The organism is Tepidibacillus sp. HK-1 (assembly GCF_001748485.2).
Classification (GTDB): Bacteria; Bacillota; Bacilli; order Tepidibacillales; family Tepidibacillaceae; genus Tepidibacillus_B; species Tepidibacillus_B infernus.
Genome location: NZ_BDGM02000014.1, coordinates 1 through 57,671, shown reverse-complemented (window position 1 = coordinate 57,671; position 57,671 = coordinate 1). Strand labels below are relative to the sequence as shown.

At 35.3% G+C, this 57,671-nt stretch carries 69 protein-coding genes, 1 tRNA gene, 1 pseudogene and 1 riboswitch (1 of these 72 running past the window's edge); of the genes and pseudogenes, 1 reads left to right on the top strand and 70 read right to left on the bottom strand.

Annotation, left to right across the window (positions count from 1 at the left end):
• From BEN26_RS08760 to prsW, 35 genes are all read right to left on the bottom strand, one after another.
• Positions 1–20, bottom strand: partial view of an RNA polymerase sigma factor gene (locus tag BEN26_RS08760; protein ID WP_069798136.1) — the start only. The gene continues 565 nt to the left of window position 1, outside the view; only the first 20 of its 585 coding nucleotides appear in the window; the start codon lies at positions 18–20; the stop codon falls past the left edge of the window.
• A 106-nt stretch (positions 21–126) separates the two neighbouring features.
• Positions 127–1,419, bottom strand: a complete 1,293-nt coding sequence (gene aroA, locus BEN26_RS08755; RefSeq protein ID WP_069798134.1) for a 3-phosphoshikimate 1-carboxyvinyltransferase — start codon at positions 1,417–1,419, stop codon at positions 127–129.
• A 28-nt stretch (positions 1,420–1,447) separates the two neighbouring features.
• The gene (hisC, locus tag BEN26_RS08750; protein WP_069798132.1) at positions 1,448–2,527 is read right to left on the bottom strand and encodes a histidinol-phosphate transaminase; all 1,080 of its coding nucleotides are present in this window, start codon (positions 2,525–2,527) and stop codon (positions 1,448–1,450) included.
• Between the two features lie 78 nt (positions 2,528–2,605).
• Positions 2,606–3,688, bottom strand: coding sequence for a 3-dehydroquinate synthase (gene aroB / locus BEN26_RS08745; protein ID WP_069798130.1), 1,083 nt, complete (start codon positions 3,686–3,688; stop codon positions 2,606–2,608).
• A 1-nt stretch (position 3,689) separates the two neighbouring features.
• Positions 3,690–4,862: a chorismate synthase gene (gene aroC / locus BEN26_RS08740; RefSeq protein WP_069798128.1), complete on the bottom strand. Its 1,173-nt coding sequence runs from the start codon at positions 4,860–4,862 to the stop codon at positions 3,690–3,692.
• A 149-nt stretch (positions 4,863–5,011) separates the two neighbouring features.
• Positions 5,012–5,155, bottom strand: a complete 144-nt coding sequence (locus BEN26_RS08735; RefSeq protein ID WP_181482252.1) for a hypothetical protein — start codon at positions 5,153–5,155, stop codon at positions 5,012–5,014.
• A gap of 68 nt (positions 5,156–5,223) precedes the next feature.
• Positions 5,224–5,529 carry a hypothetical protein gene (locus BEN26_RS08730; protein ID WP_069798126.1) on the bottom strand — a complete coding sequence of 102 codons (306 nt, stop codon included), beginning with the start codon at positions 5,527–5,529 and terminating at the stop codon, positions 5,224–5,226.
• A gap of 49 nt (positions 5,530–5,578) precedes the next feature.
• Positions 5,579–6,361, bottom strand: coding sequence for a CheR family methyltransferase (locus BEN26_RS08725; protein ID WP_069798124.1), 783 nt, complete (start codon positions 6,359–6,361; stop codon positions 5,579–5,581).
• Between the two features lie 160 nt (positions 6,362–6,521).
• Positions 6,522–6,965 carry a nucleoside-diphosphate kinase gene (gene ndk / locus BEN26_RS08720; protein WP_069798122.1) on the bottom strand — a complete coding sequence of 148 codons (444 nt, stop codon included), beginning with the start codon at positions 6,963–6,965 and terminating at the stop codon, positions 6,522–6,524.
• 134 nt (positions 6,966–7,099) lie between these two features.
• Positions 7,100–8,065 carry a heptaprenyl diphosphate synthase component II gene (gene hepT, locus BEN26_RS08715; RefSeq protein ID WP_069798120.1) on the bottom strand — a complete coding sequence of 322 codons (966 nt, stop codon included), beginning with the start codon at positions 8,063–8,065 and terminating at the stop codon, positions 7,100–7,102.
• 70 nt (positions 8,066–8,135) lie between these two features.
• On the bottom strand, positions 8,136–8,870 hold the full coding sequence (locus BEN26_RS08710) for a demethylmenaquinone methyltransferase (protein ID WP_304650437.1): 735 nt from the start codon (positions 8,868–8,870) through the stop codon (positions 8,136–8,138).
• Positions 8,871–8,901: 31 nt separating this feature from the next.
• Positions 8,902–9,705: a heptaprenyl diphosphate synthase component 1 gene (locus BEN26_RS08705; RefSeq protein ID WP_069798118.1), complete on the bottom strand. Its 804-nt coding sequence runs from the start codon at positions 9,703–9,705 to the stop codon at positions 8,902–8,904.
• A 100-nt stretch (positions 9,706–9,805) separates the two neighbouring features.
• Entirely contained in the window at positions 9,806–10,321 is a 516-nt protein-coding gene (locus BEN26_RS08700; protein WP_069798116.1) for a hypothetical protein, read from the bottom strand.
• 73 nt (positions 10,322–10,394) lie between these two features.
• Positions 10,395–10,616: a trp RNA-binding attenuation protein MtrB gene (gene mtrB / locus BEN26_RS08695; RefSeq protein ID WP_068724391.1), complete on the bottom strand. Its 222-nt coding sequence runs from the start codon at positions 10,614–10,616 to the stop codon at positions 10,395–10,397.
• Positions 10,617–10,711: 95 nt separating this feature from the next.
• Positions 10,712–10,788 (bottom strand) — tRNA-Pro (locus BEN26_RS08690).
• Positions 10,789–10,870: 82 nt separating this feature from the next.
• On the bottom strand, positions 10,871–11,434 hold the full coding sequence (gene folE, locus BEN26_RS08685) for a GTP cyclohydrolase I FolE (protein WP_068724393.1): 564 nt from the start codon (positions 11,432–11,434) through the stop codon (positions 10,871–10,873).
• Positions 11,435–11,550: 116 nt separating this feature from the next.
• Entirely contained in the window at positions 11,551–11,823 is a 273-nt protein-coding gene (locus BEN26_RS08680; RefSeq protein WP_068724395.1) for an HU family DNA-binding protein, read from the bottom strand.
• Positions 11,824–12,034: 211 nt separating this feature from the next.
• Positions 12,035–13,513 (bottom strand): stage IV sporulation protein A, encoded by a 1,479-nt coding sequence (spoIVA, locus tag BEN26_RS08675; protein ID WP_069798114.1) that lies wholly within the window; start codon positions 13,511–13,513, stop codon positions 12,035–12,037.
• A gap of 257 nt (positions 13,514–13,770) precedes the next feature.
• Entirely contained in the window at positions 13,771–14,121 is a 351-nt protein-coding gene (locus BEN26_RS08670) for a 2Fe-2S iron-sulfur cluster-binding protein (RefSeq protein ID WP_069798112.1), read from the bottom strand.
• A gap of 17 nt (positions 14,122–14,138) precedes the next feature.
• Positions 14,139–15,182 carry an NAD(P)H-dependent glycerol-3-phosphate dehydrogenase gene (locus tag BEN26_RS08665; RefSeq protein ID WP_069798110.1) on the bottom strand — a complete coding sequence of 348 codons (1,044 nt, stop codon included), beginning with the start codon at positions 15,180–15,182 and terminating at the stop codon, positions 14,139–14,141.
• Between the two features lie 21 nt (positions 15,183–15,203).
• Positions 15,204–16,526 carry a ribosome biogenesis GTPase Der gene (gene der / locus BEN26_RS08660; protein ID WP_069798108.1) on the bottom strand — a complete coding sequence of 441 codons (1,323 nt, stop codon included), beginning with the start codon at positions 16,524–16,526 and terminating at the stop codon, positions 15,204–15,206.
• A gap of 93 nt (positions 16,527–16,619) precedes the next feature.
• Positions 16,620–16,814 carry a capping complex subunit for YIEGIA gene (locus tag BEN26_RS08655; protein WP_068724405.1) on the bottom strand — a complete coding sequence of 65 codons (195 nt, stop codon included), beginning with the start codon at positions 16,812–16,814 and terminating at the stop codon, positions 16,620–16,622.
• Between the two features lie 9 nt (positions 16,815–16,823).
• Complete coding sequence (locus tag BEN26_RS08650; RefSeq protein ID WP_069798106.1) at positions 16,824–17,705, bottom strand: YIEGIA family protein; 882 nt, start codon at positions 17,703–17,705, stop codon at positions 16,824–16,826.
• A gap of 7 nt (positions 17,706–17,712) precedes the next feature.
• Complete coding sequence (locus BEN26_RS08645) at positions 17,713–18,333, bottom strand: YphA family membrane protein (protein WP_069798104.1); 621 nt, start codon at positions 18,331–18,333, stop codon at positions 17,713–17,715.
• A 77-nt stretch (positions 18,334–18,410) separates the two neighbouring features.
• Positions 18,411–19,463 (bottom strand): type 2 isopentenyl-diphosphate Delta-isomerase, encoded by a 1,053-nt coding sequence (fni, locus tag BEN26_RS08640; protein ID WP_069798102.1) that lies wholly within the window; start codon positions 19,461–19,463, stop codon positions 18,411–18,413.
• A gap of 14 nt (positions 19,464–19,477) precedes the next feature.
• Complete coding sequence (gene rpsA, locus BEN26_RS08635) at positions 19,478–20,632, bottom strand: 30S ribosomal protein S1 (RefSeq protein ID WP_069798099.1); 1,155 nt, start codon at positions 20,630–20,632, stop codon at positions 19,478–19,480.
• A gap of 106 nt (positions 20,633–20,738) precedes the next feature.
• On the bottom strand, positions 20,739–21,029 hold the full coding sequence (locus BEN26_RS08630) for a hypothetical protein (protein WP_068724416.1): 291 nt from the start codon (positions 21,027–21,029) through the stop codon (positions 20,739–20,741).
• The gene (locus BEN26_RS08625) at positions 21,030–21,620 is read right to left on the bottom strand and encodes a lysophospholipid acyltransferase family protein (RefSeq protein ID WP_068724418.1); all 591 of its coding nucleotides are present in this window, start codon (positions 21,618–21,620) and stop codon (positions 21,030–21,032) included.
• A gap of 1 nt (position 21,621) precedes the next feature.
• Positions 21,622–22,302, bottom strand: a complete 681-nt coding sequence (cmk, locus tag BEN26_RS08620; RefSeq protein WP_069798097.1) for a (d)CMP kinase — start codon at positions 22,300–22,302, stop codon at positions 21,622–21,624.
• Positions 22,303–22,394: 92 nt separating this feature from the next.
• Positions 22,395–22,619, bottom strand: a complete 225-nt coding sequence (locus BEN26_RS08615; protein WP_069798095.1) for a hypothetical protein — start codon at positions 22,617–22,619, stop codon at positions 22,395–22,397.
• A gap of 55 nt (positions 22,620–22,674) precedes the next feature.
• Positions 22,675–23,331, bottom strand: coding sequence for a flagellar brake protein (locus BEN26_RS08610; RefSeq protein WP_068724426.1), 657 nt, complete (start codon positions 23,329–23,331; stop codon positions 22,675–22,677).
• Positions 23,332–23,400: 69 nt separating this feature from the next.
• Complete coding sequence (gene ypeB, locus BEN26_RS08605; RefSeq protein WP_069798093.1) at positions 23,401–24,738, bottom strand: germination protein YpeB; 1,338 nt, start codon at positions 24,736–24,738, stop codon at positions 23,401–23,403.
• A 15-nt stretch (positions 24,739–24,753) separates the two neighbouring features.
• On the bottom strand, positions 24,754–25,227 hold the full coding sequence (locus tag BEN26_RS08600; RefSeq protein ID WP_084818727.1) for a cell wall hydrolase: 474 nt from the start codon (positions 25,225–25,227) through the stop codon (positions 24,754–24,756).
• Positions 25,228–25,270: 43 nt separating this feature from the next.
• Complete coding sequence (locus BEN26_RS08595) at positions 25,271–25,414, bottom strand: hypothetical protein (RefSeq protein WP_181482251.1); 144 nt, start codon at positions 25,412–25,414, stop codon at positions 25,271–25,273.
• 36 nt (positions 25,415–25,450) lie between these two features.
• Positions 25,451–26,131, bottom strand: coding sequence for a glutamic-type intramembrane protease PrsW (prsW, locus tag BEN26_RS08590; protein WP_069798091.1), 681 nt, complete (start codon positions 26,129–26,131; stop codon positions 25,451–25,453).
• Positions 26,132–26,209: 78 nt separating this feature from the next.
• Here prsW and BEN26_RS08585 point away from each other — a divergent pair, with 78 nt between their 5' ends.
• On the top strand, positions 26,210–27,187 hold the full coding sequence (locus BEN26_RS08585) for an asparaginase (RefSeq protein ID WP_069798089.1): 978 nt from the start codon (positions 26,210–26,212) through the stop codon (positions 27,185–27,187).
• A gap of 53 nt (positions 27,188–27,240) precedes the next feature.
• Here BEN26_RS08585 and BEN26_RS08580 read toward each other — a convergent pair whose 3' ends face one another.
• From BEN26_RS08580 to BEN26_RS08410, 35 genes and pseudogenes are all read right to left on the bottom strand, one after another.
• Entirely contained in the window at positions 27,241–28,494 is a 1,254-nt protein-coding gene (locus BEN26_RS08580) for a Glu/Leu/Phe/Val family dehydrogenase (protein WP_069798087.1), read from the bottom strand.
• 103 nt (positions 28,495–28,597) lie between these two features.
• Positions 28,598–30,091, bottom strand: coding sequence for a DnaB-like helicase C-terminal domain-containing protein (locus tag BEN26_RS08575; RefSeq protein WP_069798085.1), 1,494 nt, complete (start codon positions 30,089–30,091; stop codon positions 28,598–28,600).
• Positions 30,092–30,208: 117 nt separating this feature from the next.
• On the bottom strand, positions 30,209–30,988 hold the full coding sequence (gene codY / locus BEN26_RS08570; protein WP_068724437.1) for a GTP-sensing pleiotropic transcriptional regulator CodY: 780 nt from the start codon (positions 30,986–30,988) through the stop codon (positions 30,209–30,211).
• 12 nt (positions 30,989–31,000) lie between these two features.
• Positions 31,001–32,395 (bottom strand): ATP-dependent protease ATPase subunit HslU, encoded by a 1,395-nt coding sequence (hslU, locus tag BEN26_RS08565; RefSeq protein ID WP_069798083.1) that lies wholly within the window; start codon positions 32,393–32,395, stop codon positions 31,001–31,003.
• 14 nt (positions 32,396–32,409) lie between these two features.
• A complete protein-coding gene (hslV, locus tag BEN26_RS08560) occupies positions 32,410–32,952 on the bottom strand; it encodes an ATP-dependent protease subunit HslV (protein WP_069798081.1) in 543 nt (180 codons plus the stop codon).
• A 73-nt stretch (positions 32,953–33,025) separates the two neighbouring features.
• Positions 33,026–33,922, bottom strand: a complete 897-nt coding sequence (xerC, locus tag BEN26_RS08555; protein ID WP_069798079.1) for a tyrosine recombinase XerC — start codon at positions 33,920–33,922, stop codon at positions 33,026–33,028.
• A 48-nt stretch (positions 33,923–33,970) separates the two neighbouring features.
• The gene (trmFO, locus tag BEN26_RS08550; protein WP_069798077.1) at positions 33,971–35,302 is read right to left on the bottom strand and encodes an FADH(2)-oxidizing methylenetetrahydrofolate--tRNA-(uracil(54)-C(5))-methyltransferase TrmFO; all 1,332 of its coding nucleotides are present in this window, start codon (positions 35,300–35,302) and stop codon (positions 33,971–33,973) included.
• 12 nt (positions 35,303–35,314) lie between these two features.
• A complete protein-coding gene (topA, locus tag BEN26_RS08545) occupies positions 35,315–37,387 on the bottom strand; it encodes a type I DNA topoisomerase (RefSeq protein ID WP_069798075.1) in 2,073 nt (690 codons plus the stop codon).
• Between the two features lie 97 nt (positions 37,388–37,484).
• Complete coding sequence (gene dprA, locus BEN26_RS08540) at positions 37,485–38,579, bottom strand: DNA-processing protein DprA (RefSeq protein WP_181482250.1); 1,095 nt, start codon at positions 38,577–38,579, stop codon at positions 37,485–37,487.
• 91 nt (positions 38,580–38,670) lie between these two features.
• Positions 38,671–39,576 carry a succinate--CoA ligase subunit alpha gene (gene sucD / locus BEN26_RS08535; RefSeq protein WP_069798070.1) on the bottom strand — a complete coding sequence of 302 codons (906 nt, stop codon included), beginning with the start codon at positions 39,574–39,576 and terminating at the stop codon, positions 38,671–38,673.
• 15 nt (positions 39,577–39,591) lie between these two features.
• Entirely contained in the window at positions 39,592–40,752 is a 1,161-nt protein-coding gene (sucC, locus tag BEN26_RS08530; protein WP_068724450.1) for an ADP-forming succinate--CoA ligase subunit beta, read from the bottom strand.
• Positions 40,753–40,926: 174 nt separating this feature from the next.
• Positions 40,927–41,103, bottom strand: coding sequence for a hypothetical protein (locus tag BEN26_RS08525; protein ID WP_181482249.1), 177 nt, complete (start codon positions 41,101–41,103; stop codon positions 40,927–40,929).
• Positions 41,104–41,187: 84 nt separating this feature from the next.
• Positions 41,188–42,744 carry a YifB family Mg chelatase-like AAA ATPase gene (locus BEN26_RS08520; protein ID WP_069798067.1) on the bottom strand — a complete coding sequence of 519 codons (1,557 nt, stop codon included), beginning with the start codon at positions 42,742–42,744 and terminating at the stop codon, positions 41,188–41,190.
• Between the two features lie 122 nt (positions 42,745–42,866).
• Entirely contained in the window at positions 42,867–43,865 is a 999-nt protein-coding gene (locus BEN26_RS08515) for an ABC transporter substrate-binding protein (protein ID WP_068724454.1), read from the bottom strand.
• Between the two features lie 14 nt (positions 43,866–43,879).
• Positions 43,880–44,635: an ABC transporter permease gene (locus BEN26_RS08510; RefSeq protein ID WP_082732398.1), complete on the bottom strand. Its 756-nt coding sequence runs from the start codon at positions 44,633–44,635 to the stop codon at positions 43,880–43,882.
• A 6-nt stretch (positions 44,636–44,641) separates the two neighbouring features.
• Positions 44,642–45,154: an energy coupling factor transporter S component ThiW gene (gene thiW / locus BEN26_RS08505; RefSeq protein ID WP_069798065.1), complete on the bottom strand. Its 513-nt coding sequence runs from the start codon at positions 45,152–45,154 to the stop codon at positions 44,642–44,644.
• Positions 45,151–45,783 carry a thiamine phosphate synthase gene (thiE, locus tag BEN26_RS08500; RefSeq protein ID WP_069798063.1) on the bottom strand — a complete coding sequence of 211 codons (633 nt, stop codon included), beginning with the start codon at positions 45,781–45,783 and terminating at the stop codon, positions 45,151–45,153. Before thiE ends, thiW begins: the two co-directional genes overlap by 4 nt.
• Positions 45,770–46,588, bottom strand: coding sequence for a hydroxyethylthiazole kinase (gene thiM, locus BEN26_RS08495; protein ID WP_069798061.1), 819 nt, complete (start codon positions 46,586–46,588; stop codon positions 45,770–45,772). Before thiM ends, thiE begins: the two co-directional genes overlap by 14 nt.
• Positions 46,579–47,397 carry a bifunctional hydroxymethylpyrimidine kinase/phosphomethylpyrimidine kinase gene (gene thiD, locus BEN26_RS08490; protein ID WP_069798059.1) on the bottom strand — a complete coding sequence of 273 codons (819 nt, stop codon included), beginning with the start codon at positions 47,395–47,397 and terminating at the stop codon, positions 46,579–46,581. Before thiD ends, thiM begins: the two co-directional genes overlap by 10 nt.
• A gap of 103 nt (positions 47,398–47,500) precedes the next feature.
• Positions 47,501–47,611: riboswitch (TPP riboswitch) on the bottom strand.
• A 120-nt stretch (positions 47,612–47,731) separates the two neighbouring features.
• On the bottom strand, positions 47,732–48,091 hold the full coding sequence (locus BEN26_RS08485; protein ID WP_069798057.1) for a YraN family protein: 360 nt from the start codon (positions 48,089–48,091) through the stop codon (positions 47,732–47,734).
• On the bottom strand, positions 48,084–48,365 hold the full coding sequence (locus BEN26_RS08480) for an EscU/YscU/HrcU family type III secretion system export apparatus switch protein (protein WP_069798055.1): 282 nt from the start codon (positions 48,363–48,365) through the stop codon (positions 48,084–48,086). The genes BEN26_RS08485 and BEN26_RS08480 overlap by 8 nt, the downstream gene beginning before the upstream one ends.
• Positions 48,362–49,711, bottom strand: coding sequence for a hypothetical protein (locus BEN26_RS08475; protein ID WP_069798053.1), 1,350 nt, complete (start codon positions 49,709–49,711; stop codon positions 48,362–48,364). Before BEN26_RS08475 ends, BEN26_RS08480 begins: the two co-directional genes overlap by 4 nt.
• A gap of 6 nt (positions 49,712–49,717) precedes the next feature.
• The gene (locus BEN26_RS08470) at positions 49,718–50,353 is read right to left on the bottom strand and encodes a ribonuclease HII (protein WP_068724472.1); all 636 of its coding nucleotides are present in this window, start codon (positions 50,351–50,353) and stop codon (positions 49,718–49,720) included.
• A gap of 71 nt (positions 50,354–50,424) precedes the next feature.
• Positions 50,425–51,279: a ribosome biogenesis GTPase YlqF gene (gene ylqF / locus BEN26_RS08465; protein ID WP_069798051.1), complete on the bottom strand. Its 855-nt coding sequence runs from the start codon at positions 51,277–51,279 to the stop codon at positions 50,425–50,427.
• 17 nt (positions 51,280–51,296) lie between these two features.
• Positions 51,297–51,845, bottom strand: a complete 549-nt coding sequence (gene lepB, locus BEN26_RS08460) for a signal peptidase I (RefSeq protein WP_068724476.1) — start codon at positions 51,843–51,845, stop codon at positions 51,297–51,299.
• 24 nt (positions 51,846–51,869) lie between these two features.
• Positions 51,870–52,397: a signal peptidase I gene (gene lepB / locus BEN26_RS08455; protein WP_069798049.1), complete on the bottom strand. Its 528-nt coding sequence runs from the start codon at positions 52,395–52,397 to the stop codon at positions 51,870–51,872.
• Between the two features lie 90 nt (positions 52,398–52,487).
• Positions 52,488–52,829 carry a 50S ribosomal protein L19 gene (gene rplS / locus BEN26_RS08450; protein ID WP_068724479.1) on the bottom strand — a complete coding sequence of 114 codons (342 nt, stop codon included), beginning with the start codon at positions 52,827–52,829 and terminating at the stop codon, positions 52,488–52,490.
• A 123-nt stretch (positions 52,830–52,952) separates the two neighbouring features.
• Positions 52,953–53,693, bottom strand: coding sequence for a tRNA (guanosine(37)-N1)-methyltransferase TrmD (gene trmD / locus BEN26_RS08445; protein ID WP_069798047.1), 741 nt, complete (start codon positions 53,691–53,693; stop codon positions 52,953–52,955).
• 15 nt (positions 53,694–53,708) lie between these two features.
• A complete protein-coding gene (gene rimM / locus BEN26_RS08440) occupies positions 53,709–54,233 on the bottom strand; it encodes a ribosome maturation factor RimM (protein WP_069798045.1) in 525 nt (174 codons plus the stop codon).
• A 1-nt stretch (position 54,234) separates the two neighbouring features.
• Complete coding sequence (locus BEN26_RS08435; protein WP_068724483.1) at positions 54,235–54,645, bottom strand: YlqD family protein; 411 nt, start codon at positions 54,643–54,645, stop codon at positions 54,235–54,237.
• A 96-nt stretch (positions 54,646–54,741) separates the two neighbouring features.
• Positions 54,742–54,969 (bottom strand): KH domain-containing protein, encoded by a 228-nt coding sequence (locus BEN26_RS08430; protein WP_068724486.1) that lies wholly within the window; start codon positions 54,967–54,969, stop codon positions 54,742–54,744.
• A 46-nt stretch (positions 54,970–55,015) separates the two neighbouring features.
• On the bottom strand, positions 55,016–55,288 hold the full coding sequence (rpsP, locus tag BEN26_RS08425; protein WP_068724487.1) for a 30S ribosomal protein S16: 273 nt from the start codon (positions 55,286–55,288) through the stop codon (positions 55,016–55,018).
• Between the two features lie 41 nt (positions 55,289–55,329).
• Positions 55,330–56,676: a signal recognition particle protein gene (ffh, locus tag BEN26_RS08420; protein WP_069798043.1), complete on the bottom strand. Its 1,347-nt coding sequence runs from the start codon at positions 56,674–56,676 to the stop codon at positions 55,330–55,332.
• A 13-nt stretch (positions 56,677–56,689) separates the two neighbouring features.
• On the bottom strand, positions 56,690–57,025 hold the full coding sequence (locus BEN26_RS08415) for a putative DNA-binding protein (RefSeq protein ID WP_068724493.1): 336 nt from the start codon (positions 57,023–57,025) through the stop codon (positions 56,690–56,692).
• Between the two features lie 102 nt (positions 57,026–57,127).
• Positions 57,128–57,427, bottom strand: a pseudogene (locus tag BEN26_RS08410) (signal recognition particle-docking protein FtsY); the annotation flags it as partial.
• Positions 57,428–57,671 lie beyond the last annotated feature (244 nt).

Sequence of the window (57,671 nt, the reverse complement as noted above, 5' to 3'; positions counted from 1 at the left end):
ATTACCTGAGAATCTGTCATCCCAAGAATCCCCCCTTTAAAGTTTCCACTCTCATACTATATGTTTATCTCTTATTTTTAGAATAGCTTTAAATAAATTGATTCGTCAATAGATTTCTTCATATATTCACTTAATTGTTGATATTTGGCGCAAATGTTCAAAAAACTGGGGATAAGAAATATTAACGGCTTCTGCCTGCTGAATAATAATAGGCTCCTTTGCAATCAACCCAGCTATAGCCATTGCCATTCCGATCCGATGATCACCATGGGTAGATACCTGACCTCCTTGTATCCTTTGCTTACCCTCGATAACAAACCCATCTGTTAACTCTTCTACTTTGACCCCTACTTGGCGCAATTCATTGGCAATGGTGGAAATTCGATCACTTTCTTTAACCCTTAACTCTTCTGCATTCGTTACTTTTGTTATCCCTTCTGCTTGTGTTGCAACAACCGCAAATAAAGGTAATTCATCAATAATTTTTGGAATCCAATCCCCCGAGATGGTTATTCCCTGTAGATTACTAGATTTAACAAGAATATCACCTACAGATTCATTTCCTTCATAGTGTAAATTTAATATTTCTATTTGGCCATTCATTTGTTGCATTGCTTGTAGAAAACCAATTCTTGTCGGATTTAATCCGATATTCTTTATTCTTAATAAACTATTTGGAACTAAAAGAGCGGCAGCTATAAAAAAAGCTGCAGAAGAAAAATCACCGGGTATATTTACTTCTTGGCCTTCTAATCTTGGACTTGGCCAAATGGTCACTTCTTGGTTTGCTTTTTCTAATTTTGCTCCAAACTGAAGCAACATATTTTCACTGTGATCTCTAGATTGAAATGGCTCGATCACTGTTGTTTTCTGATCTGCAAATAATCCAGCAAATAGAATTGCTGATTTTACTTGAGCGCTGGCTACTGGTGAATGGTAGGCGATTCCTTTTAATTTGCCGCCTCTAATAGATAGGGGCGCATATTTTCCCTCTTCCCGACCATCTATTTTGGCTCCCATTAAAGAAAGGGGTTCCTTGATCCGTTTCATCGGACGTTTTAAGATAGAGTCATCTCCAATAAGTACACTATGAAAGGGTTGCCCAGCTAAGATACCAGCAGTTAAGCGTATTGTTGTCCCAGAATTTCCTACATCAAGAACATATTTTGGCTCTTGTAATTGATTAAGACCCTTTCCCTTAATAATATATGAAGTCTCAGCAACTCTATCAATTTCCACACCTAATTGTCGAAATACCCTTATTGTGCTTAAACAATCTTCTCCATTTAAAAAACCATGAATATGGGTATTCCCAAGGGAAAGGGCACCAAGCATCACAGCTCGATGAGAAATCGACTTATCTCCAGGTACCTCAATAGACCCTTTAATCGATGTAATGGGATGAATAATCTGATTCATAAACTCCCCTGCCTATACAAATATTTTATTAAGCAAATTGTTTTAAAGTATCCACTACTTTTTCCATTTGTTCTTTTGTGCCAATGGTCACACGTATCCAACCTGGAAAGCCAAGTTTGGACCCAGCCCTAATGATAATTCCTTCTTCTAAAAGTTTCTGAAAGACTAGCTGATCATCTGTGTTCACATTTACAAGAACAAAATTGGTTTCTGATGGAAAATAAGAAAAACCAAGTTGTTGAAGTTCATCTAAAAAATATTGTTTATTTTTCTCGTTCTGTTCTTTGCAATATTGAATAAATTCCTGATCCAAAATGGCCTCTTCAGCACTTACTTGAGCAAAACGGTTGGCATTAAAAGGTTCCTTAATTCTTAATAAATCTTGAATCACCTTTAGATTTGAAATACCATAACCAATCCGAAGTGAAGCCAAACCATATATTTTGGAAAAGGTACGTAATATCATAAAATTTGGGTATTTAGATAGAAGTTGTAAAGAATCAGGGTATGTTTGATCAGTTACATATTCAGCATATGCTTCATCTAGGATGACTAGGTTATCTTTTGGTACAAAGTCGAGAAAAGAAATAAGTTCTTGCTCTGATATGATCGTTCCCGTAGGATTATTTGGGTTACAGATCCAAATTAAAGCTGTCTTTTCGGAGATTACCTCAGCCATTTTCTCTAAATCATGTCTTCCTTCTACTAAAGGGATTTCGATCACTTTTGCCCCTTCCATTAAAGCATTCGTTTTGTACATAGGAAATGTAGGGGTAGCCATGATCACCTCAGTATTTGAATTAAGATAAGCCCTTGAAAGATATTGTATGATTTCATCAGAGCCATTTCCTAAAATAATCTGTTCTGGAGCAATATGATATAAATCAGCAATTCGTTCTTTTAAATTTCTACCTGCACCATCAGGATAAATCGTGATCATCTCTAGTTCTTTCATGATCCGTTCTCGAATCCGTTTTGAGGCACCAAAAGGATTTTCATTTGATGCTAATTTCATAACATTTGTAAGACCTAATTCTTCTTGTACGTCTTCGATCGGTTTACCAGGTTGGTAGATTGGGATCTCCTTTAATTCAGGATTTAAAATCATTTCTTTCACCTCATTTCAATGTTTAATTTTATCACTTTACTATATTAAAATCTATAAATAATTGATCTTCCTTTTCTTCTATCTTTTTAATTCATTTAATGTCTCAGATATAAACTTTTGATCAATATTTTCTTCAATTTTTACCTGGCCGATGGCAATAGGCAATACCATTCGAATTTGGCCATTTTTAAATTTTTTGTCTCTCAACATAATATTCATCATTTGGTTTGTATCATATTCTTTTGGAATAGAAGTTTTACATTTAAATTTTTGAAGAAGATGTTGATAAAATGCCTCTTCTTCTTTACTTAACCATCCAAGTTTTGCAGCTAATTTGGCCGCAAAAAACATCCCAATTGCTACTGCCTCCCCATGCAGATATTGATAATTTGAAAGTGTTTCTATCACATGTCCTAATGTATGGCCAAAATTTAAGATTGCTCTAATCCCTTGTTCTTTTTCATCTTCCATTACAATATCAGCTTTAATTTTAATTCCTTGTTTAAGAGCATAGCTTACTGCCTCTTGATCAAGATGTAGGAGAGAATCTGCGTTTTTCTCCAACCAATCCACAAATTGCCGATCTGCAATCAATCCATGCTTCAATACTTCCACTAAACCAGAGCGGACTTCTCTCGTTGGTAAGGTAGTCAAAAAAGAAGTATCATATAAAACAAATTGTGGTTGATAGAAAGAACCGATTAAATTTTTTCCTAAAGCATGATTTATACCTACTTTGCCACCAACACTACTGTCGTGTGCCAGTATGGTAGTTGGACATTGAACATAACGAATTCCTCGCATGTAAATAGAGGCAACAAATCCAGCTAAATCACCAATGACTCCTCCGCCTAAAGCCAAAATGACAGAAGAACGATCTAACCCATGTTGTATAGCATAAGTGATGATCTTTTCAACTTCTCCGATGGCCTTTGAAACATCCCCTGCAGGAACCACATAAGAGATGGCATCAAATTTGTTTAATTGGTCAACCACAACTTGCAAATAAAGAGGGGCAACATTTTCATCAGAAATAATTAATATTTTCGTTTTTTGACTGATTCCAGTTTGTATTAGTAATTTAGACAACTGGTTTATGATTTTCGAACCAATGAGGACTGGATAAGCATGGTTAGTTGTTTCGATTCTAATCGTCTTCATATCAATACTTCCTTATCTGTTCTTTGTAAATTTGGTATTGATGCGTAATTTCTTCATAAGAATCTCCTGAAAATTTTTCAAAAAAGGCATTTGCCAATTCCCAAGCGATCACATGCTCGGCAACAATACTAGCTGCAGGAACGGCACAAGCATCTGAGCGCTCTATGCTTGCTGCGAAAGCTTCTTTTGTGTCGATATCAACACTTTGTAATGGCTTATATAACGTAGGAATTGGCTTCATAACGCCTCTTACAATTAAAGGTTCACCCGTAGTCATACCACCTTCAATCCCTCCAGCCCGATTCGTTGAACGATAAAAACCCTTCTCTTCTGACCATAAAATTTCATCATGAACCATAGAACCAGGTAGATTTGCTACTTTAAAACCCATTCCTATTTCTACACCTTTAAACGCTTGAATACTTAAAATGGATTGAGCTATCTTACCATCAAGCTTCAGATCCCAATGAACATGACTTCCTAATCCAATCGGTAGTCCTAAAGCAACGACTTCTACGATACCCCCGATTGAGTCCCCTATCTCTTTTGCTTCATCTATTTTCTTTATCATTAAATTACTTTCTATTTCTTCTGCGCATCTTACTTCCGATTGTTCGATCTGTTTCTGAAGTTGTTCAAAAGAACGATCTACTGATAGTTGAATAAATGTTTTAGATTGAATACCACCAATATTAACAACATGACTCATAAGAATAATACCATACGGTTTAAGTAATTGTTTCACTAATGCTCCTACTGCCACTCTAATCGCTGTTTCCCTCGCGCTTGATCTTTCTAATATATTTCTTAAATCTCTATGGTTATATTTTAAACCACCGTTTAAATCGGCATGTCCAGGTCTAGGCTTAGAAACTCTTCTCGCTGATTCATCATCCACTTGATCAACACTCATGATTTTCTTCCAATGAGAATAATCTTTATTTTCTATGACTAAAGTGATTGGGGCACCAGTTGTTTTCCCAAATCGAATCCCACTTTTGATTTGGACTTGATCATTTTCTATTTCCATTCTTCTGCCCCGACCATATCCTCCTTGTCTTTTCTTTAGAATATCATTGATTTCCTCTATCGAAATAGAGAAACCACTAGGTACTCCTTCGATAATTGCAGTTAACTGAGGTCCATGAGACTCACCAGCAGTTAAAAATCTCATTACATCTTCCCCCTGTTCAAGAAAATAATCTACCTTCTTCTTTCAATCCAGCTTAAGTTTTCTTTAAAATATATCATATCTCATTGATATTTTAAAACAGTAAAACAAAAAAAATCTGGATTAGGTGCACTAATCCAGATTCGTCAGCTTTAATGAATATATCTCATAACGTCGTATTCTAGTTGATTTGTACTTTTTTCTAAAATAGTTGGATCGATCCCTAAAATTTTTGTACATTCGTCCTTTGATAATAAACCTCGATAATAAGCTTCTATAATTGTATCCTTATCCATCTTCTGATACCCTCCAACAAAATTCTACTTAGTATCAGTATAGGATAATCAACCATTTTCTATACACATTACTTTTTTTCATTCATGACTACTCTTTGCACTAACTTATTATTTCGATAATACACATATTCGCCAGAAGAAATAGAAACAAAAGTGGTGATGACTATCATTTCCCAAGTTGTTAAGTAGTTAAATAAGCTTTCAATCACAGTCAATGACAAATACTCACCTAAAGCAACACCACTAAGCATCAGAAAAATATATGCGAAATGCTCTGATCTATTGTCAGATAACAATCTACTCTTAAATAGATAACGAATTCCTTGTCTATAGAATAGATAACTTAATCCAATCGTTATAATAAAATACAGCATCTTTGATTCTCCCTAATTCAGTTTCAATCTTCTATTAGTGTAACAAAGTTTACCTTATCTTTCTATAGAAAAATGTATCTATCGTTTCTAATTGGTATTGTGCTGGATTGAAGATTTGTTCAGTACTTCCAACAAAGAGAACTCCTCCTGGTTTTAAAGCTTGACTAAACTTTTGGTACAAGTGATTTTTCGCTTCTTCAGTAAAATAGATCATCACATTTCTACAGATAATCAGATCAAAGTTCTTGTCAAAAGGATCTGATAATAGGTTATGCTTGCGAAATTTTATTTTATTTTTTATTTCTGGTATCACGTGCAATACTTGATTTTGTTTTACAAAATATTTGTTTAGCATCTCTTTAGGCACTTCCTGTATAGACCTTTCCGTATAAATCGCTTCTGCTGCTTTTTTTAAAGCACCTTCATCCAAATCAGTCGCCAATAGTTCTACTTGAAGATGAGGAAAATGATTCGCGAGAATCATCATCAGTGTATACGGTTCTTCCCCGGTAGAACAGGCTGCACTCCAGCATTTTATTTTTCTTTGATCTGGCAATTGGTGGATCACTTTGTCTGTAAGTACCTTCCATCTGCTATAGTTACGAAAAAATCCGGTTACATTGATCGTCATTCGATCTAACATTTCAGCAAAAAGTTGTTGATCTTTCTCAAGTGCATGAAAATAGTCTACAAAATTAGCGTATCCTCGCTTCATTCTTAAAGAATTAAGCCTTCTTTTCATTTGTGCTTCTTTATATAAAGATAAATCAATACCCGTTTTTTTCTTTATTTTTTGTATAAATTGATAATAATCTTGATCTAACGCTGTCATTCTACTTCTCCTCGAATGTTCAATAATCTAATCTCTGTTTAATGATATTCTCCATTAAATAGATAAAATCCTCCATCAAGTATAAAAACATAAAAGACTACTGACTTTACAACAGTAGTCTATCAAGTAAAAAAATTGTCCAAATGCTGTGTTTTTAACTTTATATCCAGCGATTGATATCCTTATTATATGTAAGTAGTTCTTCCTCATTGAAAAATAATTGAATTTCACGTTCAGCGCTTTCTAGTGAGTCAGAACCATGAATGACATTCATACTAACATTAACTCCATAATCGCCTCTAATCGTTCCAGAAGCAGCTTCTGCAGGGTTTGTCTTCCCCATCATATTTCTCGCTACTTGTACGACATTTTTCCCTTCCCAAACCATCGCAAAAACTGGACCAGATGTTATAAAATCAACTAATTCGGGAAAGAAAGGCTTTTCTTTATGCTCTTGATAGTGTTTTTCTGCTAGTTCTGAATCGATCATCATCAATTTAGCACCTATAAGCTGAAATCCTTTCTCCTCAAATTTTGCTACGATTTTACCAATTAAAGATCTTTGCACACCATCTGGTTTAACCATTAGAAAAGTTCTTTCCATATTGATACCCCCATAAAATGTAGTAAGATGCCAACGAAATTTTAACAAATTTTTCATACTATTTCAACTATGAGAAAAATTCATTCATCAAATGATAAAAAAAACCAAAGTCGATATAACTTTGGTTTGAAAGACTAATAAGTGCGATCTCCGATAAAATCACTAATTTCTAATAAAGTTTTTCTTTCTTTAATATTAGGTAGTTCCATTAAAGCTTTTTTGGCTTTTTGAATATATGTTTGTGCTAACTCTTTTGAATAGTCAATTCCTTCAGACTTGCGAACAATGTCTACCATTTCATCCATCTGTTCTTGAAGGTGATCACTCTTTACCATCCGTTGTAGTTTTTCCTTATCCTTGGAGTAATGCAATGCATACAATGCAGGTATTGTAATATTACCTTGACGAAGGTCACTTCCAGCAGGTTTTCCAAGTTGTTCTGTTGTTCCTGTAAAATCTAAAATATCATCTACAATTTGAAAAGCCATCCCTACATTATAACCATATTGATATAGCCTTCTTACCGTTTTGAGATCTGCATTACTGGCTAGACCCCCTAATTTACAGGAAATCGCAATAAGAAGCGCAGTTTTACGTTTTATCCTTCTTAAATATTGTTTTAATGATTGGTTCCAGTTATTAAAATCTTTAATTTGTTCAATTTCTCCTTCACACATACGAACAATTGCATTTGAAAGAGTTTGGTGAATCTCAGGGTTTTCAAATTCAGTAATTAACATTAAAGCTTCGGCAAAAATATAATCACCAGTATACATCGCAATTTTATTATCCCATTGCGCTTTTACGGTTAATTTACCACGCCTTTTATCTGCATCGTCAATCACATCATCGTGGACAAGGGTGGCCATATGTATTAATTCAAGAGCAGCAGCCACTTTTTTCAGCTTATCAAAATCATATTGCCCAAAATGGCCAGATAACAACACAAAAACAGGACGAATTCTCTTTCCTCCAGCTTTTAATAAATGATTAGCAGATTGATTTAATATTCCTTGATCTGTTGTAATCGCACGAGATAATTCTTTTTCTATTTCATTTATATCTTTTTTCATTCTGTAGTAAATATCTACAAGCTTCATTCATTTCACCTTGTTTTTTAATGATAAAGAAAGGTAACTTTCTTTTCTGTTTTTTTCTATCTATTCTTATCTATCTATTTTCTTTTTTATGCCCAATATGAAGAGCAGCAATTCCGCCTGTAAGTGGATAGACTTCGACCTTTTCCATCCCTACTTTTTCAAAAATAGCAGCAAGCTCTTGTTGATCAGGAAAATTGGTTAATGATTCAGGTAACCATGCATATTGTTCATATCGATTTGCAAATAATTTACCTAACCATGGGAGTATTTTATAAAAGTAAAAAAAGTAAATTTTACGAAATATTGGCCAGTTTGGTTTAGATAATTCAAGAGAAACTACTTTACCTCCTGGCTTAATTACTCTAAGCATTTCAGATAAAACGGTTTCAATGTCTGGAACATTTCTTAAGGCAAAACCAATGGTTGCATGGTCAAATGTATCATCAGGAAAAGGTAATTTCATTGCATTCCCATTAATTAATTCAATCTGCTTGTCCAAACCTTGTTCCTGGACTTTCTTTTTTCCAATTTTTAACATATTTTTACTGAAATCAAGACCAACGATTCTCCCAGTTTTTGAAGCCTTTGCTAATGCAATCGTCCAATCAGCTGTACCGCAAGCTACGTCTAGCGCTTTATCACCTTGTTGGACTTTCATCTTCTTCATGGTGAAATTCCGCCATGCTTTATGCCGACGGAAACTAAGCAAAGTATTCATTAAGTCATATTTACTTGCAATATTTTCAAAGACGGAATGAACAAATTCCTCTTTCTTTTTTCCTCGTATAAGAACCTGTTTTTCCACTTAAAGTCCCCCTCCATTTTCTTAGAAGTTTCTAACTTCTTTCAACCATATTTATCGGCTGTTGAAGTAGATGAGAGAATTGGTCTAGAAGCAATAGTAACTCTCCTTTTACCATTCCATTCTCTATACTTTGAATCCTTTCTTCAATGTTTCTATATAGTCCTTGTAACATTTCTTCTATTTTTTCTGGGATTAAATGCTTTTGAAAAAATGGTTTATTTGCAAAATGATTCACAAATAGGTGGGGAAAATCGATTAGGGAAAAGAGTAACACAAAATCTTCAATGATTCGTTTCCATAAAATCTTATGCTCTGAAGAATTTAGTTCGTCTACAAATTGAATGTATAGATCACTCTCTTTTACTTTTATCAATTCTACTAGTTGGGTCATTGATTGGAAACCTTCCCCATTATTTTGCGTATATAATTTCATTTTTGCAATATTGATATTTCGAATTCCTTTTGCTAATTTTTTTACCCCGTCTATTAAATTATTTTTAGAAAGTAAGGAATAATATTGGCTACTGTAGTAATCGCCTGCCAAGATAGAAAGTTGTCTTCTTCTGACTTCTTTGTCATTATATTCCTTTTGATTCGTGATTGTTTCATGTATATCAAGTCCCAATTGGACTAGCCCTGTTGTTACACAATAAGATCTCCGTTTATATTGAGGAACAGAGGCAAAATAGAAAAATAAATTTAGTAATTCAAGACGAAAAATAGAGATTTTAGGTAATGTTACATATTTTTCAATAAACAAATTTTGAGAAAGTTGATTGATCTCAGCCACAATTTCTTCTATTTCTCTACGGAAAGTACTATGCGTCATTGTCATTTGATATCCCCCAGATTTTAAACTACATAAATTCACTTCCGAACACAAGTATAACATAATTATCTGATAGGTAACAGGAATTATCAATACCACTTTTTCTCTATCGGATCGCATTTCCATAATTCAAACCAAAATATTGGTCTAAGAAATCTTTATTCGACATTGATGATCCTAATTTCATTGTTCGATTATTCATAATATCTTCTTTTTTTGCTGAAGTTGCAACAAATATTTTTTCTGAGTCCTTTAGAAACACTCGTAAGAATATTTCATTAACATTATTTTTTTCAACAAATCCTTTTTGAATCAATGTAAATAAATCTAGATAAACAACTTCCGTATCAAGTACTTCATCAGAAGTTAATGTAAGATCGACGGACAATGTATTATGGTCCCAGATTACTTTTTTGATCGGTAAGTGAAGGGGAATTGAGCTAATAAAATCAACAAGATTATCATTTGAAAGCACCATGTTTTTTTGTATTTTAAAGACTGGTAAATCATAATTGATTTGAGCTATTTTGGCATTGGGGATTAAAGAAATCATAAATGCAATGATCACAGATAATGTTAAAGCTGCCACCATTCCTTTGGAAACATGTTTATATGCATGCATTGAAATACACCTCCAATACATTGTACAAAAAAAACAAGCCGGCTATTCCAGCTTGTTCGAAAAAATCATTTTTTTAATCCTCAGTTGAAATGATGCCATAAGGGGTAAAGATTTCTGCTTTCCCTCGCACTTTGACCGCAGAAGTATGTTCAGTAAATTGTGCAATCATGACTTCTCCTCGATCTAATTTCTCAAGATGGTGAAATTTGGTATCTTGCCCGCGAGTAAGCCCGATCACATTCACTCCATTTTCCTTCGCTTTAATCACAAAAAAGGAATTGTCTTGATTATTCATTTTGATCCCCACTTTTATCCAGACTATGTATATTTAATGTAAAACCACTCCATTCAATGTTCCCATTGAAGAAGTGGTTATGTATATGGAAAGAATGGTCGGAACGACAGGATTTGAACCTGCGACCTCACCCACCCCAAGGGTGCGCGCTACCGAGCTGCGCCACGTCCCGACTAAAATAGCAACATATTTTATTATATCTAATTAATTATATTTTTCAAGCCCAATTTTTATTCATCAGTTCCTTCAAGTCATTATGAACGAATTAATTGTAGAATTTCATTTCGTAATTGCGGATCTTCTTTATAAATTCCTCTAGCAGTAATTGTGACGGTTTTAGAGCCAGGCTTTTTTACTCCTCGCATCGTCATACACATATGTTCTGCTTCTATCATGACTAAAACTCCAAAAGGTTCTAATTTTTCCATGATCGCATCCGCAATCGTATCAGTCATTCTTTCTTGTAACTGAGGTCTTTTGGCAACAGCTTCAACAGCTCTAGCCAATTTACTTAAGCCAGTCACTCTTCCATCTCTTGGTATATATGCTACATGCGCAATACCAAAAAAAGGAACTAAATGATGTTCACAAGTAGAATAAAAAGGGATATCTTTGACTAATACAACTTCCTCGTGTTTTTCACTAAAAATCACATCAAAATAATCTTTGGGATCCTGTTCTAAACCAACGAAAATCTCCTCGTACATACGTGCCACTCTTGCTGGTGTTTCTAATAACCCTTCTCTTTCAGGGTCTTCACCAATGGACTTTAAAATAACTTTAACCGCTTCTTCTATTTGTTTATGATTAACGCCCATTTATCTTGCCTCCTTCTAACTCCAAAAGCAAAATTAATGTTAGCATAATTAAATATTAAAAGCAAAAAAGAAGAGTTACACAAGTGTAACTCTTCTTTACTGTATGTAACACATTATTACTTAAGTGCATCCTTCAATGCTTTACCTGGTTTGAAAGCAGGTACCTTGCTAGCGGCAATTTCAATTTCTTCCCCAGTTTGTGGGTTGCGCCCTTTACGAGCAGCACGCTCACGAACTTCAAAATTACCAAAACCAATGATTTGAACTTTGTCGTTTGTAGCAAGAGCATCAGAAATAGAAGCAAATACAGCGTCTACAGCTTTGGTAGCATCCTTTTTCGTTAACTCTGTCATTTCAGCAACTTTTGCGATTAATTCCGTTTTATTCAATGTATTCACCTCCTCCCAAGGTAAAAATCTTGTTATATCCTTGTGTTACCGTTTCTTAGAAATTTATACATGTTTCAACAAGGATTTTCCAAAATTTTTATAGACAAGCATATAGTAATATACAAACGCTGTAATTTCAAGGATTTTCTTTAGAAAGACATAAAAAAAGCACTACTATGAGTGCTTTTTGGTATTATATTCCATTTATTTGCTATAAAATAATAGCAATGAGTCCTCCTGACCCTTCATTTATAATTCTCTCTAATGTTTCTTTTAATTTATACCTCGCATTATCTGGCATCATGGAGAGTTTCGCTTGGATCCCGTCACGAACAATACTTGCTAATGATCTACCAAAGATATCGGACTCCCACATTTTTAATGGGTCATCTTCAAAATCCTGCATTAAATACCGTAATAATTCTTCACTTTGTTTTTCTGTTCCGATAATCGGTGCAAACTCGGACTCAACATCTACTTTAATCATATGAATAGATGGTGCAGTTGCTTTTAAGCGCACACCAAACCTTGAACCCTGTCTGATCAATTCTGGTTCGTCCAAAGTCATATCTTCTATAACAGGATTAGCGATACCATAACCTGTTTGTTGCACCATGGTTAAAGCTTCTGCCACTTTGTCATATTCTTTTTTCGCATGGGTAAATTCAACCATAAGTTGGAGTAAATGATCTTTTCCTTTGATTTCTACTCCAACGATCTCCATTAAAATTTGATCATAAAGCTCATCTGGAGCAAATAAATCAATTTCTGCTACCCCTTGGCCCATATTCATGTCAGCTAATATAGCATCAGCAATAAATTCATAGTTTTTAAATTGGTCTACGACAACGCGCACATCACGTAATCTACGAATATCTTTGACCGTTTCTTGAACAGACTCTTCAAAGTTCTTTCTGAGCCAATGTTCTTTATTTAAAACCATGACCCAGCTAGGTAGATTTACATTGACCTCATGCACTGGGAATTCGAATAAGACTTCACGTAATACACCAACAATATCTTCCTCTTGCATATTGGCTACACTCATTGCAAGAACAGGAATATCATATTTTTCTGCTAATTCATTTCTTAGGGAATCTACCCGTTCCGAATATGGTTCAGTGGTATTGATCACCATGACAAAGGGTTTGCCTACCTCTTTTAATTCTTCAACTACTCTTTCCTCAGCGGATACATAGGATTCCCTTGGAATTTCTGTAATCGAACCATCGGTCGTCATCACTACACCTAATGTGGAGTGATCTTGGATTACTTTTCTTGTTCCAATTTCAGCTGCTTCTTGGAAAGGAACTGGGTCTTCGAACCATGGTGTATTTACCATTCTTGGACCATTTTCGTCCTCATATCCCTTAGCGCCTTCAACAGTATAACCAACACAATCGACTAGGCGAATGTTGATGTCTAATCCTTCATCCACATGGACTTCAACCGCTTGGTTTGGTACAAATTTTGGTTCAGTTGTCATGATTGTACGTCCTGCAGCACTTTGTGGTAATTCATCCGTTGCTCTTAGTTTGTCGTTTTCATTTTGAATATTAGGAATAACTAATGATTCCATGAATTTCTTAATAAATGTTGACTTTCCTGTTCGGACGGCCCCAACAACACCTATGTATATGTCTCCACCTGTCCGTTCTGCAATATCTTTAAAGATATCAAACTTTTCCACAGTATCCCTCCTCGATTAAAATCAACACTTGTATCTCCATATCCCTTATGATATTAACCATCCCTCCCCATACAGTCATAAATCGACTCGTACCATAAAATTGGACAGTATAAATATATGAGACTTTTTTGCCAATATGACGTAAAATAAAAACTTTCATCAGTTTGCTAATAAAAAATTTTCCTTAGCAAATTCTTAATCAAATACTAAAATCTATGATGTTAAACATAAAAAAAGAACGATTTTTTATCGTTCTTTTAATCATCCCAGAAACTCTCATTCTTTTGTTTGGCCAATTGCTTTCGAATGACTGCCTTTAAAGGTTCTTCAGGAACTTCGACTTTTAATCTCTTTAGTACTTTTGTTTGACAACCTAATCTTGTTCCGGCTTTTATTAAATTTTTCCCTAATTTTTGTAACTCGCTTTTGGTGGGCTGAGATACTGCAGAGTTGTCATCTATTTTTACTTTACAGGTCAAACAAGCTCCTCTTCCACCACACTTATGCCCTAGATGAACCCCCGACTTTAAAGCTGCTTGTAATATCGTTGTACCTGGTTTCACTTCAAATTTTTTTTGATCTGGGAGAAATAGTATAGTTTCCGACAATGTTGATGTTCACCCTCTCATGATCTTTTAAAAACTTCTGATAATGCAACTTCTTCCATCTCATGTGTTCTTACACGCCCCATAAGATCTTCGACAGCTATTTTGGGGCTTTTGTTTTCAAAAAGTACCTTAAATAATTCATTTGTAATCGGCATTTGAATTTGATATTTTTGTGATAAGTAAAAGGCAGCTTTCGTTGTTTTGACACCTTCTACCACCATTCCCATTTGCTCAAGTATAGCATCTAAGTTTTGACCCTTTCCAAGCATATATCCAGCTCGCCAATTGCGGCTATGTTGACTTGTACAGGTGACTACCAAATCACCTACGCCTGCTAAACCTGAAAATGTTAATGGATTTGCTCCTAATTCTATACCTAATCGTGCAATTTCCGCAAGTCCTCTGGTTAGTAAAGCAGCTTTTGCGTTGTCCCCAAATTCTAGACCATCGGATAGGCCAGCGCCTAAGGCAATAATATTTTTTAGTGCTCCAGCAATTTCAACGCCAATAATATCTGGATTAGTGTATACACGAAAATTTGAATTGATGAATAAATCCTGTACCTCTTCAGCAACAGAAATGTTACGACCAGCTACTACAACTGTCGTCGGCAAAAGACGACTTACCTCTTCAGCATGACTTGGACCTGATAAAACAAGGATCTGATCTGATGGTAAACCAGGAAGTTCTTCATGTATCACTTCACTCATTCGTTGATATGTCCCTTGATCTAACCCTTTTGTTGCATGAATGAGAATTGTTTGATCGGAAATATATGGTTTAACCATTTTTGCAGTATCACGCATAGCATGAGAAGGTACGACGAGAACAATATATTTTTTGCCTTTAAGTGCTTCTTTAACATCTGCATGGGCTAGGATCGTATCTGGAAGTTTGATTTCTGGTAAGTATTTATGATTCGTATGATCATAGTTGATCTCGTCTTTATGTTTATCGGTTCTAGCTAATAAATCAACGGCAAAACCATTGTTTGCAAGTACGATGGAAAGTGCCGTGCCCCAACTACCGGCCCCGATCACAGCGATCGACATATTCGCCATTTTTGTTATTCCTCCTCTTTTTTAATCCTCTTCATTCTTTTTCCTAACCAGGATTCGAATCGGTGTACCTTCAAAGTGAAAAGAATCTCTGATTTTGTTTTCCAAATACCTTTCATAAGAGAAGTGCATAAGTTCAGGATCGTTAACGAAAAGGACAAAAGTTGGTGGTTTTACCGCAACTTGTGTAGCGTATTTGATTTTCAATCTTTTACCTTTGTCTGATGGAGGTGGATTGATAGCTACTGCATCAGAAATAATATCGTTTAAGACAGGTGTTTGGACTCTCATTGCATGTGATTCAGCCACTTCATTAACCATAGGCAAAATTTGATTCACCCTTTGTTTTGTTTTAGCTGAAACAAAAACAATTGGAGCATAAGACATAAATAGGAAGTGATCTCGAATCTTTTGTGCAAATTGATGCATCGTCTTATCATCTTTCTCTACAATATCCCATTTGTTTACTACAAATATGGAGGCTTTACCAGCTTCATGTGCATAGCCAGCTATTCTTTTGTCTTGTTCAATAATACCAGTATGACCGTCAATCACTACTAATACAACATCCGCATTTTCAATTGCTTTTAGAGCACGTAATACACTGTATTTTTCGGTTGTTTCATAGACCTTTCCTTTTTTTCTCATTCCCGCTGTATCCACTAAAACATAATCTTGTTCATCTGTTGAGAACAATGTATCGACTGCATCCCGAGTCGTTCCAGCTACATTACTTACGATAACTCGTTCTTCTCCTAATATGGCGTTCACTAATGAGGATTTACCTACATTAGGACGCCCGATTAGAGCTACACGAATCACATCATCATCATAGTTTTCCTCTTCTTCATCTGGAAAATGGGACACAACCTCATCTAATAGATCACCAAGACCTGTTCCATGTGCTCCCGAAATAGGATATGGATCGCCAAACCCTAAAGCATAAAAATCATAGATTTCTTGCTGCATTTTAATGTTATCGATTTTGTTTACTGCGACAACAACTGGTTTTTTGGATCGATGTAAAATATTTGCAATCTCCTTATCTTGTTCTGTTAAACCTACCTTTCCATCAACCATAAAGATGATCACATCTGCCTCATCGATCGCAAGCTCTGCTTGTTGTCGAATCTGCATGAGAATTTCATCCTCAACATCAATTTCGATACCACCTGTATCAATGAGATGAAAAGAGTGGGTCAACCATTCACCGGTGCTATAAATTCGATCACGAGTAACACCTGGTTTATCTTCAACAATAGCAATTCGTTCTCCAGCTAAACGGTTAAATATCGTTGACTTTCCAACATTTGGTCTACCTACGATTGCAATGACAGGTTTAGACATTAAACTTCAACCTTTCCATACAAATTACCCAATTAGATTTTAAATGCGTCTATACTATTATAAACAAATTATTCCTTCAATCAATAGGATAAACTAATGTCTTACAATGATTAGAGAGCCATTTTCTAAATCATGAGCTATTCCATCAAGGATTTTCTCTAGCAAAAAGGCGGTTCTCTGTAATTCCTTTTCATTATTAGCAATAAAGATAGGAACACCACCACTTAACACTTTATCTTTATGTAGAGTGACAACAGCTAGGATATATTGTTCAATTGTTGTTCCCATTTTCTCCTCCTATTCGTTTACTTCTGATTCAGAAGGTAATCTTACAGCATTTTCTAATACGGGTGTCTGTTTAACCACCTCAATTGCCTTTTGAATATCCTTGATCTGAGGTAAGAAAAATACGCCCAATCTTCCATCATTTAAATCACGTTTAGCCAATGGAACCAAGGCTGGTTCGCCTGAATCACGATATACACCCATTATTGTGGCTAAATTATGGAGTATCGCTTGTCTTTGCCCTAAATTTGCAATCGTAACGATACTGTTTTGATCTTTAGGCTTTAAGATAATGCCAACCCCATGTTCAAGAATTCGGTCTTGATTGTCTTTTAAGCCAATATTCATAATATAAATATCATCTACATATAGATGAGGCCCATTGACAATTACTTTTCCTTCTACAACCTCAGCAAGTTCTTTTATGCTACTACCTGACATGTATTTTTTGCTAACAAATAAAGTTATGATTCCCGCGAGAATGCCCCATTTCCAATCCATTAATACTGAAATTAAGGAAACAAAAAAGGAGGTAAATATAACTAAGTAATTTCTTCCTTCAAACACCATTGCAATGCCTTCAATATATGTGACTCCACGTGGAACCAATTCCAAACTATCTAATGTTGTTAACGTTTGTCTTTCCATATTCCGAACATCACGGAATTGTTGGGCTGCCAATCCTAAAAAGGTTATTGCCGTATAATTTTCTTTTAATAATGAAGGTACCGCTACTGCTCCTAAGCCTGCTGCTATAAAACCTAGTGAAAGGTGAATGATTCTGCCATGGGTATGTGTTGGATATTGACGATAATCGGTCTTAAGCATTAACAATCGATTTAGAAAACCTATAATCACACCTAATATGACAGCAATCATATTATTATTTAGCATATTTAAATCACCTGATTCGTAAGTATTTAATCAGTTGTTTATCCTTGACCCAATTTTTGACCAAGATCATTAAATGTTGAAAGAAATAGAGCTGTATCAAAGAGAGCCATAAAATATCCCGTTGTAAAGCATTCCCAAGTATAATCTGAGGAAAATGAGTTCTATGGTGAAAGGAATAAAATATTTCTCCTGAAAGTACCCCACCTATTAGTAATGCAAGACGTACTATTAATTTATTAGATACAAAGAGTACAATCATAACTAAAAAAAATGTGATTTCTATTTTCTCATTCCAAAGAATGAGAATCGGATCTAGGCGAATTAATTCTTTGAACAAGAAATAGATTGCACCTAATAATGTGGTAGCAGCAAATAAATAAGTTTTATCTGCTTTATCCCCTTTTATCCAAAAATAAAAATAAAAAACCATTGGTACGATAAAACCTCCCATATTCACTTTCCACTGATAATTAAAAGGAAGTTCAATCATTGAGAGAATATAAATCGCCAAGAAGATGAAGATAACTTTTCTTTTTCCTATCTCTGATACAATGGATAGGAACCATCCTGTTGAAACTAAGATGATCATAATTAATAGAATAAGATTTGTTAATACACCATCATTCATCCTCTTTACCTCCTTTTGTCACTATTATGTAGTATTTCTTTTTTTGGCATAAAAAAACCCATTACTAACATAATGGGTTAAAGAAACTCTCTTCTTGCAAGTTCATTTATTGGAATACCTCTTAGTTCACACCAATTTTTTGTTTCCCCTAAAATAACCATTGGTTTTTTTTGCAAATCTAACAATTCTACTGCGCCTAAGCTTGTCATGATCAATTTTATTTCGTGGTGAAGTTGATTTACATATCCTAATGTTTGTTTAAATCCTTCATTTACTAACTTTCTTAAAATCATTCCAGACATTCCTACAGCATTAGCACCTAAACCTATTGCCTTTGCAATATGTAAACTATTCTGGATACCTCCTGTAGCTATGATTTCTGTCTTGTTTACCGTTGTAGCTTCAAGAATACTTGTAGCTGTGTGTATTCCCCAATCATTGAAGAAGGGATATGGGTCTAACCGCCTCTTATTTTCAATCAAGGCAAAGTTTGTTCCTCCCCTTCCACCCACATCAATAATCTTTATCCCTCGTTTCACTAGTTGAAAAACTACCTCTTTGGACATTCCAAATCCTACCTCTTTAACAATGAAAGGGATTTTTACAGACTCTTTAATTGCCTGTAATCGATCCAATATTCCTGTAAAGTTTCGATCACCTTCAGGCATGGTAAGTTCTTGTATTACATTTATATGTATTTGGATTCCATCTGCTTCGATCATTTCAATCGCTTCGTTAGCTTGTTCCGGCGTTGCATCTGCACCAAGATTGGCAAAAATGATCCCTTTTGGATTGTTACCACGTACAATCTGATAGGTAGAACGATACTCTTTGTTTTTAATAGCAGACATCTGCGAACCAACCGCCATTACCAAATTCAGCTCATTCGCTAGTGCGGCTAATTGTTGATTTATTTTAACCGTTTCATAAGCTCCACCCGTCATCGCGTTAATAATAATCGGCGAACTCAATTGAAGTCCGCCGATAGAAGTAGCAATCGAGGTTTGGGATAGAGCAACTTCTGGTAAAGCTTGATGGACAAAATGAACATTTTCAAAGCCTTGAACACCCGTTTGACCAGTCTCAATAGCATATTTTAAATGTTCAAGCTTTCTAGAAGCTCGACTCATGTCGTTTCCTCACTTTATTTTAATTTTTTTAATTTGTCACCTAGAATATCTGCTAAAGTGAAACCAGTATTATGTTGTTCCTGAATGAGGTGATTTTCCTTTACTTCTTTTTCTACCTCTTGTTCTTCTGCTTCACGAATACTTAAACTAATGCGTTCAGAGGAAGGATCAACATCCAATACTTTCACTTTTACTTCTTGACCGATTTTAAGAACTTCACTTGGTTGGCCAATATGCTGATGCGAAATTTGAGAGATATGAACCAAGCCTTCTACATTAGGTTGAATTTCTACAAAAGCACCAAAGCTAACTAGCCTTTTTACAATCCCCGTATAGATTTCACCAATTTTTAAATTCTCGATTGCTAGATGAATAGGATTTTGCATAGTTTCTTTGATGCTTAGACTAATCCGTTTTGTCTCTGGATCAACTCGTAGTACTTTAACATTGACTTTATCTCCTTCTTTTAATACATCAACAGGTTTGCCAATTCGATTCCATGAAATTTCAGATACATGAACTAAACCATCAACCCCACCTAAATCGATAAACGCGCCAAAGTCAGTAAGTCTTTGAACAGTACCTAATAAAATGTCCCCTACTTTAATTTGTGCAACTAGTTCTTTTTGTTTCTTATTGAATTCCTCATCTAAAACAGCTCGTTGAGATAAAATCACTTTATTTTTATCTTGGTCAATTTCAACAACCTTAACACGTAAAGTTTTTCCTTTATAATCAGCAAAATCTTCAACAAAATGTCTTTCTACCATTGAAGCTGGTACAAACCCGCGTACTCCAACATCAACAACCAAACCACCTTTAACAACATCTGCTACCTTAACTTCAAAAACTTCACCTGTGCTTAGCTTATGTTGTAATGTATCCCAAGCTTTTTCACGGTCGATCACCTTTTTGGAAAGGAGTACCTGTTCCTTTCCATCGTTGACACGAAGGACTTTGCATTCTACTTGATCGCCAACTTTCAAAACATCGGTTATTTTTTCAATATGTACATTTACAATTTCGCCTATAGGAAGAATGCCATCATATTTGTAGCCTATATTGACTAATGCTTCCTTTTCTTCAATTTTTGCTATGGTTCCTTTTACAATATCTCCTTCTTTTAAAGACATTACGTTTGTCATTTCTGAATTCATTTCCTCAACCATAATTACAATTCCCTCCTTAAAGTAACAAAACACTTCAAAAAACTTATAATCATACCCTAACGATAAAGCCGACCTTTATCAGGTGGAATACGATTGGGCATAAAAACTATTTCAACTTGGTAAAGAGATAGAAAATCGTTAAGAAAATAATAAATAAAATAATTGCTCCAAGCCAAAGCAATCGGTCTATTGAAAGGACATTCATTTCATAAAGGATAAAAAGTATCATGATCATTGTTAAATTTATTATGAAGCTATTTAAAACATTCCATACAATCTTTTTAATCTCTTCAAGTTGATAACCTTTTAATATACAACGTTTTGCAATGATTCGACTAAGGTTTAATATGAAGATCATTAAACTTAAATAAATCATACTGTAATAAAAAAAATTCATTTATTTTATTTCCTCTAGTTGTTTCTTAATTTGAGCCATCATAAAAGTCATCGTTTCTGTTAAATCCTCAGATGAAACCTTCTCTTTTTTAAAAGAATCTAACTGAATAGGATTACCTATATTCACGATAATCGGCTGAAACCACTTATAACTTGAATCGATCCCAATCGGAATCACTTTTACATCTGACTTTAAAGCAAATAAGGCAGCACCAGGTAACCCAGGCTTTAATTCTTTATCTTTGCTACGCGTCCCTTCAGGGAAAATGCCTAGAACTTCTTGCTCCTTAAGGAGGTCTAATGCTGTTTTAATCGCCTTACGATCACTTCCTCCTCTATTGATAGGAAATTGACCCACTTTTTTTAAAAAGGAACCCAAAATAGGGATGTCGAACAATTCCTTTTTTGCCATAAAATGAACTTTCCTATTTACTGAACAAGCGATCACTACTGGATCAAAATTACTAATGTGGTTTGAAATCAAGATAAGAGGACCCTCTTTTGGAATATTTTTAACTCCATACACTTTTAGTTTGTAAAAAGTTTTCAAGTATCCTTTGATTAATACTCTAGCAAAAGTATAGAGTGACATTTTAGTTCTCTCCTCTCATTCTTTCTCTAGCTAGACTTAAAATTACATTTACCACCTGTTCAATGGAAAGTTGAGAAGTATCAATCAAAATAGCGTCTTTTGCTTGCTTTAAAGGTGCAACGGTCCTTTCTTGGTCTTTTTTATCCCGCAATTCAATTTCCTCGACGATCTGCTCCAACTTTATTTCGTAACCGTTTTTTGTCATTTCTAAGTACCTTCTATGGGCTCGTTCTTCAATTGAGGCTGTCAAAAATATTTTTAACTCTGCATTTGGTAATACATTGGTTCCAATATCTCTTCCATCCATGACAACAGAACCTTCTTTTGCTAATCTACGTTGAAGTTCAACCATTGTTTCCCTCACTTTAGCATGAGAAGCAACCAATGAGACCTGTTTAGTAATCTCTGGTGTTCTAATTGCCTCTGTTACATCTGTTGTCCCAATTTTTACCCTTTGTATGTGTTGATCAATTTCAAATTGAATAGGGTTACGAAGAAGACATTGGTTTAATTGATCTTCATCATGAAGATCTATATTTTCATTTATCGCTTTTAAGGTCAGTGCCCTATACATCGCTCCAGTATCAATATATAAAAATCCCAATTCATTAGCAACCTTTTTTGCAACGGTACTTTTTCCCGCTCCTGCAGGTCCATCAATGGCAATACTTATTTTTTTCATTCTAATCCTCCAAAATATGTAGGGTCACAACTTTCTATATCATAAAAAAAACAGGCCGGTGCCTGTTGAACAATATGTTCATAAAAATCTTATCATATTCTTCCAATATAATCAATTGTATGATGGAATTTAGAAGCTGATCCTTCCATTTTTTCCACTGGAATAAATTCTTTGCGAAACGATTCAAAGGACAAAAGAAATTGAATACCAATGAGGAGAATAAGCACTAAGATAAATATTTTTTTGATCGTCTTTTCTACATAATCAGAAAATAAGATAAACTTTTCCTCATAAGGACGGTAACGGGTTTTTATCATCATCATCCCTCCGTTAACTATCCTTAACAAAGGATAGACAAGATATACTCTTCTTTTATAAACCTTTTTCCCTTAGTTCTACTTGTCTTTCATAACAAAACCGGATGATTTTTGACCTCATTGTTTCATTGATTGTTGTAAATGAAATAGAAACCCAAGTTACGTTTGTTTTTTGATTGGGAATTTCTGATCTTATAATTTCTCCTATATAAGAGATATGCTCAATCGTTCCATTTTTAAACGGCAACACAATCCAACCTTCGATCATTTCTCCAGTCATTACTTTTTTCGGGAAAGGTAATACAACTTGCATGCCCCCACCACTGAGATCCAACGTTTGAACTACTGTCCAATCCTGTTTATCTAATGGCTTAAATGCTGTTTCCACATGAACTGGAACTCTTAGAAAGTTTCTCCTTTGCACTCGATGAATCTTAGATACCACTGGCTTAGTTAATATCAATAGAGGGATCTGTTCTTGTTTTCTCCCCACAACAATAGTATCAAAAGAGAATTGCCCATGGACATTAGACATATACCATACTTTTACTTTTTGGCCAACCGGTATCAATTCGAGTTTACCAGTTTCTTCATTGATTGGCACCTCAATACTTATTTCATTTTCAGAAACTTCAGCAATTCTTGATTTTAAAGAAAATTGATGTTCATGACCAATATTTATTTTTACGACTTGATTAATACTAGGTAACAAAGACCTCTCCCCTTATATGTTGTAAAAACAGGAGGCATTTTAATCCTCCTGTTCATAATCGTCTTTCTTTTAACTTACTATATCTTCCTCTACTTTTTCAACTACTTCTTCTTCACCATTTTGCGCATTGATATAAATTCTGTAGGTAACTTTGTCAAAATCCCCTGTTACTTCATAGGTGAGTACTTCTTTTCCATCACTGTTTTCAATCAATGCAGGACGGATAGAGAAAATTTTCAAATGGGGGTTTACTTTTGTTTGGACTGTTTCTTTTGTAATAGTTGGTGATGGAATTACTCTCTTTTTATGATTAAAAGTATAACCTGTGGATTCAAAACCGATAATCTCCCCATTATCTAAAGCGACCTTGACACTTAGCATATCAGGATAAACAACCACACCATTTTGTTTGTAAGCATATGTAAAAATTAAGCTATTATCGTACTGATCAATCGTAGTTGGTACCATTGAGGTATAACCACGTTTTTGTAAAAAAGCATTTGCTTTTTCTGTCGCTTGTTCTAATGAGATTTTTTTGCCATCGATCTCCCGATTTATGATCATCCAGACTACGTGGCCACCCACTTTAGTAACGTCCAAATTAACTATATTCTTTCCTTTTATTTGTACGCTAAAGGCTTCAAAATTAGATCCTTTTCCCGTTTTATCCACTTTTATTTGATCTGAAACAGGTACTTTCATAAATTCGGCAGCCTTTTTCTTTGCTTCTTCAGCAGTAATCAAACGTCCTTTTAAGTTTTTTCCTTTCTCTTTATTTTTCTTTTCTAAACTCATCATTTCTGGACCCCAATCTAATTCGGGGAATTCCTGTACTTTTTTGTCGATTGTTTTAAATCCATCAATGATCGTGTTGTCCATCTTTTTGTCTTCTTCTGCCAAAGCAATTTCAACATCCATCCATCGTAATTGTTTATCGATGACTTCTGTTTGCACATGATTTAGTTCGTTTCGTATTTCTTTAGATCTCTCGTACAAGGTTTTTAATGTCTTATATTCCTGATCAGTTAAAGGTTCTTTTCCCAAATCTCTTATTGCAATACGATAGGAGAAATCCCCGATTTTTGCTAAGAATTCTTCTGTTTTACTAAATGGCATCAATGTTAATGGCAACTGACCTACATCAGATTGAGCAGAATAGGCTAACCTCCAAACATTCGCTAATGAAGGGGATAACTGTCTACGGGAATTAACGGCTAATGTTTTACCTAATTCATCATGTAAGGCATCAATATGAAAATTTAGATCATGAAATGCCCGTTGATACTGATTTTCTGCTTTAATCAAAATTGAGTTTTTCTCTTGATTTTCTTGATAACCCCAAAAACCTGCTCCAATTACAGCAATGACTAATACAGGGATTAAAATACCTGTTATACCCTTATACATTTCATTTTCACTCCTTCATCGACAAAAAATATGTTTGCCAATTTTTTTTACTTGTGGCCTTGACCAAATCCATTTTGAAGTGGCTGTTTGTGGGTTAAAGTAATATTCACATCCATCTGTTGGATCCCAACCACTTAAAGCATCCTTTACAGCCTTCTCCGCTTGTTTATTAGGAGTTAAATAGATTTGTCCATCTGCAACAGCAGTAAAAGCTCCCGGTTCAAAAATAACACCGGAAACAGTGTCTGGAAAAGAGGAGCTTTTAACGCGGTTTAAGATAACTGCCGCAACAGCAACTTGACCAACATATGGTTCTCCTCTTGATTCGCCATAAACAGCATTCGCCATCAATTTCATATCATTAGCAGATAATGTGGTTCGCTGTGCTTTTATATCATTCTCATCAGGGGCTATTGGATTAAAAATAAAAGTGAGGATGAAAAATAATAAACTGAACAATAGGCAATAACGAACAACTTTTTTCATCATGAGATCCGCCTCCTATTTCTAGTTTGAGTTTAAATGCTCCATACTATGCAATAAGGTAACAACCTGAAGAATAAAGAAAGACCCTTTCCTTTTTTGGAAAGAGTCTTAAATGCTGATCCATTCTTCCTCTTAAAAAAAACTTTTCACCACATTGGTTACAACGAATGATTACCTTAACTCGTGTCAAATCATTCACCCCCTAGTTCCATTTTAACCACTTTTTTCAGTAATTTACTTCAGGGGGTTCACTTTCGTGAAAAGGTGATAATTTTGTTGCTATTTTTATTTTCTTTAACCCATACCACCACAAAAAAGTTAAAAATGGTAGCATCAGATATACCCAATCCATCATCTTTTGTTCTAAAATAAAATTGTAGGTTGCATGAGCAATCATTGGAATGATCCATGATAAGAACAGAAATATCTTTTTATAATGGATGCATGAAAATTTAGCTTTTCCCAAAAAATATCCCATCATAATGGCAAAAAGAGCATGGCCTGAAACAGGTAATAGACCTCTTAATAAAATCATAGCTGGTTGACTAGAATGAAAAAACAAATACCCTAAGTTCTCAAGCGTTGCAAATCCAATTGAGACAGCAACAGAATAGACCACCCCATCATAAGGTTCATTAAATTCAACATGTTTAAAAATTAAAAAATAAAGAATAAACCATTTTAAAAATTCCTCAACCACCGCTGTACTCAAAATGGGCAAATTCCAGTGGGCTAGTCCTTCTTGAATCATTCTCTCAAAAACATAAGCTGGAAAAACTAAAATTGTACCTATTATAAACATTTTGATGATCAAATGTAAAGGTTCTAATTCATATTTATCCTTTAAATATATGAAACTAAGTAAAGCAATCCCTGGTGCAAATGCACCGCTAATCAGTGTAATCATAAAAAACTCCTTTGATTCATTCTGATGTTATCGTATCATGTAATTAAATGTAACTTCAATAGTAACGGAGGGTAAATAATGTCAAAAGTGGTCATTATCACAACTGGCGGTACAATAGCAATGAGTGAGGACCTTAAAACAAAAACAGTAAAACCACTTGATCAAGATACACTCGATTTTTTTCTTCCGTTTTTAGAAGAATATGTGAATGTAGAAATGGAGCATTTTATGAATATTCCTAGTCCACACATGACACCAGAGAAAATGTATCAATTGGCTCTTCACACTAAAAAATATCTAGAGGATGACGAGGTACTGGGAGTTGTCATCACTCATGGGACTGATACACTTGAGGAGACGGCTTATTTTCTTGACCTTTTGCTAACAAGTGATAAGCCAGTCGTTTTAACTGGTGCAATGAGAAGTAGCAATGAATTAGGGGCAGATGGGCCAGTTAATTTAGTAGGTGCGGTTCGTGTTGTAGCAGATCCCTCTTCGACTGGAAAAGGTGTTCTTGTTGTATTTAATGATGAAATTCACGCAGCTCGTTATGTAACCAAAACACACACCAGCAACGTTGCAACATTTCAGTCCCCAGAAAATGGACCGATTGGAACAGTGACAAAAAAGGGAATTCGTTTTTCACATGCCCCTTTACTAAGAGATAATTATGAACTCTCTCCTCCAAATACAAAGATTGGATTGGTTAAAGCTGCAGCAGGAATGGACGATTTACTCATTAACACATTGATTGAACATGGGTATGAAGGAATGGTTATTGAAGGACTTGGACAGGGAAATTTACCTCCAGAAATGCTAGGGGGAATTAAAAAGGGGATCGAGAAAGGAATCCCAATCGTATTGGTTTCAAGATGTTTTAATGGTTTTGTAGATGCTGTTTATGGGTACGAAGGCGGAGGAAAACAATTAAAAGATTTAGGTTTAATCTTTTCTAATGGGTTAAACGGTCAAAAGGCTAGAATTAAATTAATGATAACAATTAACCTTTTTAAAAAGGATCCATCTATCAATTTACAACAATATTTTGATGTATAAAGCTCTCTAAGAATTTTTTTAGAGAGCTTTTATCTAACCTATAAAATCATCTATTATACCCAACCACGAAATCTAGAAGCTTCAGCCATTTTACGAACGCCAACCATATATGCGGCTAATCTCATATCTACTTTTCTAGAAACGGATGTATTATAAACATTGTTAAAGGATCTAACCATCACTTCTTCAAGCTTTTGCCATACTTCTTCTTCTGTCCAATAATATCCTTGGTTGTTCTGTACCCATTCAAAGTAAGATACGGTTACTCCACCAGCACTTGCAAGAACATCTGGTACTAATAGGATATCTTTTTCAGTTAAAATTTTTGTTGCTTCAATCGTTGTTGGTCCATTTGCAGCTTCAACAACTATTTTCGCTTTGATTTTATTAGCGTTTGCTGCTGTAATCTGATTCTCAATCGCAGCAGGGACTAAAATATCACATTCTAATTCTAACAATTCTTTATTTGTGATTGTGTTTTTAAAAAGCTTTGTTACTGTACCAAAAGAATCTCTTCGATCAAGAAGATAATCAATATCTAATCCATCTTCATTATGTAAAGCACCATAAGCATCTGAAATTCCAATGACTTTAGCACCAGCATCATACATAAATTTTGCTAAGTAACTACCGGCATTCCCAAAACCTTGAATCACCACTTTTGCGTCTTCAAGCTGGATTCCTTTTTTCCGAGCAGCCTCACGAATCATTAGAGCAACACCTTTTGCAGTAGCAGATTCACGCCCATGGGAACCACCTAATACTAACGGCTTACCTGTAATAAATCCTGGAGAATCGAACTCTCGAATTCGACTATATTCATCCATCATCCATGCCATAATTTGTGAATTTGTAAATACATCTGGTGCAGGAATATCTTTAGTTGGACCTACAACTTGACTTATTGCACGAACATATCCTCGGCTTAAACGCTCTAACTCTCTAAAAGACATTTCACGGGGATCACATATAATTCCACCTTTACCTCCCCCATATGGCAAATCAACGATACCAGCTTTAAGGCTCATCCAAATAGAAAGCGCTTTCACTTCATCCTCAGTTACATCAGGATGAAAACGAACACCACCTTTTGTTGGTCCAACTGCATCATTGTGTTGTGCACGATAGCCGGTAAACACTTTAACCTCCCCGTTGTCCATTCGAATAGGAATGCGCACGGTTAACATACGTAATGGTTCTTTTAATAAGTCATACATGTTTTCTGGATAACCCAATTTTTCTAAAGCTTCTTTAATAACGATTTGGGTTGAAACAAGCAAATTTAAATTTTCCTGTTCTTGATCCATGATTTTACCACCTCGGAAAAACAAATATTAGAAATCATCATTAGAAATCATCTTGTCAGGTTAAGTATACACCCTTGTTTTTAGATTGAGAAGACATTTTATTCTAATCTGCATCTTTTAAAATTTCTGAAAATAATCCTATTGTTTTATTAAAGCTAAACTGTATTTTTCCAATTGAGCCATTACGATTCTTTTTTAATTCAAAAGTGACTAGTGAATTTTCTTCATTGTTATTTCCTTCTAAATGGATGTAACTATCTATAGAAGCCACTAATTCCGGGGGAAAATTTTCTTCTTTTCCTGTTGCTGCAAGTAAAATAGGTACTCCCCATTGTCTAGACCAATGGTGTAAATTATAGGTTACTTGCAGCTGCTGTTCATGGGCAGGCATTGAAAGCCCTTGTTTTAAATGGATCCTTTGAAGGTGGTCAAAGATTATAACAGGCTTTTTATGTAGCTGAAGTAAAATTTTGTTTAGAATGATCGCAATATCTTCTAAAGATGTATGAATATTTGCATCTAAGGTCCAAATGTTTTTAGCAAGGGTTGAATAGGTTTGATTTGCTAATTGAATGTCTTGCACGGGAACTTGGCCTGAAAAAATTTGTTGGGTAGAACAACCAGTAAACCTCGACATGCTTCTAACCCATAATTCAAATGAGGTCATATCCCAAGAAATATAAAGCACAGGTACATTTGTTGCCACTTGGTCTGTTAATTGTTTTAAGAAGGTTGTTTTTCCTACAGAAACAGCACCACCAACCAAATACAAGCCTTCTTGTAGTCCCCCTACTAATAATTCATCTAAGGCCTTAAATCCAGTTTTAATTCCACTTAGTTTTTTATTGTATCGTTTGATATATTCTTCTTGAAATAGAACTAGATTTGAACTATCTGGAGCAATTGGTGATAACAAGCTTTCTTTCAATGTTTTATTAATTATATTTATAAATTCATCCGAAGGATTTTTCATTCGAATAAAGAAATCATTTACATCTTTGAACCCTTTTGGCAGATGAATAATATACAACTCTTTTATAACTGATTCTAACCATTTTGCCACTCTGATCGTTTCTCTTCTACCAATTTCATCATTACCAAAACAAATAAAAACTCGCTTATTCTCCATTTTAGTTAGTAATTGATCATTTAATTGGCTGTTTATCATACAAATACTAGGTAATTTTGCTTGCTCTAAAGACAACACATCAAAAATAGAATTACACAGAATCACATCATCTACCTGTTTTAGAGCCATTTCATTAAAAAATACATCCTCGACACCAATTAAAGATTTAAATTTTGGCTCTCTACCATCGATACTTCTCCCAATTAAATCGACGACATCCTGTTCCATCGTCTGCAAAGGAAAAATTATCCGATTGTGAAAATATCCGTTAAAACCTTTGTCATTGGGCTGAAATCCTATCATATCTTTTTCAAAACCAATTAAAAATTTCTCTATTATTTCTGATTGAATTCCTCTATCCTTTAAATAATCAAGCGCATCCTGAGTTAATTGGCCACGATAATATTGGACCATTTGAAGTAATTCATTAGATGAGATGTTTCTTTGCATAATTTGATCAAACGTCATGGTTCTCTCCCTCCCCTTTTTCTCTCCTATTAAGTCTATTTTAGATTTATTTCTATCATGAGTACAATAAAAAAACTGCCCGTTTGGCAGTTTTTTTAAAATTTATAATTTTTTAATTTAAGAAGTGCGAAGTTTATCCAATTCGGTGATTAATTTTTCATTTAATACCTTAATATACGTTCCTTTCATACCTAATGAACGGGATTCGATCACACCTGCACTTTCTAACTTTCTTAGAGCGTTTACGATGACTGAACGAGTGATTCCAACACGGTCAGCAATTTTACTTGCGACTAACAAACCTTCTTTTCCATCTAGCTCTTCAAAAATATGCTCTATCGCTTCAAGTTCACTATATGAAAGTGAGCCGATGGCCATCTGTACCACTGCTTTACTTCTTACTTCTTCTTCCATCGCTTCAGAACGTTCTCTAAGAATTTCCATTCCAACGACAGTGGCACCATATTCAGCTAAGATTAAGTCTTCGTCTCCAAATTGCTCACTTAGTCTTCCAAGAATAAGTGTTCCAATTCGGTCACCGCCACCGATGATTGGTACGAGGGTAGTATAACTATCCTTAAAAATATCCTTCATTTCAGCTGGAAAAGAAGATAGTGGGCTATCAATTCCAATGTTAGTGACAGTCTCATCCTGTTTCATCAATAAAGCATTATATTCTTCTGGAAATTGCCTTTGTTTAAGCATTTCAGAAATACGTTCATTTTCAATTTCTTGTGCAATAGCCAAACCTAGTAATTTACCTTTTCGGCTCACCACAAAAATATTTGCTTCAATCACATCACTTAGGATCTCAGCCATTTCATTAAAATTAACAGCATGACCAGCAGCTTTTTGTAATAATCGATTAATTCTTCTAGTTTTTGATAAAAGATCCATTGTATAATCCTCCTACAATATATACTGAGATAAATCTCGATTCTCTACAATCGTTGAAAGTTTTTCCCTCACATATTCTGGGGTAATGATGACTTTTTCTAAATGAATGTCTGGAGCCTCAAAGGATAGATCCTCTAGCAGCTTCTCTAAGATTGTATGTAAGCGTCTAGCCCCTATATTATCTGTGGTTTGGTTCACCTCTGCTGCTAATTTGGCTATTTCATAAATCGCCTCATTTGAAAATTCAATTTCAATCCCCTCAGTTTGAAGTAAGGAAACATATTGCTTAGTTAGGGCATTTTTGGGTTCTTTCAGTATCTGAACAAAATCTTCAATACTCAAATCTTGTAATTCAACTCGAATTGGAAACCTCCCTTGTAATTCAGGAATTAGATCAGAGGGCTTTGACATATGAAATGCACCTGCTGCAATAAATAAGATATAGTCAGTTTTAATCGCACCATATTTGGTCATCACTGTTGACCCTTCAACAATGGGCAAGATATCTCTTTGAACTCCTTCTCTTGAAACATCAGGTCCTCTTTCTTTTCCAGCAATTTTATCAATTTCATCAATAAATATAATACCGGATTGTTCTGCTCTCTCAATCGATTCTTGAATAACTTCATCCATATCGATCAATTTCTGTGCTTCTTCTTGAACAATAAACTTTCTAGCTTCTTTAATTGGCAATTTTCGTCTTTTGGTTTTTTTAGGGATTAAATTTCCTAATACATCTTGCATATTTAAACCCATTTGTTCTACACCAGAACCAGAAAAAATATCAAGCATTGAGGGTGAATTGTCCTCTACTTCGATCTCAATCACTTCATCTTCTAGTTGACCATTTAGGAGCTGAAAACGAATTTTTCTTCTTCTCTCATTGATATGATCTTCTTCAACTACATCCTCATGTGTTGGTTCTTGGGTTTGACCTCCAAATAACATCTCAAGTGGGTTTTTCATGTTTCTATTCTTCTTTTTCATCGGTACTAAAATTTCAACAATGCGATCGTTTGCCAATTCTTCTGCTTTATCCTTAACCTTTTCTGTCTTTTCATTCTTAACCATTCTGATTGAAGTTTCGATCAAATCCCTAACCATCGATTCTACATCTCGACCAACATACCCTACCTCAGTAAATTTTGTGGCCTCAATTTTAATAAAAGGAGCCCCAACTAACTTAGCTAATCTTCTTGCAATCTCTGTTTTTCCTACCCCAGTTGGTCCAATCATCAGAATATTTTTTGGAACGATTTCGTCCCGAATCGCTGTATCCAAAAGACTTCTTCGGTAACGATTTCTAAGTGCAATCGCAACGGCACGTTTTGCCTGTTTTTGACCTACAATATATTTATCTAATTCAGAAACAATTTCTCGTGGGGTTAAGGATTTATGTATTACCATCATGATTCCCCCCTTTATAGTTCTTCTATAATAATCTGATCATTTGTATAAACACAAATCTCTGCGGCAATCTTAAGAGCAGATTCGGCAATTTCTTTTGCAGATAATTGAGTTGCATGTCTTTTTAATGCCCGACCTGCTGATAATGCATACATTCCACCTGAACCAATGGCCAAAATACCATCATCAGGCTCAATCACCTCACCATTTCCAGAGACTAAAAGCAAATAGTCTTTATTCATCACGATGATCATTGCTTCAAGGCGACGTAGTATCTTATCCATTCTCCATTCTTTGGCTAATTCTACTGCTGCTCTTTGCAAATTACCATGATATTCTTCAAGCTTACCTTCAAACTTTTCAAATAGTGTAAAAGCATCTGCAACTGATCCTGCAAATCCAGCAATTACTTCACCGCGATATAGTTTTCGTACTTTTTTGGCAGAATGCTTCATCACCATACTATTACCAAAAGTGACTTGACCATCACCAGCCATGGCTGAATGGCCATTATGTTGAATGGCAAAAATAGTGGTTGCGTGAAAGGGTTCTGACATCCTTTCATCCTCCTTTATATCCTTTTTAAGGAATATATATTCAGAAAATTTACATTTAAATATGATTTCATTACTATGCTCTTGGATGAGTATTTTTATAAATATTTTGCAATCTTTCCTTAGTCACGTGGGTATAAATCTGTGTTGTTGAAATATTCACATGACCCAATAATTCCTGAACTGAACGCAAGTCTGCTCCTGCATTTAACAAGTGTGTTGCAAACGTATGACGTAATGTATGAGGACTGACCTTCTTGGAAAATGATAAGCCTCGAACATACTTATCAATCATTCGGCGGACACTTCGATCTGTAAGGCGTTCCCCATTTTTATTTAAAAAGAGGGCTCGTTCTATTTCAATAGGTTTCAATTTTGGTCTAGCATCTTCTATATAATGATGTAAGGATTGGATTGCAAATCTACCTAAGGGAACATATCTTTCCTTAGCCCCTTTTCCAAATACTAATGCTGTTCCATTCACCAAATCGATTGAGTTTAAGTCTAGACTAACTAATTCACTTACCCGAATACCACTAGCATACAGGACTTCAATTATAGCTCTATCCCTAATACCCAAAGGCTTTGTAAGGTTAGGAGCATCAATCAGTTCCTGTATTTCTTCAGGGTACATAAAATGAGGCAACTTCTTTTCAATCTTTGGTGTTGATACCATTTTAAAAGGATTTGTTTTAAGATAATTCTCTCTCATTAAAAATCGAAAAAAAGTTCTTAAACTTGAAAGCTTTCTTGCTATTGATTTACGAGCATAATGTTTTTCATTTAGTAAGGCTAAATAATTTCTTACATCAAGATAAGTCACTTCTTGATAAGTATTTTTTCCTTTTGATGTCATAAATAAAGTGAAGGCCTGTATATCCTTTAAATAATTTTGTAATGTATGAGTAGATACATTTTTTTCAATTTGCAAATACCCTTGAAATTCTATTAAATATTGATCGATCTGATTCATTTTTTGTCCCCTCTTATGTAAAGGCAACATAATATTAACATAGTAATGTTAAAAATCACAAGCTAAATTGTGTACGTATTGTGAAAAATTCTGAATTGTCGTTAGTGCTCTTTGGGATAATTGTAAATTTCTTTCGTTTTTGTTTTTTATTTTCTGGTTTAAACTGGGTAATAGACCAAAATTAGCATTCATTGGTTGAAAGTGTTTGTGATCAGCAGTTGTAATATAGTGTGCCATACTACCTAATGCTGTTTCGTTTGGAAATATAACAGGCTCTTTTCCTTTAAATAGAAGTGCTGCATTAATTCCTGCTATCATGCCAGAGGCAGCAGATTCCACATAGCCTTCAACCCCCGTCATTTGACCCGCAAAAAATAATTGGTCCTTTTCTTTAAATTGATACGTTGGTTTTAATACTTTAGGAGAATTAATAAAAGTATTTCGATGCATAACCCCATAACGAACGATTTCTGCATTTTCAAGTCCCGGAATCATTTGGATGATTCTTTTTTGTTCCCCCCATTTTAGATGGGTTTGAAAACCAACAATATTATATAAAGTTCCCTCCGCATTATCCTGTCTTAATTGAATAACAGCGAAAGGTTGCTTTCCTGTTTTAGGATCTATCAATCCGACTGGTTTCATAGGTCCAAAGAGAAGGGTTTGCCTTCCTCTTTTTCCCATCACTTCTACAGGCATACACCCTTCAAAATAGATTTTCTTTTCAAAGCTTTTTCGTTCTGCAGTTTCTGCTTCAACTAATGCGTCATAAAATCGATTAAATTCCTCTTCAGTCATTGGACAATTGATATAGGCTGCTTCTCCTTTATCATATCTTGAAGCAATAAAGACCTTGTCAAAATCTATACTCTCTTTTTCAATGATCGGTGCCGCAGCATCATAAAAATAAAGATATTCTTCCCCTAACAGTTTAGAAATTTCTTTGGATAGGTTCTCAGAGGTTAAAGGGCCAGTCGCCACAATTGTAATTCCTTCAGGAATCTCTGTTACTTCTTCATGGATAACATCTATCAATGGATGATTTTTAATCGTTTGAGTAATTGTCTGCGAGAATAAGTTCCGATCAACTGCTAAGGCTCCTCCCGCTGGTACCGCATGTCTATCAGCTGTTTCTATGATAAGCGAATGAAATTTTCTCATTTCTTCTTTTAGAAGTCCAACAGCATTTGTCAAACTGTTTGAACGTAATGAGTTACTACATACTAACTCTGCAAATTGTGTGGTATGATGAGCAGGTGAGCTTTTCGTTGGACGCATTTCATATAATTTAACAGGTATTCCATATTTAGCAAGTTGCCATGCCGCTTCACTTCCAGCTAAACCTGCTCCGATCACATTCACATTATTCTGTTTCGTCATGTTGTGCCTCCATTATTGTACTTCTTCCTTATAATCACACTCAGTACACTGAATTTGTGTACCTTTTTTTGATCTTTTTTCCACCATTAAACCGCCACATTTGGGGCAAGGTCTGGTAATCGGTTTATCAAAAGAGATAAAATCACAATTTGGGTAATGGTTACACCCATAGAACACTTTCTTTTTCCCTTTTCTTTCGACAATTTCTCCACCACATTTTGGGCAATTAACATCAATGAGTTTTACAATCGGTTTAGTATTTCTACATTCTGGAAATCCTGAACATGCTAAGAATTTCCCAAATCTCCCCATTTTATAAACCATAGGGCGACCACATTTTTCACATATTTGATCAGAGATCTCATCTTTGATTTCTACTTCTTTCATCTCTTCTTCAGCATGTTTTAATCTTTTTTCAAAATCCCTATAAAAGTTTTCCAGTACATCTACCCATTTTAAGTTTCCATCTTCAATTTTATCCAGCTGATCTTCCATATGTGCGGTAAATTCTACATCAAGAATTTCCGGGAAGAACTTTTTCATTAGAATAATAACGAGCTCACCTAGTTCAGTGGGGACAAATTTTTTATCTTCTAGTTTAACATAGCCTCTTTTTTGAATGGTTTCTAATGTTGGTGCATACGTGCTAGGTCTACCAATCCCTAGTTCTTCCATAGTCTTAACCAACCGAGCTTCTGTGTATCTAGGAGGTGGTTGGGTGAAATGTTGTTCTGGGTCTATATTTTTTAGCGTAAGTTCTTGTTTTTCTTCCAACGGAGGTAAAAAACGTTCTTCATCTTTATTTCCATCATCATTTCCTTCTACGTAAAGTTTAATAAACCCGGGAAATTTAATTTTAGAACCTGTTGCTCTAAATAAAGCATTTCTTTCTCCAATATTAATATCAACCATCATTGTGTCTAAGATCGCTGGTGCCATTTGACTTGAAACAAAACGCTCCCAAATCAGGCGGTACAACCTTAATTGATCTCTTGATAAAAATGCTTTTAATGAATCTGGTGTTTTGAAGACAGATGTTGGCCGAATGGCTTCATGAGCATCTTGAGCGTTTTTCCCCTTTTTTGCTGTTCGCGGATTTTTAGGTAAATATTTTTCTCCATATGTTTTTTTGATATATTCCTTTGCTTCTTCTTGTGCAACTTGGGATACCCTTGTTGAGTCCGTTCGCATATAGGTAATTAGACCTACTGTTCCTTCCTTTCCTAATTCGATCCCTTCATATAATTGTTGTGCAATAGACATTGTTTTAGAGGCACGGAAATTTAATTTTCGTGCTGCCTCTTGCTGTAATGAACTAGTAATAAATGGAAGTGCCGGGTTTCGGGTTCTTTCACTTTTTTTCACTTCCGAAATAATGACGGGATAACCTTCAATGCTTTCTAGTAACTGTTTCACTTCTTCATTTGAATGTAACTCTGTTTTTTTGCCATCATATCCAAAGAATTTTGCTTCAAAGTTTTCCCCATGAGTTTCTAATAACAAAGTAACAGACCAATATTCCTCAGCCACAAATTCTTTAATTTCTTTTTCACGATCATAGATCAATTTTACTGCAACAGATTGAACACGCCCTGCACTTAATCCCTTTTTTACTTTTTTCCATAAGAGTGGACTTATTTTGTATCCCACTAATCGATCTAATATTCTTCTCGCCTGTTGTGCATCTACGAGATCCTTATTTACTTTTCGCGGATGTTTAAAAGCTTCTTTAATTGCATCTTTTGTAATTTCATTAAATACAACACGGCATTTTTTATTTTCGTCTATATTTAACGCTCTTGCCAAATGCCAAGCGATTGCTTCCCCTTCTCGGTCAGGGTCAGCAGCTAAGTATACATTTTTCACTTTTTTTATAGCATCTCTTAGGTTCTTTAAGACTTCACCTTTTCCTCTTATGGTTATATATTTGGGGGAGAATTGGTTTTCTATTTCAACACCTAATTGACTTTTTGGTAAATCAATGACATGACCCATGGATGCCTTTACAATATATTTCTTCCCTAAATATTTTCCGATGGTTTTTGCTTTAGCAGGTGATTCTACAATGACTAGAGAATCTGCCATATTTTTTTCCTCCCCTCTTACTCACCACATTTGCGTGTAACATTTCCTATTATTAAATAGTAAACTTCTTTTTGTCAAATTTTTCAGTATCAAAAGTTTAGTTTTTTCTCATATAAAAACCGCCGGGAAGTTGTTTAATTTTATCTTTTAATTGTAAAGAGAGTAGAATCTCATAAACTTCTGATAAAGTTAAAGATAATAAATCGATGATTTCATTGATATGTATTTGGGAGTGAATCATTGAATATATTTTTTCTTCTGATTCACTTAGTTGTACTTCAAGTTTTGAGTCTTTTCTAGAACTAAATTTTAAATAAGGGAACTCTTCAAGAATATCATTCACTTCTTGAATACATTTTGCTCCTTGTTTAATTAATGCATTTGTTCCAAAACTTTGCTTAGAAGTAATTGGGCCTGGAACAGCAAACACTTCTCTAGATTGTTCTAATGCATATTGAGCAGTAATTAAAGATCCACTTCTTAAAGAAGCTTCCACTACAATGGTTCCATAGGTCAAACCACTAATGATTCGATTTCTTTGTGGAAAAAAACCTGGATGTGGTTGTGTACCAGGAGGATATTCTGATACAATTAACCCTTTTTCTATGATCGCTTCGTAAATTTTTTTATTTTCTTTTGGATAAATCACATCTATACCATTTCCCAAAACTGCGATTGTTTTACCGTCAGACTTAAGTGCCCCTTCATGGGCAAAACGATCAATTCCTCTTGCCATTCCACTGGTAATCACCCAACCATATTCACTCAAATCTTTTGCTAATTGCTCGGCAACCATTCGACCATATGGAGTAGGATTTCTAGTTCCAACGATCGAGATAGATGGAGTTTGGAAAAGTCCTAGATCCCCTCTAGTAAATAAGACCCATGACGGTTGAGCAATTTCCTTTAACATTTCTGGGTACGCTTGGTCATGAAAAGTAATAACATCAATACCTAGTTTTCCCCATTCGTTTAATCGATCTAAAAAATCTAGAAGATCTTTTTCATTTAACTGATTCACAATCTTTTCAGCTACCTTAAAGTCTATTCCTGTTTTCATCGATAATTCTAATGGTTGAAAATCTAAAATTTCATTTAATGTGGTAAGATTAGCCAAAATTTTGTTTATTGTTCTAGAGCCTACTCCATTCAGACTATGAAGGTAGATCAATAATTCTCTATCATTTACCAAACCCACTATCCCCATTAAAATAACCCTTTCTATCCAAATATAATACGATATAATAAAGAGGCGTTTAAACGCCCCTAGGAATATTAGACTATTATTTTTTAGTAATACATTGTTGTAGTAGTCCTTTTTCTTCAAGAACTTGGATTAAAGTTGAACCAATATCAGAAGGGGTTGATGCGACTCGAACTCCTGCTTCTTCTAATTTAGCAACTTTTTCTTTCGCTGTACCTTTTCCTCCAGAAATAATGGCTCCTGCGTGCCCCATTCGTTTTCCAGGAGGAGCAGTTTGGCCACCGATAAAACCAACAACTGGTTTTTTCATATTCACTTTAATCCATTCCGCTGCTTCTTCTTCCGCTGTTCCACCAATTTCTCCAATCATAATCACAGCATACGTATATGGATCATCATTAAACATTTTTAAAACATCGATAAAATTCGTTCCATTGACTGGATCCCCACCAATACCTACAGCAGAAGATTGGCCAATTCCCTTTTGTGATAATTGATGAACAGCTTCATAAGTTAATGTTCCACTTCTCGAAACAATTCCAACATGGCCAGGAACATGAATATATCCAGGCATAATCCCAATTTTACACTCCCCAGGTGTTATCACACCAGGACAGTTAGGACCGACTAAACGTGTTTTTTTACCCTCCATGTAACGTTTTACTTTTACCATATCTAGCACAGGTATACCTTCTGTAATACATACAACTAGCTCTAATTCAGCATCAACAGCCTCCATAATTGCATCTGCTGCAAATGCAGGTGGAACATAGATAACTGTAGCGGTTGCTCTTGTTTTTTCAACAGCTTCTTTCACGGTATCAAATACTGGTAGTCCTAGGACTTCTGTACCACCTTTACCAGGTGTAACACCACCAACCATTTTAGTTCCATATTCTAAGGCTTGTTTGGTATGAAACATACCAGTTGCACCTGTTATACCTTGAGTAATTACTTTTGTATCTTTATTGATTAGTATACTCATCTTTTCCCCGCCTTCCTATTTAACTAATTCTACAATTTTCTTTGCACCGTCTGCCATTGAATCTGCTGCAACAATGTTTAAGCCGGAATCATTCAAAATTTGTTTTCCTAACTCAACATTTGTTCCCTCAAGGCGTACGACTAATGGGCGGTCAAGCTTTACTTCTTTAGCGGCAGTTACAATTCCATTCGCTATGATATCACATTTCATGATGCCACCAAAAATATTGACAAAGATTCCTTTGACTTTGGAATCAGAGAGTATGATTTTAAATGCTTCTTTTACATTCTCAGTAGTAGCACCACCACCTACATCAAGGAAATTCGCAGGTTCTCCACCATAATATTTGATAATATCCATCGTTGACATCGCTAATCCAGCACCATTAACCATACAACCAATGTTACCGTCTAACGCTATATAGTTTAAATCAAACTTAGAAGCTTCGATCTCTTTAGGATCTTCTTCATCTAAATCACGAAGTTCTTTTATTTCCGGGTGACGATACAAGGCATTCGAATCAAAATTAATTTTAGCATCTAATGCAACGACTTCACCTTCTTCAGTAACGACTAATGGATTGATCTCTGCGACAGAGGCATCCTTTTCAACAAATACTTGGTATAATCCCATCATAAACTTAACCGCTTTATTAACTAATGAACCAGGTATGTTGATCGCAAAAGCTAATTTGCGTGCTTGGAATGGCTGTAATCCAACGGCAGGGTCAATCACTTCTTTTATAATTTTTTCAGGGGTTTTTGCCGCAACTTCTTCGATTTCCATTCCCCCTTCTTCAGAGGCCATCATCACAACACGACTCGTTGCACGGTCAACAACGACACCAACATAATATTCTTTTTTAATTTTACTACCCTCTTCTATAAGTAAGCGCTTAACCTCTTTGCCCTGTGGGCCAGTTTGGTGTGTGACTAGGACTTTCCCAAGAATCTCTTTTGCATATTTGCGCACTTCATCTAAATTTTTTGCAATTTTTACACCACCTGCTTTTCCTCTACCTCCGGCATGAATTTGTGCTTTTACCACAACCACTTCTGTTCCTAATTCTTTCGCTGTTTTTACAGCTTCATCAACAGTAAAGGCAACTTTTCCTTTTGGAACAGCAACACCATGTTTCCTCAGTAATTCCTTCGCTTGATATTCGTGGATATTCATCCTATTCTCCATCCTCCTATAATCAGCTTCGATTTCCACATCTAGTTTTATTCTATAACTTTTAAATAAATCCTGCACAAAATTTTAATTAATTCAATTATTTAGACGATTTTCAACATGAAACAACTACCACATATTAAGTAGTTGATTCATATTTATCAATGAGTTTGTCAATTAAGCTTGAACTTCATATACCATTACAGCAACATATTCTGTCATTCCTGTGGAGAGTGAATGACTATGAAACTTAATATCAACAACATTTACTTCAGTTTGTTCCCTTAACCACATATTGATTAGCTCTTCTAAAATATCATTTTGATTTGCTTGTAGTATTTTTACTTGATACATATTCAATACTTCCTTTCTTTTTCTTCTATATTATATTTTACCGAATAAATAAGATTATGAAAGCTACACAAGTTTAAGAAGTGTTCAATCTCTCTTATCTAACACACGATAATTCAAAGCTTCAGCAAGATGAGCGATTTGAATCGTTTCGCTTTCCTCTAAATCAGCAATCGTTCTTGATATTTTTAAGATTCGATCTAAGGAACGGCCACTAAAACCAAATTGATCAAAAGAGCGTTGTAATAGAGATTCAGCTGCTGGTTCAAGCATACAATGTTCCTTAACCTGACTAGTTTTCATTTCACTATTAAATTGAATCTCCTGTTTTTGAAATCTTTTTTCCTGAATTTTTCTAGCCTTTTCAATTTTCTTTCGCATTTCTTTTGATGATTTTTCTTTCTTTTTATCTCGCAAGGTTTCTATATTCATCCAAGGTACTTCAATATGTATATCTATTCGATCTAGCAATGGACCAGATAATTTTGAGCGATATCTTTGTACTTCTATCGGGGTACATCGGCACTCATGGTTAGGAACATCTGTGCCATAATATCCACATTTGCAAGGGTTCATGGCCCCAACCAGCATCACTTGTGAAGGAAAGATATAGTTTGCTTTTGCACGACTAATTGTAACCTTTCCATCCTCTAATGGTTGTCTTAACGATTCAAGTATACTTCTTGGAAATTCAGGTAGCTCGTCAAGAAATAGTATCCCACGGTGAGCTAAACTGATTTCACCAGGTTTAGGCGTTGTTCCACCACCAATCATCCCAGCTACTGAAATCGAATGGTGGGGTTGGCGAAACGGCCGCTTTTTTATCAGTGTTCCTCGCTCTTTTAGTTCACCAGCTACACTATATATTTTTGTCACTTCTAGTACTTCATCCCAGATCAATTCAGGTAATACAGAGGAAATACGTTTTGCAATCATACTTTTGCCAGAACCAGGAGGTCCAATCATTAAAAGGTTGTGCATGCCAGCCACAGCCACTTCTATGGCTCGTTTTACTTGATAATGTCCCTTTACATCTGCAAAGTCTTCGACAAATTTTAACTGCTCATCCAATGTGATATGATCATTTATTCTTATGTTCCGATTTGTTTCATGTATTCTTTTTTCATTTGACAAAAAACTAATTACTTCATTTAGATGAGAAAAACCATAAACATCAATTTCTTGTACAAGATAAGCTTCTCTCAAATTTTCTTTAGGCACTATCAAAGTTTGAAAATGATTTTGTTTAGCTGCAATGGCCATTGGCAAGATACCATTAACCGGTTGGATGGAGCCATCCAATAAAAGTTCCCCAATAAAAAGAGTTTTTCCAAGTTCAATGGGTAGGGTACTTGCTGAGATTTGATCACTAGCTAAAAGTATTCCGATTGCCATTGGAAGATCAAATCCAGAACCTTCTTTTTTTAAGTCTGCAGGTGCTAAATTGACAGTAATTCTTTTCATTGGAAAAATATAGCCTATGTTCTTAATTGCTGCTCTTACGCGATCTTTTGATTCTCGAATGGAGGAATCAGGTAAACCAACGATTTGAAACTGAGGTAACCCGTTTGCCAAATCCACTTCTATTTCAACGGGATATCCATCAATTCCAACAATAGATGATCCCATTACTTTTGCATACATCGCAAACACTCCCTGACCTGTAATATCTGACTCTTATTAAATTTCTTTCAATTTCTCAAAATTCCTTTAATTTTTCATTAAAAAACGTCTAACCATATTGATTAGACGCTAATCTTCTTTATTTAGTCTATTTCTATAAACATTTGCTCAACTGGCTTTTTATTTTTAATCAGTTGATAACTTTCCATCCAATCTTGGACTTCATTCCATTGTTCTTTATTTTGCCATCCAAAGGGATGCCCTGAAATCTCCATCAACGGAAGCAAACGTTCCAAACTTTCAGTTTCCACTTGGGGATCTAATGGAGACTCCTTCTGCTGATGATCTAATAAGATTTGCAAACTATCCTCGGGATTTTTTTGAACTTCTTCCTGTCCTTTTTGCGCAGCTTTCCAAAATTTTTTCAAAAGATCTGGATTCCTTTTCCATTGCTCCTGACTTGTCACAAGTACTAATTCAGCATAATCTGGAACACCATAAGATGGAGGATAAAATTCTCGAACTTTAAACCCTTCTTTATTTAATAAAATTTCTTCATGGTTAAGATAACCCCCACTGATTGCATCAACCTTTTTCGTGCTTAATGCAGACATTAAATCCCAACCTACATCAACCATTTTAATCTTTTCAGGGTTCCCACCGCTATGTTTTATCATCGTTTTAACAAGAGCTTCATTCATTGGGATCGACGGATATCCAATCGTTTTCCCTTCCAAATCCTTGGGAGTTTTAATTTCACTATTTTCAGGTACTAATAAGACATTTAGTGGATGATTGACAACCGATGCAATGGATACGACGGGAATTCCTTTGTCATTGGCCGAAATCACCTCAGGTTGATAACTTAATGCGAGATCTACTTTTTCAGCAGCGACTAACCGCAGAGGATCATTTGTTTCAGCTGGCATAACAAACTCTACATCAATTCCTTCTTGATCAAAAAATCCTTTCTCTTTAGCCACATATAAAAACGAATGAACTGCATTCGGATACCAATCTAACATCACTTTTAATTTTGTTTTTTCAGTTTCATTATTATTTGGATTTGAACTACACCCAACAAAAGTAAAGATTAAAGCAAGAATAACGATTGGAACGATATATTTTATTTTTTTATTCATTATTTTCTTCCTTTCTACCTAAAATACTTTTTAAAAAATAAATTCTGAATAAGCTGTACAGTTCCATGAAGAAACAAGCCTAATAAAGCTAGCAAAATAACAGAAGCAAAAGCAGAATCAGCTTGTAAATTGGAGGTCATCCTTCTACTATAAAACCCTAACCCTTGATCGCTACCTAACCATTCTCCAAGTGTTGCCCCTATTACACTAAAAACTGCAGCCATTTTTACACCTGCTATGATAAATGGCATGGCAGAAGGAATTTCGACTTTCCAAAAAATTTGGCCTTTTGTCGCTCCATAAGATTGAAGAAGAGCAATGATTTCCCCATCTACCGATTTAAGGCCTTGAAATACATTCATAGTAACTGGAAAAAAACTAATTAAAAAAATAACAAAAACTTTTGCCCATATACCATAACCTAACCACATGATAATAATAGGAGAAAGTACAATAATCGGAATTGTCTGAGATATAATTATCCATGGATATATGGTTGTTTCTACATTTACAGAAATATGCATCATCCAAGCGATCACAAAACCTATTACAATTGAAATAATTAACCCGATCATACTTTCTAACAATGTTAAAGGTAGATGAGTAAATAATAAGATTTCTTTTTCTTCCCAGAAAGAATGAATAATATCTAAAGGTGTAGGTAAGATATACGACGGAATCGTAACAACTTTGGGAAGAAGTTGCCATATTATAATACCTAAAATAAAAAGGTAAATCGCTTTATTATAGGTTTTTATCCAATAAATCAATCTAAATCAACTCTCTTGGAATGACATCATTTGCTTTGCCATCATTTCATTTTTCATTAACAACGAAATCACTAAATAAGCTAGAATTGAACCGCTAATGGTACTAACAAGGAATGAAGGGACAAAAAAGAATACGGCTACAGATTTTCCTAAAAAGAAGTAGGCAATTGGAACGGAGGCTATTGCTCCAAGAAAACCAGTACCTATGACTTCACCGAATGCTGCCCAGAAAAGTTTTTTTGTTTTTCGATATAACCAACCTGCAATAAAAGCACCAATCATTCCACCAGGGAAGGCTAATATCGTACCTACTCCTAATATGTCTCGTAAAAAACCTATTAAAAAAGCTACGGTTATCCCGCCAACAGGGCCTAAGACGACAGCAGAAATCACATTGATCGCATGTTGCATCGGGTATGCTTTGGCAATCCCAGCCGGGAACCAAATTAAAGTAGATGTGATCGTTCCAATCGCAACAAGCATCGCCATTAAAGTCAATTGTTTTACTCCCCACTTCATAATTTCGCCCCCCATCGTTCTACTAATTCTTTTGCGCTTTGATAAGGATTGTTGGAACGGGTGATTGCAGAAACCACAGCTATACTATTCGCTCCATTTTCTTTACACTCAGGAATATTCTCTTTTTGAATTCCACCAATTGCCACTATAGGTAGGGCTACTGAATGCCTGATCATCTTTAAGCCATCTATTCCAAGCCATTTCGCATCTTCTTTTGTTACCGTAGGGTAGATCGAGCCTACCCCGATATAATCAGCACCTTGTTTTTCTGCCTCTATTGCTTCTTTTACAGATCCAGCCGAAATACCAATTTTAAATGTAGGAGGCACTAATTTTTTTGCTTCTTCGATTGGAATGTCATCTTGGCCAAGATGAACACCATCAGCTTCTAGAATTTGAGCTAAGTCAAGACGATCATTAACAAAAAATAGTGCATGATATTCTAATGTCAATTTTCGAATTTCTTGTCCAAATTGGATAATTTCACGCATGTTACCCTTTTTTTCTCTTAACTGAATGGTTTTTACTCCTGCAGATAAAGCTTGTTTCACTACTTCTATTGGAGGATGAATCGTACAATCTTTGCGCCCTATCACTAAGTAAACTGCTAATTGATCAATCCAATTCATCATTTTTCACCCATTCAATCTTTGCCATCGTGTCTATATCTGAGATTGGTAATTGATATAGTTCATCCATTAAATAAGCAGCAAAGGTTCCTGGACCTTGAGTTTTGGCTGCAGCTTTTTCAGCAGCGATTTCATAATACGTCAATGCCGCAACTGATGCGATAAAGGCATCTTCTTCTACTGCGATCGTTGCCCCTATAATCGCAGTTGCTAAACAACCTGTCCCAGTAACGGTAGATAATAAAGGATGCCCATTCGCAATCACTGCTGTCCGTTCTCCATCAGTTACAATGTCTTTCTCACCCGTGATTACTGCAACAGTTTGGTATTTTTCTACTACTTTTTTAGCCACCTCAAAGCGGTCTCCACCTTCTCCAACAGAATCAACCCCTTTAATCTGCCATGGTATACCAGCCAATTGAGCCATCTCTGCAGCATTTCCTCTAATTACTGTTGGCTTAAAAGTATCCATCATCCGTTTCACTACTTCTGTACGGTACGTTGTTGCACCGACACCAACGGGATCTAGAATGATGGGGACCCCTACACGATTCGCCTCTTTTCCTGCTTTTTCCATCGCTGTAACCATCTCTGGTGTAATCGTCCCCATGTTAATTACAAGCCCATTACCAACTCTCACCATTTCCTCCACTTCCTCCACAGCATTTGCCATAATCGGGGAAGCTCCATAGGCAATGGTTCCATTTGCTGTAAAGTTTGTGACAACTAAATTGGTTAAATGATGAATCAGTGGTTTTTTCTCTTTTACCTTTAAAACTACTTGTTTCACTTGATTTAGTTCCATGCTTCCAACCCCTTTTCCTCTAAATATTTCCAATGGTTGGTTGGACCATGACCTGATCCAATATTTAATTCATCAGCGCCAATGATGGCCATTTGAATGAATTCTTTCGCGTTTTTAATCGCCTTTTGTAATTCTTTTCCTTTAGCCAATTCTGCTGCAATGGCGGAAGAGTAAGTACAACCAGTTCCATGAGTATTTTTTGTATTGATTCTTTTTCCAGGAAAAGTAATCCAATATTTACCATCATATAATATATCAACTGCTTCCTCTACTAAATGACCCCCTTTGACTAATACAGCTTGAGGGCCTAATTCTATTAATATTTCTGCCGCTTTTTTCATATCCTCTACTGTTTTTATCGTTAGTTTGGTTAATACTTCTGCCTCAGGAATATTAGGGGTAATTACCGTGGCAAGTGAAAACAATTCTTTTTTGATCTCCTCTTTTGCATCATCAGCTAATAAAGGACTTCCTCCTTTTGCAACCATCACTGGATCTAATACGATAGGGATATCTTTGTATTGTTTAAGTTGTTCTGTAACTACTTTGACAATTTCTTTAGAAGACAACATTCCAATTTTAATAGCGTCTGTTCCTATATCGGATAGAACCGCTTCGATTTGTTGATCTATGACGTTAGTTGGAATATCATGAATCGCAAAAACACCTTGAGTATTTTGTGCAGTTACGGATGTAATCACACTTGTTCCATAAACCCCTAGCAAAGTAAACGTTTTTAAATCCGCTTGAATTCCAGCTCCTCCTCCGCTGTCAGAACCAGCAATGGTTAGCGCCCGACTTCGTTTCATGATTTAGCCTCCTTTTTTAAAATCAATAATAGTGACCCTGTTATTTTGAACTTTTCTTTACAAAAAAAGCCCCTGCTTTAGCAGAGGCAAAATTTAAAAAGCTATGTAACATTCCTAAAATTCCCTCCGCAGGCATTACCCTGATCAGGTTTAAGGGTCAGGTGCTATTAAGCCCTTTCTCAGCCCCTTTATAGGAGCTCCCCCTCAAATATTTAATTATTCTTATTATAGTCCTATAAATGGAAAACAACAAGATAAAAAGTTTATTCATTTTTGCTGTCGAAAAAAATAGAAATACAATTCTTTTTGCGATGTCCTGGGAAATGAATAGATTCTATTGAATTACATTTTTATGATGTCGTAATTGATATACCCCTTCGTGTTGATCTATGGTTACCACATCAAAGCGGATCGGGATTTCCCACCATTGTTTATACCGTAAAAAAGCATTTGCCATTTTCACCATTTGTTGTTGCTTCTTTTCATTGATTGACTCTATACTAGTGCCATATTTATGACTTCTTTTTGTTCTCACTTCAATAAAGACGAGTGTCTCACGATCCTTCATCACGAGATCAATCTCTCCAAGTCGATTTTGCCAATTCCCCGTAATGAACTGATATCCTTGCTTTATTAAATATTCTTTTGCCTTTTGCTCTCCCCATTTTCCTAAGTTTTTACGTTGATCAACCATTTTTAATATTTCCTGCCTTTTGTTCTGCTTGGTATACGAAAGCAAAAATTTCCGCAATCATGGGGTAAAGGGACGGGGGGATTTGTTCATGTATCTCTAGCTGATAAAGGATTGATGTCAGGGCTTGATCTTCAACTATTTTTACATCATGTTTTTGCGCTTGTTCAATGATCTGGTCAGCGATATGTCCCGAACCCTTAGCAATGACGTGAGGGGCATTGAAATGGGAAGGCTCGTATTTTAAAGCAATGGCTTTTTTTATTTGTTTTTTCATATTTTGATATCCACTCCCTTATGAGTAAAGGATGAGAAAGGATAGTCGACCTTAGCTTCTCCTTTTGTAAATGGTTGAACGGTTATTCCAGAAGTTTGATAACCTTGTTCTTTGATAAAAGCTAAAAAGTTAGGTTCTAATTCTCTAACCAGTTCCTTAATCAAGGGATAATCATTTTGAATTTGAACAAAGATTTGTTTTTGTAAAATATGCAGATGAACCACTAATTCACCTAGATGATTTAGGCCAAAAAGAAATGCAAAATGAACATCCTTAGGATTGATTGCTCTTCCTTCTTCTTTTTTCGAATGCACTTGGATAAAAACAGGATTGGTTGAAAAGGGCACAAAGCTAGGAAATTGAAGTATAAACTGCGAAAATATTCCTTGGTCTGGTGTAATCAGCAATTGTTGACCTAATATGTGGTCTACTATTTTTTCAAGTCGAGACACCAATTCTTCTGGTAAATGATTCTTGTGACTTAAAAGCTGGGTAATGACCTCTTTAAGTGTATTCTCATTTTCATTGATTAAAAAGTCTGTCCGATCCGTCATATTCAGTTGAAATTGTTCAATATATTTAACCATCCGATCTAAAAAATGTTCTGGTTGAAATGGTATTTGCTGTTGAATTTGATTTTGATTTTGATTTTGATGGATTAATGTTTGTGCATTACTAAGGAATTCATCTATCCGTTGATGTAGATTTTGGATTTTTGTGGTTATTTCTTTTGAAATAGGAACGTTTTTATGTTGGTTGGACGAAAGCCATGTTTCTGCTAAACGGCTTAAATCAAGTAATTTGGTGACAAAACCTTCTCCAAACAAAAATTCATGGGCTGAACGTATATAATTTGCTGTTACGGGTAGATCCTTGGAAATCAACCATTTTACAGCTTGTAATACATCCGTATCTTCATTTTGTTTCATCATTTTAAGTATCTTAGAAATCTCATCAAAAATTCCTTTTTCAATAGGAAGCTGATTATCTAACAGTTTTAGAAGAAGCCCACGATTCTCAGGTGAATTTTTGATATTTAACAATTGTAATAACTCTTCTGAAGAAGTGATGGGTTTGCTAGAAGGTGTCGGATCTGTCAATACTTTTAATTTTATTTCGTTTCCTATTGACATCACTCGAAAAAAGGCTTGTTGACCTTTGGTTAATTGTACTTCCATTCTAGCAAGCATTTTTGTCCCCTGAATCTGAACAATCGCTTGTGTTTCATTTAATATGTTTATCACTTGCCCACGTAAAATTTGCCCAACCTTCAACTGAAAAAGTTGACCTTTCCCTCGTTCAATCATTTGGTAAATATGTTCTAATCGTGGAATCATAGGAATCATATTTCTCTAACCTTCCATTTTTGTAAAATCCATTTCAAACTCAAATAATGTTTCTTGAAGAAGATTTCCTAAAAATGATTGTCTATGTAATGGACTTGGCCCATGAAGTCGAATCATTTCCCTATGTAATTTGGTTGCATATCCTTTATGTTGCTTTATCCCATAAAGAGGGTAAAGTTGATCCCATTCTTCACACATTCGATCTCTTGTTACTTTTGCAATAATTGAAGCTGCAGCGATGGACTGACTAACCGTATCACCTTTGATAATCGACCTTTGTGGAATCGTAAGATCTACCTTTTCTGCATCAATTAACAAAACCTGTGGGGAGATATTCATGATTAATACCGCCTGCTTCATCGCAAGACGTGCTGCTTGTTTAATGTTAATTTGATCAATTGTCTTAGCATCCACCTTCCCCACGCCGATTGCTATGGCTTGTTTCGTAATTTGATCAAAAAGTTCCTCTCGCTTTTTTGGTGTTAATTTTTTAGAATCATCGATCCCTTTAATTTCAAGATTTGGTGGCAATATGACACTAGCAGCCACTACATCACCAAATAAACATCCTCTACCAACCTCATCGATCCCAGCAATAAGCTGGATTCCTTGAGACCATAAGACTTTCTCATGTTCTAACATGGTTTCTCCTTCCGCTACATTTGCTCATAAATGTAAAAACGTGCAATAGCACGTTTTTATTGTAACATAGATTAATCAAGTTGATAGGGTTTTTCTAAGCAAAAAGGGCCTAATTTACCAGATCTTAATTCACGAACAATGATTTCTGATGCTTTATCAAAGTCAATCTGTCCACCTGAAACAAGGCAACCTCTTTTACGACCGATTTGCTCAATGATTTCCACAGGATGTGTTGCTATCTCCGTTAATTTGTAACGTTCTTTTAATCGCTCTGGATAATGTTCCTTAAAAAATTTGACAATAAAGATAGCAATATCATCAAAATGAAGAATTTGATCTTTGATTGCTCCAGTTGCAGCCAAACGGTATCCTACCTCTTGATCTTCAAATTTAGGCCACAAAATTCCAGGTGTATCAAGTAATTCAAGGGATTGTCCTACTTTGATCCATTGCTGCCCTTTGGTTACACCGGGACGATCACCGGTCACAGCAATACTTTTACCAGCTAATCGATTAATTAAAGAAGATTTTCCTACATTTGGAATTCCAAGAATCATCGCCCTTAATGCCCGTGGTTTAACCCCTTTTTTCATTAAAGCTTCTCTTTTTTCAACCATTAACGCTTCAGCTTCTTTTATGATGTTTTGAAGCCCTTTTCCACTTATTGAGTTAATAGGAATTGCCGTTAATCCTTGATCATGGAAATACTGAATCCATTCCTTTACTATAGATTGATCAGCTAAGTCACTCTTGTTTAACAGAACAAGTCTTGGTTTCTGATTAACGATTTCATCAATCATGGGGTTGCGACTGGAAAGAGGAATTCTCGCATCTAATAATTCAATCATAATATCAATTAGACTCAGCTTTTCTGTAATTTGTCTCCTGGCTTTAGCCATATGACCAGGAAACCATTGAATTATCATGTAATTACTCACCTACTTTATTTACTCGTCAACCATTTTATTTCGGATATAGGCCAAAATGCAAATGCAGCTTTTCCCACGACTTGATCAAACTTAATGGTACCAATCATTCGACTATCTTTACTATTTCGGCGATTATCCCCCATTACAAACAGGTGGCCTTCTTCTACCTTAACTGGCCCAAAATCGTCTGTAAGTGTTAATCCTTGAACTGCTAATTGCTTTCTTTCTTCATTTAAATAGGGCTCTTCTACTTTTTGTCCATTAATGTATAGTTGATCATTTTTCACCTCTACTACTTCCCCAGGTAAAGCAATAACCCGCTTGATATAATCTTGTTCTTCACTATAACGAAACACGATAATATCACCACGCTTTGGTTGTCCAAAACGATATTGAAGCTCATTCACAATTAATCGTTCTCCATTTTCCAAAGTCGGCATCATCGAAGTGCCATCAACAATAAAAGGGGCAAATAGAAATGTTCGAATAAGATAAGCAAGGATGATAGCAATCGCAATCGCTTTTGCCCATTCTTTTAATTCTTTATTTATCGAGCTGCTCATTGAAAGTTCCTCCCTAAAGAAAATCTAATTCCATAACTTTCTGACTTGACTCAGTGGCCAAATAGCAAGATCCGCCCTCCCTATTACCTTGTTAAGAGAAATAGGGCCTATTATTCGGCTATCAGTGCTATTTCCTCGATTATCTCCTACCACAAAGATCATCCCATCAGGTACTGTAACAGGAGGAAAGTCTTCAGTAATGATTTTACCCGAATAACGATCTAAATATGGCTCTTGTGTGGGTTGATCGTTGATAAATAATTGTTGATTTCTAAATTCTACTTTATCCCCTGGTTCGCCGATCACCCTTTTAATATAGTCTTCCTTTTCAGAGGCATGGAAGATAACGATATCGCCCCGTTTTGGAGCATGTATTTTGTATATGATTTTATTCATGATTAATCTCTCATTGTTTTGCAAAGTTGGTTCCATTGAAGGTCCACTCACAACAACAACTGCAAACAAGAAAGTATGTATCAGAAATGCCAAAATGACGGCGATGGTTAATGACTTTGCCCATTCAAATAGTTCTTTTAGTATCTTTGTTTCCATACAGGTTTCCCCTTATTCTCTCTCATGATAAATGCTGAAAATGGCAAAGAAAGGGGCTTGTATATGACAAGATCCCCTTTCTTTAATGAATTACATTTTTTCTTTAATACGAGCTGCTTTACCACGTAAGTTACGTAGGTAATATAGCTTAGCACGACGTACCTTACCACGACGTACTACTTCGATTTTGTCAATCTTTGGTGAATGAACTGGGAATGTACGCTCAACACCTACACCGTAAGAAATTTTACGAACTGTATAAGTTTCACTGATTCCAGTACCACGGCGCTTAATAACAACACCCTCAAACACCTGAATCCGCTCGCGTTGACCCTCGATAACTTTTACGTGTACACGAACAGTGTCACCAGGGCGAAACTCAGGAATATCTGTACGTAATTGTTCTCTTGCTATTTCCTGAACTAAATTCATTGTTGATTCCCTCCTTCCAAACAGACGTTCATCAACTGCATATGTACACAGCCAGAGGACCGTCGTAATCAACAAAAAATATTGTATCATAATCTATTTATAAAGACAACCTAAAGTTAGTCTTTAGTTTTCATGATTTAATTCCCGTTTGATGGTTTTAATTAGGGCTTGGTCTTTTGCATCAAACTGATGAGCTTGAATCAGATCAGGTCGACGCTGTAAAGTACGCTTTATCGATTCCTTTTTTCTCCACTCTTCAATTTTTTGATGATGTCCAGATAATAATACTTCTGGAACCTTCCATGTTCTAAATTCTTCAGGTCTTGTGTATTGAGGGTATTCTAATAATCCAGAACTAAACGAATCGGTTTCTGCTGATTCCTGATTTCCAAGCACTCCTGGTAACAATCGAACCACACTATCAACAATTACCATTGCAGCTAATTCTCCACCTGTAAGAACATAATCACCAATCGATAGCTCGTCTGTGACTAAATGTTCCCTAATTCTTTCATCAAATCCTTCATAATGACCACAAAGAAAAATAAGATGTTCTTCCTTTTTCAATTCTTCTGCCTTTTTTTGTGTATAAGGTATTCCTTGCGGGGTCATCATGATGATTCTTGCTTTTTCATAATTTGGGATCGATTCTACTGCATAGAAAATTGGCTCTGGTTTAAGAACCATACCATTTCCACCACCATATGGATAATCATCCACTGTTTTATGTTTGTTGGTAGCAAAGTCCCGAAAATTAATCGTGTTAATTGTTACTGCGTTTTTTTCTTGTGCTTTTTTTAAAATACTAGATTGTAATATACCTTCAAACATTTCAGGAAATAGCGTCAATATATGTATATTCATCTTGATCACCTGAATCTAACTTAATAAACCTTCAATCGGTTCAATGATAATCTTTTTTTCATTTACGTTAACTTCCTTCACTATAAGTTCTACATAAGGGATAAGAATCTCTTTTTTCGAAGTGGCATCCTTTACCACCCAAACATCATTAGCGCCAGGGGATAAAATTTCTGTAACCGTTCCAATTTCTTCACCATCTGTAGAATATACTTTACAACCAATAATTTGATGAAAATAAAACTCCCCTTCTCCCAAATCATGTTGCTGTTCTTTGGAAATCCACATATATAATCCTTTATATTTTTCAACTTGATTAATATTATCATAGCCTTTTAACTTGACCAAATAAAGATTCTTATATGGCTTTGCCGATTGAATCATCGCAGATTGTTGATTTGGATGATTCTCCGACCCTATAAAAATCTGGTTTCCTTTTTTAAATCTTTCATCAGGAAAATCTGTATGTAAATAGATCTTTAATTCACCTTTTATCCCAAATGTATTTACGATTTGTCCAATTTTAAAAAAATGGGTATCCAACTTATTCTACCCTCTTTCTAATTTCTGTTATAATACCATCTTTAATAATAATTTCATAGCGATGAAAAATTTGATCCCAATGATCACCGACATTTACTTCTATTTCGGTATCTACCGTACTATGAAAGATTTCATCTCCTATATTTAGTTTCTCCACTTGTTCTAATTGAACCACCAATTGTTCAAGTTTTTCTTTTCTCTTTTGATGTTCATATCCAATCCGATCTTGAACAATTCTAACTGCTTCTTTTCCTTTTTTCTCAGCTTCCGTTAACAATTTCTTTTGTTGAAATTTTAATTGTTCTAACTCAACTTTAATCTGCTTCATTGATTGTTCAATTTCAGTGACCAACAACTGCTTGGATTGATTGGTTACAACCATCTTCACTGGGACAGGAATCTTAATTTTCATAAAACACCGCCTTTTCAATAAAACTGGTGGAGATAAGTGATCTGGATGATATTTTCTTTTGATAGAGCAAAAGGTGGGGATATCCCCACCCTGTGTTTAGATGATTTCAATCATCACACGTTTGTTTTCTTTAACTGCTGCAGCACTCACAACAGTACGAATTGCTTTTGCAATCCGCCCTTGTTTACCTATAATTTTTCCCATATCTTCTGGGGCAACAGATAGTTCATAAACAATAGACTTATCACCAGTTATTTCATTCACACGAACTTCGTCAGGATGATCAACAAGTGCTTTAGCCAACACTTCTACTAGTTCTTTCATAAGAAAAGACCTCCAATGGATAAATGATCCATTATTATTGTTCGACTTATTTCTCTTGTTTTAATTCGTGTGCTTTTTTCAAAATTCCAGATTTACTGAATAAGTTACGAACAGTGTCAGATGGTTTTGCACCAGTTTGCAACCATTTTAAAGCTTTCTCTTCATCAATATTGATTTGCGCAGGTTGTGTTAATGGATTATATGTCCCAATTTCTTCAATGATACGTCCATCACGAGGAGAACGGGAATCTGCTACAACCAAACGATAGAATGGAGCTTTTTTTGCACCCATGCGCTTTAAACGAATACGTACTGCCATGTTGTTCACCTCCTTTAGCAAATAAAAATCGTTTAAAATAATTAAATAAAAGGAAATTTAAATCCTTTTTTCTTTTTTCCTTTTGTCTTTGCCATATTAGAAAATTGCTTCATCATTTTTTTCATATCTTCAAATTGCTTGAGAAGTCGGTTGACGTCTTGGATACTTGTACCGCTCCCATTTGCAATACGACGTCGTCTACTTGCGTTTAGGATTTCCGGATGCTGTTTCTCTTCTTTTGTCATCGACATAATAATGGCCTCAACATGTGCTAATTGTTTATCGTCAACTTTTAGATCTTTTAGGCCTTTTGCTTTGTTCAATCCTGGGATCATGCCAAGGATTTCATCCAAAGGCCCCATTTTTTTAACTTGTTCTAATTGATCTAAAAAGTCTTCAAATGAAAATTCTGCGCTTCGAATCTTCTTCTCTAAATCTTTAGCTTTTTGTGAATCCACTGTGGCTTGTGCTTTTTCAATAAGAGTAAGAACATCACCCATTCCGAGAATACGGGAAGCCATTCGATCAGGATAAAAAGGTTCAATTTGATCCAATTTTTCACCCATACCCACAAATTTAATTGGGCAACCTGTTACTGCTTTGACTGAAATTGCAGCACCGCCACGCGTATCTCCATCTAGCTTTGTCAAAATCACACCTGTTAGCGATAGAGTCTCATGGAAGCTATTTGCTACATTCACTGCATCCTGACCTGTCATTGCATCAACAACCAATAATATTTCATGGGGTTTTACTTCATCCCGAATCTGTAGCAATTCATTCATTAGGGTTTCATCAATATGAAGACGCCCAGCTGTATCAATGATTACCACATCGCGATTTTCTGCCTTTGCATATTCAATACCTTTTTTGGCAATTTCAACAGGCGATACTTCGTTTCCCATACTAAAGACAGGAATCTTTAATTGTTCCCCTAGTACTTGTAGTTGTTTAATTGCCGCTGGTCTGTAAATATCTGCGGCAACTAATAGCGGTTGTTTGTTTTGTTTTTGTAAATATTTTGCTAGCTTACCGGTATGGGTGGTTTTACCTGCCCCTTGTAAACCTACCATCATGATGATTGTTGGCGGCTTGGGGGACATATTTAACTTACTCTGGGTTCCTCCCATCAATTGAGTAAGTTCTTCATTAACCACTTTAATGACCTGTTGGCCAGGTGTTAAGCTTTTTAGAACCTCTTGACCAATGGCTCTTTCCTTCACTCGAGAGACGAAATCTTTAACCACCTTGAAGTTAACGTCAGCTTCTAATAAGGCCAAACGAACTTCGCGCATCATTTGATTAACGTCTTCTTCTGACACCTTGCCTTTACCGCGTAACTTGTTAAAAGTTTCTTGTAGTCGGCCAGCTAACCCTTCAAACGCCATTTCTGACCGCCTCCTAATCTATTTGTCTTAAAAGATTTATTTTTTCTTTTAATTGAAGGAGAAACTCTCCCTCTTGTCGATCAATAAGCTGTTCCATTTCTTCTAAAATCTTTGTTCTCTGTTCATATTTTGCAAGAAGCTGAAGCTTACCTTCATATTCTTCTAACAAATTTTCAGATCGTTTGATATGTTCATAAACCGCTTGTCTACTAATTCCAAATTCTTCAGCTATTTCACCTAAAGAAAAATCATCTTGAAAGTACAATTCCATATATTGTTTCTGTTTCTCTGTTAAAAGATCTTGATAAAAGTCGTGAAGCAAAATGAGTCTTGTGGATTTTTCTAACATTTTTGCACCACCTCACTATAAAGAGAGTAATCTGTAAAGACTATTCCCTTTACAAGAAATATATTACTGGCTATAGAAACGAATGTCAAGCTGTTTTTATTGTCAGATTTCTTCCTGGTCTTCTTCAAGAAAACCTTGTGCAAATAATGCATTGGCAAATTGATCTGCATCAAACTCTTGCAAATCATCCATTTTTTCACCTAAGCCAACTAGTTTGACAGGTATCTGTAATTCATGGTGAATAGCAATCACGATTCCGCCCTTTGCTGTTCCATCCAATTTAGTTAAGACCAAACCTGAAACACCTGCAGATTCTTTAAACAATTTGGCTTGTTGTAACGCATTCTGGCCAGTCGTTGCATCTAAAACTAATAGGACTTCATGAGGTGCTTCAGGAATCTCCCCAATTTTGCAACACATTTAAACAACTATTAACCCGAAAGCATTGATTTCATTGATGTTTCCGGGGATTTTTATTTTATTTTTTGTCATATTTTAGTAGACTTTTGTAGAATAATATGGTATAATGAAGGTAAAATCGTATTCAATTAAGGGAGCCATGTTCATGTTTCTTAGACAAGTGAAAAATAAAAAAACTGGTCGCATTTATTTATCCATCGTACAGAGCTATCGGGATGCTAATAGT

Bases quoted from the DNA above. Each gene is read 5' to 3' on its own strand.
- aroA (WP_069798134.1), bottom strand. From the start codon at position 1,419: ATGAATCAGATTATTCATCCCATTACATCGATTAAAGGGTCTATTGAG.
- hisC (WP_069798132.1), bottom strand. From the start codon at position 2,527: ATGATTTTAAATCCTGAATTAAAGGAGATCCCAATCTACCAACCTGGT.
- aroB (WP_069798130.1), bottom strand. From the start codon at position 3,688: ATGAAGACGATTAGAATCGAAACAACTAACCATGCTTATCCAGTCCTC.
- aroC (WP_069798128.1), bottom strand. From the start codon at position 4,862: ATGAGATTTTTAACTGCTGGTGAGTCTCATGGACCTCAGTTAACTGCA.
- BEN26_RS08735 (WP_181482252.1), bottom strand. From the start codon at position 5,155: ATGGATAAGGATACAATTATAGAAGCTTATTATCGAGGTTTATTATCA.
- BEN26_RS08730 (WP_069798126.1), bottom strand. From the start codon at position 5,529: ATGCTGTATTTTATTATAACGATTGGATTAAGTTATCTATTCTATAGA.
- BEN26_RS08725 (WP_069798124.1), bottom strand. From the start codon at position 6,361: ATGACAGCGTTAGATCAAGATTATTATCAATTTATACAAAAAATAAAG.
- ndk (WP_069798122.1), bottom strand. From the start codon at position 6,965: ATGGAAAGAACTTTTCTAATGGTTAAACCAGATGGTGTGCAAAGATCT.
- hepT (WP_069798120.1), bottom strand. From the start codon at position 8,065: ATGAAGCTTGTAGATATTTACTACAGAATGAAAAAAGATATAAATGAA.
- BEN26_RS08705 (WP_069798118.1), bottom strand. From the start codon at position 9,705: ATGACAATGACGCATAGTACTTTCCGTAGAGAAATAGAAGAAATTGTG.
- BEN26_RS08700 (WP_069798116.1), bottom strand. From the start codon at position 10,321: ATGCATGCATATAAACATGTTTCCAAAGGAATGGTGGCAGCTTTAACA.
- mtrB (WP_068724391.1), bottom strand. From the start codon at position 10,616: ATGAATAATCAAGACAATTCCTTTTTTGTGATTAAAGCGAAGGAAAAT.
- folE (WP_068724393.1), bottom strand. From the start codon at position 11,434: ATGGGCGTTAATCATAAACAAATAGAAGAAGCGGTTAAAGTTATTTTA.
- BEN26_RS08665 (WP_069798110.1), bottom strand. From the start codon at position 15,182: ATGGCGAATATGTCGATCGCTGTGATCGGGGCCGGTAGTTGGGGCACG.
- der (WP_069798108.1), bottom strand. From the start codon at position 16,526: ATGTCTAAACCTGTCATTGCAATCGTAGGTAGACCAAATGTTGGAAAG.
- BEN26_RS08655 (WP_068724405.1), bottom strand. From the start codon at position 16,814: ATGGGAACAACAATTGAACAATATATCCTAGCTGTTGTCACTCTACAT.
- BEN26_RS08650 (WP_069798106.1), bottom strand. From the start codon at position 17,705: ATGCTAAATAATAATATGATTGCTGTCATATTAGGTGTGATTATAGGT.
- BEN26_RS08645 (WP_069798104.1), bottom strand. From the start codon at position 18,333: ATGAATGATGGTGTATTAACAAATCTTATTCTATTAATTATGATCATC.
- fni (WP_069798102.1), bottom strand. From the start codon at position 19,463: ATGAGTCGAGCTTCTAGAAAGCTTGAACATTTAAAATATGCTATTGAG.
- rpsA (WP_069798099.1), bottom strand. From the start codon at position 20,632: ATGGTTGAGGAAATGAATTCAGAAATGACAAACGTAATGTCTTTAAAA.
- BEN26_RS08630 (WP_068724416.1), bottom strand. From the start codon at position 21,029: ATGAATTTTTTTTATTACAGTATGATTTATTTAAGTTTAATGATCTTC.
- BEN26_RS08625 (WP_068724418.1), bottom strand. From the start codon at position 21,620: ATGTCACTCTATACTTTTGCTAGAGTATTAATCAAAGGATACTTGAAA.
- cmk (WP_069798097.1), bottom strand. From the start codon at position 22,302: ATGAAAAAAATAAGTATTGCCATTGATGGACCTGCAGGAGCGGGAAAA.
- BEN26_RS08615 (WP_069798095.1), bottom strand. From the start codon at position 22,619: ATGATAAAAACCCGTTACCGTCCTTATGAGGAAAAGTTTATCTTATTT.
- ypeB (WP_069798093.1), bottom strand. From the start codon at position 24,738: ATGTATAAGGGTATAACAGGTATTTTAATCCCTGTATTAGTCATTGCT.
- BEN26_RS08600 (WP_084818727.1), bottom strand. From the start codon at position 25,227: ATGATGAAAAAAGTTGTTCGTTATTGCCTATTGTTCAGTTTATTATTT.
- prsW (WP_069798091.1), bottom strand. From the start codon at position 26,131: ATGATTACACTGATTAGCGGTGCATTTGCACCAGGGATTGCTTTACTT.
- BEN26_RS08585 (WP_069798089.1), top strand. From the start codon at position 26,210: ATGTCAAAAGTGGTCATTATCACAACTGGCGGTACAATAGCAATGAGT.
- BEN26_RS08580 (WP_069798087.1), bottom strand. From the start codon at position 28,494: ATGGATCAAGAACAGGAAAATTTAAATTTGCTTGTTTCAACCCAAATC.
- BEN26_RS08575 (WP_069798085.1), bottom strand. From the start codon at position 30,091: ATGACGTTTGATCAAATTATGCAAAGAAACATCTCATCTAATGAATTA.
- codY (WP_068724437.1), bottom strand. From the start codon at position 30,988: ATGGATCTTTTATCAAAAACTAGAAGAATTAATCGATTATTACAAAAA.
- hslU (WP_069798083.1), bottom strand. From the start codon at position 32,395: ATGGTAATACATAAATCCTTAACCCCACGAGAAATTGTTTCTGAATTA.
- hslV (WP_069798081.1), bottom strand. From the start codon at position 32,952: ATGTCAGAACCCTTTCACGCAACCACTATTTTTGCCATTCAACATAAT.
- xerC (WP_069798079.1), bottom strand. From the start codon at position 33,922: ATGAATCAGATCGATCAATATTTAATAGAATTTCAAGGGTATTTGCAA.
- trmFO (WP_069798077.1), bottom strand. From the start codon at position 35,302: ATGACGAAACAGAATAATGTGAATGTGATCGGAGCAGGTTTAGCTGGA.
- topA (WP_069798075.1), bottom strand. From the start codon at position 37,387: ATGGCAGATTCTCTAGTCATTGTAGAATCACCTGCTAAAGCAAAAACC.
- sucD (WP_069798070.1), bottom strand. From the start codon at position 39,576: ATGAGTATACTAATCAATAAAGATACAAAAGTAATTACTCAAGGTATA.
- sucC (WP_068724450.1), bottom strand. From the start codon at position 40,752: ATGAATATCCACGAATATCAAGCGAAGGAATTACTGAGGAAACATGGT.
- BEN26_RS08525 (WP_181482249.1), bottom strand. From the start codon at position 41,103: ATGTATCAAGTAAAAATACTACAAGCAAATCAAAATGATATTTTAGAA.
- BEN26_RS08520 (WP_069798067.1), bottom strand. From the start codon at position 42,744: ATGTATGCAAAAGTAATGGGATCATCTATTGTTGGAATTGATGGATAT.
- BEN26_RS08515 (WP_068724454.1), bottom strand. From the start codon at position 43,865: ATGAATAAAAAAATAAAATATATCGTTCCAATCGTTATTCTTGCTTTA.
- thiW (WP_069798065.1), bottom strand. From the start codon at position 45,154: ATGAAGTGGGGAGTAAAACAATTGACTTTAATGGCGATGCTTGTTGCG.
- thiE (WP_069798063.1), bottom strand. From the start codon at position 45,783: ATGAATTGGATTGATCAATTAGCAGTTTACTTAGTGATAGGGCGCAAA.
- thiM (WP_069798061.1), bottom strand. From the start codon at position 46,588: ATGGAACTAAATCAAGTGAAACAAGTAGTTTTAAAGGTAAAAGAGAAA.
- thiD (WP_069798059.1), bottom strand. From the start codon at position 47,397: ATGAAACGAAGTCGGGCGCTAACCATTGCTGGTTCTGACAGCGGAGGA.
- BEN26_RS08485 (WP_069798057.1), bottom strand. From the start codon at position 48,091: ATGGTTGATCAACGTAAAAACTTAGGAAAATGGGGAGAGCAAAAGGCA.
- BEN26_RS08480 (WP_069798055.1), bottom strand. From the start codon at position 48,365: ATGAAAAAACAAATAAAAAAAGCCATTGCTTTAAAATACGAGCCTTCC.
- BEN26_RS08475 (WP_069798053.1), bottom strand. From the start codon at position 49,711: ATGATTCCTATGATTCCACGATTAGAACATATTTACCAAATGATTGAA.
- BEN26_RS08470 (WP_068724472.1), bottom strand. From the start codon at position 50,353: ATGTTAGAACATGAGAAAGTCTTATGGTCTCAAGGAATCCAGCTTATT.
- ylqF (WP_069798051.1), bottom strand. From the start codon at position 51,279: ATGATAATTCAATGGTTTCCTGGTCATATGGCTAAAGCCAGGAGACAA.
- lepB (WP_068724476.1), bottom strand. From the start codon at position 51,845: ATGAGCAGCTCGATAAATAAAGAATTAAAAGAATGGGCAAAAGCGATT.
- lepB (WP_069798049.1), bottom strand. From the start codon at position 52,397: ATGGAAACAAAGATACTAAAAGAACTATTTGAATGGGCAAAGTCATTA.
- rplS (WP_068724479.1), bottom strand. From the start codon at position 52,829: ATGAATTTAGTTCAGGAAATAGCAAGAGAACAATTACGTACAGATATT.
- trmD (WP_069798047.1), bottom strand. From the start codon at position 53,693: ATGAATATACATATATTGACGCTATTTCCTGAAATGTTTGAAGGTATA.
- BEN26_RS08435 (WP_068724483.1), bottom strand. From the start codon at position 54,645: ATGAAAATTAAGATTCCTGTCCCAGTGAAGATGGTTGTAACCAATCAA.
- BEN26_RS08430 (WP_068724486.1), bottom strand. From the start codon at position 54,969: ATGAAAGAACTAGTAGAAGTGTTGGCTAAAGCACTTGTTGATCATCCT.
- rpsP (WP_068724487.1), bottom strand. From the start codon at position 55,288: ATGGCAGTACGTATTCGTTTAAAGCGCATGGGTGCAAAAAAAGCTCCA.
- ffh (WP_069798043.1), bottom strand. From the start codon at position 56,676: ATGGCGTTTGAAGGGTTAGCTGGCCGACTACAAGAAACTTTTAACAAG.
- BEN26_RS08415 (WP_068724493.1), bottom strand. From the start codon at position 57,025: ATGTTAGAAAAATCCACAAGACTCATTTTGCTTCACGACTTTTATCAA.